The sequence below is a fragment of the Achromobacter ruhlandii genome, from assembly GCF_002082135.1.
Classification (GTDB): Bacteria; Pseudomonadota; Gammaproteobacteria; order Burkholderiales; family Burkholderiaceae_B; genus Achromobacter; species Achromobacter ruhlandii.
Genome location: NZ_CP017433.1, coordinates 2,086,087 through 2,141,675, shown reverse-complemented (window position 1 = coordinate 2,141,675; position 55,589 = coordinate 2,086,087). Strand labels below are relative to the sequence as shown.

Annotated in this window: 58 protein-coding genes (1 of these 58 running past the window's edge); 31 read left to right on the top strand and 27 right to left on the bottom strand. The window is 68.7% G+C overall.

Going from position 1 to position 55,589, the window contains the following annotated elements:
- The 4 genes from AruCF_RS09745 to AruCF_RS09730 all read left to right on the top strand — a co-directional run.
- Positions 1-299 carry the final stretch of a TetR/AcrR family transcriptional regulator gene (locus tag AruCF_RS09745; RefSeq protein WP_254431203.1) on the top strand. Its footprint begins 367 nt before the window's first position, so only the last 299 of its 666 coding nucleotides appear in the window; its start codon lies off the left edge, out of view; it ends in the stop codon at positions 297-299.
- A 125-nt stretch (positions 300-424) separates the two neighbouring features.
- Positions 425-2,074 carry a CehA/McbA family metallohydrolase domain-containing protein gene (locus AruCF_RS09740; RefSeq protein WP_049073058.1) on the top strand — a complete coding sequence of 550 codons (1,650 nt, stop codon included), beginning with the start codon at positions 425-427 and terminating at the stop codon, positions 2,072-2,074.
- Between the two features lie 172 nt (positions 2,075-2,246).
- The gene (locus tag AruCF_RS09735; protein ID WP_049073057.1) at positions 2,247-3,437 is read left to right on the top strand and encodes an NAD(P)/FAD-dependent oxidoreductase; all 1,191 of its coding nucleotides are present in this window, start codon (positions 2,247-2,249) and stop codon (positions 3,435-3,437) included.
- Positions 3,434-3,874: a helical membrane plugin domain-containing protein gene (locus tag AruCF_RS09730; protein WP_063570328.1), complete on the top strand. Its 441-nt coding sequence runs from the start codon at positions 3,434-3,436 to the stop codon at positions 3,872-3,874. The genes AruCF_RS09735 and AruCF_RS09730 overlap by 4 nt, the downstream gene beginning before the upstream one ends.
- Positions 3,875-3,985: 111 nt before the next feature.
- Here the strand turns inward: AruCF_RS09730 and clpB are convergent, their stop codons facing one another.
- Positions 3,986-6,592: an ATP-dependent chaperone ClpB gene (gene clpB / locus AruCF_RS09725; protein ID WP_049073056.1), complete on the bottom strand. Its 2,607-nt coding sequence runs from the start codon at positions 6,590-6,592 to the stop codon at positions 3,986-3,988.
- A gap of 153 nt (positions 6,593-6,745) precedes the next feature.
- Here clpB and AruCF_RS09720 point away from each other — a divergent pair, with 153 nt between their 5' ends.
- The 4 genes from AruCF_RS09720 (at position 6,746) to AruCF_RS09705 (ending at position 10,804) form a co-directional block, all read left to right on the top strand.
- A complete protein-coding gene (locus tag AruCF_RS09720) occupies positions 6,746-7,177 on the top strand; it encodes a gamma-glutamylcyclotransferase family protein (RefSeq protein ID WP_049073055.1) in 432 nt (143 codons plus the stop codon).
- A gap of 124 nt (positions 7,178-7,301) precedes the next feature.
- Positions 7,302-8,030 (top strand): helix-turn-helix domain-containing protein, encoded by a 729-nt coding sequence (locus AruCF_RS09715; RefSeq protein WP_049073054.1) that lies wholly within the window; start codon positions 7,302-7,304, stop codon positions 8,028-8,030.
- Positions 8,031-8,044: 14 nt separating this feature from the next.
- Positions 8,045-9,247 (top strand): hypothetical protein, encoded by a 1,203-nt coding sequence (locus tag AruCF_RS09710; protein ID WP_372363282.1) that lies wholly within the window; start codon positions 8,045-8,047, stop codon positions 9,245-9,247.
- A 255-nt stretch (positions 9,248-9,502) separates the two neighbouring features.
- Positions 9,503-10,804, top strand: a complete 1,302-nt coding sequence (locus AruCF_RS09705; protein ID WP_049073052.1) for an MFS transporter — start codon at positions 9,503-9,505, stop codon at positions 10,802-10,804.
- A gap of 100 nt (positions 10,805-10,904) precedes the next feature.
- On the opposite strand, the gene AruCF_RS09700 is transcribed toward AruCF_RS09705, so the two are convergent.
- From AruCF_RS09700 to AruCF_RS09650, 10 genes are all read right to left on the bottom strand, one after another.
- Positions 10,905-11,246 carry a carboxymuconolactone decarboxylase family protein gene (locus AruCF_RS09700; RefSeq protein WP_049073051.1) on the bottom strand — a complete coding sequence of 114 codons (342 nt, stop codon included), beginning with the start codon at positions 11,244-11,246 and terminating at the stop codon, positions 10,905-10,907.
- A 350-nt stretch (positions 11,247-11,596) separates the two neighbouring features.
- Positions 11,597-11,932, bottom strand: coding sequence for a 2Fe-2S iron-sulfur cluster-binding protein (locus tag AruCF_RS09690; RefSeq protein WP_049073050.1), 336 nt, complete (start codon positions 11,930-11,932; stop codon positions 11,597-11,599).
- 79 nt (positions 11,933-12,011) lie between these two features.
- On the bottom strand, positions 12,012-12,599 hold the full coding sequence (locus tag AruCF_RS09685) for an NUDIX domain-containing protein (protein ID WP_049077675.1): 588 nt from the start codon (positions 12,597-12,599) through the stop codon (positions 12,012-12,014).
- Between the two features lie 330 nt (positions 12,600-12,929).
- Complete coding sequence (locus AruCF_RS09680; RefSeq protein WP_049073049.1) at positions 12,930-14,183, bottom strand: Hsp70 family protein; 1,254 nt, start codon at positions 14,181-14,183, stop codon at positions 12,930-12,932.
- Positions 14,184-14,248: 65 nt separating this feature from the next.
- A complete protein-coding gene (locus tag AruCF_RS09675) occupies positions 14,249-15,262 on the bottom strand; it encodes an MFS transporter (RefSeq protein WP_083037063.1) in 1,014 nt (337 codons plus the stop codon).
- 44 nt (positions 15,263-15,306) lie between these two features.
- On the bottom strand, positions 15,307-15,714 hold the full coding sequence (locus tag AruCF_RS09670; protein ID WP_063570325.1) for a cupin domain-containing protein: 408 nt from the start codon (positions 15,712-15,714) through the stop codon (positions 15,307-15,309).
- A 60-nt stretch (positions 15,715-15,774) separates the two neighbouring features.
- Positions 15,775-17,907, bottom strand: coding sequence for a TonB-dependent siderophore receptor (locus AruCF_RS09665; RefSeq protein ID WP_144419114.1), 2,133 nt, complete (start codon positions 17,905-17,907; stop codon positions 15,775-15,777).
- A 179-nt stretch (positions 17,908-18,086) separates the two neighbouring features.
- Positions 18,087-20,231 carry a TonB-dependent siderophore receptor gene (locus AruCF_RS09660; protein WP_080977383.1) on the bottom strand — a complete coding sequence of 715 codons (2,145 nt, stop codon included), beginning with the start codon at positions 20,229-20,231 and terminating at the stop codon, positions 18,087-18,089.
- 93 nt (positions 20,232-20,324) lie between these two features.
- On the bottom strand, positions 20,325-21,203 hold the full coding sequence (locus tag AruCF_RS09655; RefSeq protein WP_235432762.1) for a helix-turn-helix transcriptional regulator: 879 nt from the start codon (positions 21,201-21,203) through the stop codon (positions 20,325-20,327).
- A gap of 65 nt (positions 21,204-21,268) precedes the next feature.
- Positions 21,269-22,234, bottom strand: a complete 966-nt coding sequence (locus AruCF_RS09650) for a GlxA family transcriptional regulator (protein ID WP_024069572.1) — start codon at positions 22,232-22,234, stop codon at positions 21,269-21,271.
- 101 nt (positions 22,235-22,335) lie between these two features.
- On the opposite strand from AruCF_RS09650, the gene AruCF_RS09645 reads away from it, so the two are divergent.
- Positions 22,336-23,562, top strand: coding sequence for an MFS transporter (locus AruCF_RS09645; RefSeq protein WP_049073047.1), 1,227 nt, complete (start codon positions 22,336-22,338; stop codon positions 23,560-23,562).
- 82 nt (positions 23,563-23,644) lie between these two features.
- Here AruCF_RS09645 and AruCF_RS09640 read toward each other — a convergent pair whose 3' ends face one another.
- The 8 genes from AruCF_RS09640 to AruCF_RS09605 all read right to left on the bottom strand — a co-directional run bounded on the left by AruCF_RS09640 (position 23,645) and on the right by AruCF_RS09605 (position 28,149).
- The gene (locus tag AruCF_RS09640; protein ID WP_049073046.1) at positions 23,645-23,980 is read right to left on the bottom strand and encodes a hypothetical protein; all 336 of its coding nucleotides are present in this window, start codon (positions 23,978-23,980) and stop codon (positions 23,645-23,647) included.
- Positions 23,981-24,125: 145 nt separating this feature from the next.
- Positions 24,126-24,350: a DUF3820 family protein gene (locus AruCF_RS09635; protein ID WP_049073045.1), complete on the bottom strand. Its 225-nt coding sequence runs from the start codon at positions 24,348-24,350 to the stop codon at positions 24,126-24,128.
- Between the two features lie 6 nt (positions 24,351-24,356).
- Positions 24,357-24,902, bottom strand: coding sequence for a cysteine hydrolase family protein (locus AruCF_RS09630; protein WP_049073044.1), 546 nt, complete (start codon positions 24,900-24,902; stop codon positions 24,357-24,359).
- Positions 24,903-24,963: 61 nt separating this feature from the next.
- A complete protein-coding gene (locus tag AruCF_RS09625) occupies positions 24,964-25,539 on the bottom strand; it encodes a GNAT family N-acetyltransferase (RefSeq protein ID WP_049073043.1) in 576 nt (191 codons plus the stop codon).
- A gap of 74 nt (positions 25,540-25,613) precedes the next feature.
- Positions 25,614-26,261, bottom strand: coding sequence for a glutathione S-transferase family protein (locus AruCF_RS09620; RefSeq protein ID WP_080977561.1), 648 nt, complete (start codon positions 26,259-26,261; stop codon positions 25,614-25,616).
- A gap of 22 nt (positions 26,262-26,283) precedes the next feature.
- Positions 26,284-26,757 (bottom strand): OsmC family protein, encoded by a 474-nt coding sequence (locus tag AruCF_RS09615; RefSeq protein WP_020928506.1) that lies wholly within the window; start codon positions 26,755-26,757, stop codon positions 26,284-26,286.
- Positions 26,758-26,847: 90 nt separating this feature from the next.
- The gene (locus tag AruCF_RS09610; RefSeq protein ID WP_049073041.1) at positions 26,848-27,243 is read right to left on the bottom strand and encodes a GFA family protein; all 396 of its coding nucleotides are present in this window, start codon (positions 27,241-27,243) and stop codon (positions 26,848-26,850) included.
- A gap of 156 nt (positions 27,244-27,399) precedes the next feature.
- Positions 27,400-28,149, bottom strand: a complete 750-nt coding sequence (locus AruCF_RS09605) for an IclR family transcriptional regulator (protein WP_006385034.1) — start codon at positions 28,147-28,149, stop codon at positions 27,400-27,402.
- Positions 28,150-28,233: 84 nt separating this feature from the next.
- On the opposite strand from AruCF_RS09605, the gene AruCF_RS09600 reads away from it, so the two are divergent.
- The 11 genes from AruCF_RS09600 (at position 28,234) to AruCF_RS09550 (ending at position 38,300) form a co-directional block, all read left to right on the top strand.
- Positions 28,234-29,202: a Bug family tripartite tricarboxylate transporter substrate binding protein gene (locus AruCF_RS09600; RefSeq protein WP_020928509.1), complete on the top strand. Its 969-nt coding sequence runs from the start codon at positions 28,234-28,236 to the stop codon at positions 29,200-29,202.
- Positions 29,203-29,209: 7 nt separating this feature from the next.
- The gene (locus AruCF_RS09595) at positions 29,210-30,076 is read left to right on the top strand and encodes an amidohydrolase family protein (protein WP_049073040.1); all 867 of its coding nucleotides are present in this window, start codon (positions 29,210-29,212) and stop codon (positions 30,074-30,076) included.
- A gap of 26 nt (positions 30,077-30,102) precedes the next feature.
- Positions 30,103-31,098 carry a Bug family tripartite tricarboxylate transporter substrate binding protein gene (locus AruCF_RS09590; RefSeq protein ID WP_049073039.1) on the top strand — a complete coding sequence of 332 codons (996 nt, stop codon included), beginning with the start codon at positions 30,103-30,105 and terminating at the stop codon, positions 31,096-31,098.
- 39 nt (positions 31,099-31,137) lie between these two features.
- Positions 31,138-31,821 carry an RraA family protein gene (locus AruCF_RS09585; protein WP_049073038.1) on the top strand — a complete coding sequence of 228 codons (684 nt, stop codon included), beginning with the start codon at positions 31,138-31,140 and terminating at the stop codon, positions 31,819-31,821.
- Positions 31,818-32,765, top strand: coding sequence for an NAD(P)-dependent oxidoreductase (locus AruCF_RS09580; protein WP_063570322.1), 948 nt, complete (start codon positions 31,818-31,820; stop codon positions 32,763-32,765). Before AruCF_RS09585 ends, AruCF_RS09580 begins: the two co-directional genes overlap by 4 nt.
- Positions 32,766-32,776: 11 nt before the next feature.
- On the top strand, positions 32,777-33,847 hold the full coding sequence (locus AruCF_RS09575; protein WP_083036686.1) for a cyclase family protein: 1,071 nt from the start codon (positions 32,777-32,779) through the stop codon (positions 33,845-33,847).
- 69 nt (positions 33,848-33,916) lie between these two features.
- Entirely contained in the window at positions 33,917-34,867 is a 951-nt protein-coding gene (locus AruCF_RS09570) for a Bug family tripartite tricarboxylate transporter substrate binding protein (protein ID WP_063570320.1), read from the top strand.
- A gap of 59 nt (positions 34,868-34,926) precedes the next feature.
- Positions 34,927-35,925, top strand: coding sequence for a Bug family tripartite tricarboxylate transporter substrate binding protein (locus AruCF_RS09565; RefSeq protein WP_083036684.1), 999 nt, complete (start codon positions 34,927-34,929; stop codon positions 35,923-35,925).
- 16 nt (positions 35,926-35,941) lie between these two features.
- Complete coding sequence (locus tag AruCF_RS09560) at positions 35,942-36,859, top strand: SMP-30/gluconolactonase/LRE family protein (protein ID WP_063570318.1); 918 nt, start codon at positions 35,942-35,944, stop codon at positions 36,857-36,859.
- 133 nt (positions 36,860-36,992) lie between these two features.
- Positions 36,993-37,412 carry a copper resistance protein NlpE gene (locus AruCF_RS09555; RefSeq protein ID WP_054415938.1) on the top strand — a complete coding sequence of 140 codons (420 nt, stop codon included), beginning with the start codon at positions 36,993-36,995 and terminating at the stop codon, positions 37,410-37,412.
- Between the two features lie 144 nt (positions 37,413-37,556).
- Positions 37,557-38,300, top strand: a complete 744-nt coding sequence (locus tag AruCF_RS09550; protein ID WP_063570317.1) for an ABC transporter substrate-binding protein — start codon at positions 37,557-37,559, stop codon at positions 38,298-38,300.
- A gap of 142 nt (positions 38,301-38,442) precedes the next feature.
- On the opposite strand, the gene AruCF_RS09545 is transcribed toward AruCF_RS09550, so the two are convergent.
- The 3 genes from AruCF_RS09545 to AruCF_RS09535 all read right to left on the bottom strand — a co-directional run bounded on the left by AruCF_RS09545 (position 38,443) and on the right by AruCF_RS09535 (position 40,836).
- Positions 38,443-38,775 carry a zinc ribbon domain-containing protein gene (locus AruCF_RS09545; RefSeq protein ID WP_063570316.1) on the bottom strand — a complete coding sequence of 111 codons (333 nt, stop codon included), beginning with the start codon at positions 38,773-38,775 and terminating at the stop codon, positions 38,443-38,445.
- 24 nt (positions 38,776-38,799) lie between these two features.
- The gene (gene fmdA / locus AruCF_RS09540; RefSeq protein ID WP_059271574.1) at positions 38,800-40,029 is read right to left on the bottom strand and encodes a formamidase; all 1,230 of its coding nucleotides are present in this window, start codon (positions 40,027-40,029) and stop codon (positions 38,800-38,802) included.
- A gap of 201 nt (positions 40,030-40,230) precedes the next feature.
- Positions 40,231-40,836 (bottom strand): class I SAM-dependent methyltransferase, encoded by a 606-nt coding sequence (locus tag AruCF_RS09535; protein WP_063570315.1) that lies wholly within the window; start codon positions 40,834-40,836, stop codon positions 40,231-40,233.
- A 178-nt stretch (positions 40,837-41,014) separates the two neighbouring features.
- Between AruCF_RS09535 and AruCF_RS09530 the strand changes: the two genes are divergently transcribed.
- Positions 41,015-41,380 (top strand): hypothetical protein, encoded by a 366-nt coding sequence (locus AruCF_RS09530; RefSeq protein WP_059271579.1) that lies wholly within the window; start codon positions 41,015-41,017, stop codon positions 41,378-41,380.
- Between the two features lie 54 nt (positions 41,381-41,434).
- On the opposite strand, the gene AruCF_RS09525 is transcribed toward AruCF_RS09530, so the two are convergent.
- Positions 41,435-42,910: an aminotransferase class V-fold PLP-dependent enzyme gene (locus tag AruCF_RS09525; protein WP_063570314.1), complete on the bottom strand. Its 1,476-nt coding sequence runs from the start codon at positions 42,908-42,910 to the stop codon at positions 41,435-41,437.
- A gap of 122 nt (positions 42,911-43,032) precedes the next feature.
- On the opposite strand from AruCF_RS09525, the gene AruCF_RS09520 reads away from it, so the two are divergent.
- The 10 genes from AruCF_RS09520 to AruCF_RS09475 all read left to right on the top strand — a co-directional run bounded on the left by AruCF_RS09520 (position 43,033) and on the right by AruCF_RS09475 (position 52,830).
- Positions 43,033-43,521 (top strand): Lrp/AsnC family transcriptional regulator, encoded by a 489-nt coding sequence (locus tag AruCF_RS09520; protein ID WP_104011041.1) that lies wholly within the window; start codon positions 43,033-43,035, stop codon positions 43,519-43,521.
- A gap of 274 nt (positions 43,522-43,795) precedes the next feature.
- Positions 43,796-44,308, top strand: coding sequence for a winged helix DNA-binding protein (locus AruCF_RS09515; RefSeq protein WP_054415947.1), 513 nt, complete (start codon positions 43,796-43,798; stop codon positions 44,306-44,308).
- Between the two features lie 9 nt (positions 44,309-44,317).
- Positions 44,318-46,171, top strand: coding sequence for an ABC transporter ATP-binding protein (locus tag AruCF_RS09510; protein ID WP_063570313.1), 1,854 nt, complete (start codon positions 44,318-44,320; stop codon positions 46,169-46,171).
- Positions 46,172-46,225: 54 nt separating this feature from the next.
- On the top strand, positions 46,226-47,758 hold the full coding sequence (locus AruCF_RS09505) for an ABC transporter substrate-binding protein (protein WP_059271585.1): 1,533 nt from the start codon (positions 46,226-46,228) through the stop codon (positions 47,756-47,758).
- Positions 47,759-47,936: 178 nt separating this feature from the next.
- Positions 47,937-48,860, top strand: coding sequence for an ABC transporter permease (locus tag AruCF_RS09500; RefSeq protein WP_006385014.1), 924 nt, complete (start codon positions 47,937-47,939; stop codon positions 48,858-48,860).
- A 5-nt stretch (positions 48,861-48,865) separates the two neighbouring features.
- Positions 48,866-49,732 (top strand): ABC transporter permease, encoded by an 867-nt coding sequence (locus tag AruCF_RS09495; protein WP_063580078.1) that lies wholly within the window; start codon positions 48,866-48,868, stop codon positions 49,730-49,732.
- Between the two features lie 57 nt (positions 49,733-49,789).
- Positions 49,790-51,529: a M14 family metallopeptidase gene (locus AruCF_RS09490; RefSeq protein ID WP_083036683.1), complete on the top strand. Its 1,740-nt coding sequence runs from the start codon at positions 49,790-49,792 to the stop codon at positions 51,527-51,529.
- A 12-nt stretch (positions 51,530-51,541) separates the two neighbouring features.
- A complete protein-coding gene (locus AruCF_RS09485; protein WP_054415951.1) occupies positions 51,542-51,979 on the top strand; it encodes an acetyltransferase in 438 nt (145 codons plus the stop codon).
- A 264-nt stretch (positions 51,980-52,243) separates the two neighbouring features.
- Entirely contained in the window at positions 52,244-52,531 is a 288-nt protein-coding gene (locus AruCF_RS09480; RefSeq protein WP_063570311.1) for a CopG family ribbon-helix-helix protein, read from the top strand.
- On the top strand, positions 52,528-52,830 hold the full coding sequence (locus tag AruCF_RS09475) for a type II toxin-antitoxin system RelE/ParE family toxin (RefSeq protein WP_063570310.1): 303 nt from the start codon (positions 52,528-52,530) through the stop codon (positions 52,828-52,830). The genes AruCF_RS09480 and AruCF_RS09475 overlap by 4 nt, the downstream gene beginning before the upstream one ends.
- Before the next feature lie 47 nt (positions 52,831-52,877).
- Here the strand turns inward: AruCF_RS09475 and AruCF_RS09470 are convergent, their stop codons facing one another.
- From AruCF_RS09470 to AruCF_RS09455, 4 genes are all read right to left on the bottom strand, one after another.
- Positions 52,878-53,084, bottom strand: a complete 207-nt coding sequence (locus AruCF_RS09470; RefSeq protein ID WP_053514712.1) for an oxidoreductase-like domain-containing protein — start codon at positions 53,082-53,084, stop codon at positions 52,878-52,880.
- Positions 53,081-53,656 (bottom strand): GNAT family N-acetyltransferase, encoded by a 576-nt coding sequence (locus AruCF_RS09465; protein ID WP_063570309.1) that lies wholly within the window; start codon positions 53,654-53,656, stop codon positions 53,081-53,083. The genes AruCF_RS09470 and AruCF_RS09465 overlap by 4 nt, the downstream gene beginning before the upstream one ends.
- 175 nt (positions 53,657-53,831) lie before the next feature.
- Entirely contained in the window at positions 53,832-54,467 is a 636-nt protein-coding gene (locus AruCF_RS09460; protein WP_083036681.1) for a class I SAM-dependent methyltransferase, read from the bottom strand.
- Positions 54,464-55,589, bottom strand: a 1,126-nt coding sequence (locus tag AruCF_RS09455) for a lytic murein transglycosylase (RefSeq protein ID WP_083036680.1), incomplete at its 5' end; no start/stop codon positions are given. The genes AruCF_RS09460 and AruCF_RS09455, both read right to left, overlap by 4 nt.

Below are 55,589 nucleotides of genomic sequence, written 5' to 3'. Positions count from 1 at the left end.
CCGAAGCCAGCGCCGGCCGCGCCGGCAACCAGCCGCGGCTGGTGCGCGGCCACCGCATCGACATCCTCAAGCGCGCCATCGCGCCGCTGGCCGGCACGCTCACGCCGGCGCAGCAGGATCGCGTGGCGCAGGCGCTGTCGCTGGTCTATGGCACCGAAGTGTTCCTGGTGCTCAAGGACATCTGGGGCCTGGACCAGACAGAGGTCACCGAGGTCGCGCGGTGGACCGCCACCGCCATCATCCGGCAGGCGCTGGCCGACGCGGCCGCCACGCCGGCGGCAGATCCGCGCAAGCGCTGACCGCCGCCGCGCCGTCGGGGCGCATCCGCCCCGCCTCTCTGTCATTCCCACGTCACCCGCGCGCTTCATAGTGCGGGCCTTCGCGGCGCCGCCTCCTTGCGGCCCGCATGACGCTGGAGCATTGAATGCAGTTCGAAGTAACCCGCCTGCGGCGGGCCCTGATGCCGTTGTCGCTGGCTTGCGTAACCCTGCTGAGCGCCTGCGGCGGCAGCGACGATGACGAAGACACGCCCGCCGTCACGCCACCGCCTCCGGTCGTGACCGACCCCACGCCGCCGGCACGCACGGGGGCCTGGAGCGCCGGCGACCTGCATGTGCACACGATCCAGTCCGACGACGCCCAGACCACGCTGGAAAGCGTGCTGGACCAGGCCTTCGACCGCTACCAGCTGGACTGGGCCGCGCTTTCGAACCACCTGCGCATGTCCGCGCGCGACAACACCGGCGCCAACATTCCCGGCGGCTCGATCCCTTTCTCGGCGGGCATGGCGCGCTATGAAGTGCCGTTCATCAAGCAGGCGCAGGCGGCGGGCCGCTACGCCGGCAAGATCATCTTCTCGTCGTTCGAATGGGACATGCCCACGCACGACCACGTCAACATCGGCATCGGCACCCACGACCCGCTATCCGACAGGTCGCTGCGCGCCGTGGCCGAATTCGAATACCTGTACACCAACAAGGCCGCCAACCTGTTCGACGCGCAACTGGTCGCCGACCTGGCCGGCCAGACGCGCGCGTACACCACGCACGCCGACTCGCTGACGGCCCTGAAGTGGCTGCGCGACAAGCACCCCGACAGCTACATGCTGTTGAACCACCCGTCGCGCTACGCCGGCAAGTACACCATCGGCCAGTTGCGCGAGATGCACGATCTGGCGCCGTCGATCTTCTTCGCCATCGAAGGCATGGTCGGCAACCAGATGGAGCCGGACCGCGGCGGCTATGCCGAGGCCTACACGGCCGACAAGTTGCCCAACCGCACCTACGGCGGCGTCGACTACCTGGTGGCCAAGCTGGGCGGCACCTGGGACGCGCTGCTGGGCGAAGGCCGCCACATCTGGACCGTGGCCGATTCGGACTTCCATTTCCGCGTCAACGCCACCGGCCAGTACAGCAGCGGCTACGCGCCGGGCGAATACGCCAAGACCTACGTCTGGAAGGATGGCAAGGACATGGCGGCGGTGGTCGCGGGCCTGAAGAGCGGCCGCATGTTCGGCGTCTTCGGCGACCTGATCGACGCGCTCGAATTCCAGGCGCAGGGCGCCTCGGGCACGGCCCAGATGGGCGGCGAACTGACGGCGGCCAAGGGCGAGCAGGTGGAGGTCACCATCCGCTTTCGCAGCCCCGCCAGCAACCACTACGAGTATCCGATCGAAAGCGGCAACCCCACCTACGTCAAGCCGACCGTGCACCATGTCGACCTGATCGTGGGCGATGTCGGCGCCCGCGCCGCCGCCGGCACGCCGGCATACGACAACGCCACTAATCCGAGCACCCGCGTGCTGGGCCGCTACACCAGCAAGGACTGGACCGTGGACAAGGACGGCTACAACGTCATCAAGGTCAAGCTGACCGCCGACAAGAGCCAGTATCTGCGCCTGCGCGGCACCAACCTGGCGCCGGACGTGGCGGGCGAGACCGCCAACGGCGAACCGTTGCCGGACGCCAAGGTCGATCTGGCCGACAACGCGGCCCGCTTCAACGCCATCAACGCGCGCAATTACAACGACCTGTGGTTCTATTCGAACCCGGTGTTCGTCACCGTCAAACAGTAAGACGGCCTGCGCCGGCGCGGCATTTCGAGCCGCGCCGGCCCGATCCGAGACGCGACCGGCAAGGATGCTCTTTTATAAGTCACAGTTATTTTATTGACCGACCACCCCTCAATTGCTACATATGAGGACGCAACTGCACTTGGTTCCTGATTATTCTCATCGGAGGATTTTTATGAGCAAGCGAATTGTTGTCGTTGGGGGCGGGGTCGGCGGCACCATGCTGGCCAATCAACTGGTCCACAAGCTGTACCCCGAAGTGTCGGCAGGCAAGGTCAGCATCATGTTGCTGTCCGATTCGCCGGATCATTACTACAAGCCGGCCTTCATGTATGTGGCGTTCAACCTGTTTTTCCAGGAAGAACTCAAGCGTCCCGAACGGTCCCTGCTGCGGCCCGAGATCGATTTCCGCGTCGACAAGGTGACGCGCTTCGATTTCGATGCCCAGCAACTGCACACCCGCGGCGGCAAGCGCCACGGCTACGACTATCTCGTGATCGCGACCGGCTGCGTGCCCGCGCCGGAGCGCATCGAAGGGCTGCGGGAAGCGGGCGACCATTTCTACCAGTACGAGCCGGCGCGGCAGCTCGCCAGCCGCCTGTCCACCATCGAACGCGGCCGCGTGTTCGTCAGCGTCACCTTTCCCAAAACGCCGAATGTGCCGCACCAGTGCGGCATCGCGCCGATCGAGACCACGCTGATGCTGGACGACTATCTGCGCCGACGCGGCGTGCGCGACCGGGTGGAGATCGTCTACACCTACCCCACCACCTCGCAACTACTGCGCAACTGCCTGTTCCTGCAAAAGCCCACCTGCGAGGTGCTGCCGGCCATCTTCGAGCAACGCGGCATCCGGTTCCAGCGCGGTTTCACGCTGGCGAAGGTGGACCCCGATCGCCGCATTGCCTACTCGGAGGAAGGCGTCGAGCAGCCGTTCGACATCCTCATGGCCACGCCGCCGATACGCGCGGTCGACGCGGTGCTGGAATCGGGCGCTTCGCAGGCGCCCGACAACGAGGGCTGGCTGCCCACCGATCACGAAACCATGCAGGTGTACGGCCTGCGCAATGTGTACGTGATCGGCGACACCGTGGACCTGCCGGTGAGCAAGGCCGGCGGCTCGTGCCACAACCAGGCGCCCGTCATCGCCAACAACATCGCCGGCGAGATCCGGCTGGGCCATCCCTGCAGCGCCTATGACGGCCGCGTCCAGGCCGTGGCGCAGATGGGCCTGAACGCGGGCATGCCGCTCTGGTATGACTACACCCACGACGTGCGGCCGACGCCGCCGACCAAGCTGGGCGGACTGCTGCGGCAGGGGTTCAACCGGGGCCTGTACTGGTCCGTCGCCAGGGGAATGCTATGAACGCGCCGCACGACAACAGCCTGTCCAACGCCGGCCAATGCGACGCCCTGCTCGATGCGCCACCCACGGCGGCTGGCAACGATGCGCTGGCGCAGCTCGCCGGCAAGCTGCAACCGCTGGCCGACAGCGGCCGGCTGGACAATCTGGTCGACCTGCTGGCGCTGGCGTCCGACCTGGTCGACCTGCTCGATGCCCCCATGGTGGAAAAGCTCGGCACGCTGTCGGAGCAGGCCACGGGCGCGGCCTGGACCCTGTCCAACGCCTGGCGCGCGGCCCAGGCGCAAGGGTTGCAAGAGGCGCGCCCCCCGGGCCTGGGCGGACTGTTCCAGCTCTCGCGCGACGAGGACACGCGGCGCGGGCTGGCGCTGGTGCTGCGGACGCTGCAAGGCCTGGGCCGTCAGGTGGGTGATCAACGGCGGGACTACGCCCCTTCCTGATGCCGTTGGCGGGGCCGCCCGCGCGGCCCCCGCTGTCCAAAACAAAGCCCCGCAAGCGCTTGCCTGCGGGGCTTTTGGGGTGCGCGCCCGGGATGGACGACGCGACCGGGTTTACTGCAACGTGCGCGTGAACACGAACTTGCCGTCGCGCCAATCCACCGGCACCACGTCGCGCGGACCGAACTGGCCTTCCAGGATCAGCCGGGCGACCGGGTTCTCGATCTGCTGCTGGATGGTGCGCTTGAGCGGACGCGCCCCGAACACCGGATCGAAACCGTCGCGGGCCAGTTCGGCCAGCGCGGGCTCGGTCACTTCCAGCCGCATCTCCTGCTTTTCCAGGCGCTCGGCCAGGCGGCGCAGCTGGATGCGGGCGATGGACTCGATGTGCTGCGCTTCCAGTGCGTGGAACACCACCACTTCGTCGATGCGGTTCAGGAACTCGGGCCGCAGCGTCTGCTTGAGCTCGCCCCAGACCACTTCCTTGACCACGTCGTACGGCTGGCCGGCCAGCGTCTGGATGTGCTGCGAACCCAGGTTCGACGTCATCACGATGACGGTGTTGCGGAAGTCCACCGTGCGGCCCTGGCCGTCGGTCAGGCGACCGTCGTCCAGCACCTGCAGCAGCACGTTGAAGACGTCCGGGTGCGCCTTTTCGACTTCATCGAGCAGCACCACGCTGTACGGCTTGCGGCGCACGGCCTCGGTCAGGTAGCCGCCCTCTTCGTAGCCCACGTATCCGGGCGGCGCGCCGATCAGCCGCGCCACCGAGTGCTTCTCCATGAATTCGCTCATGTCGATGCGGATCATGTGCTCTTCGGAGTCGAACAGGAACTCGGCGAGCGCGCGCGTCAGCTCGGTCTTGCCCACGCCGGTGGGGCCCAGGAACAGGAACGAACCGTACGGGCGCGAGGGATCCGCCAGGCCCGCGCGCGAACGGCGGATGGCATCGGACACCAGGCGCACGGCCTCGTCCTGCCCAACCACGCGCTTGTGCAGGTATTCCTCCATGTGCAGCAGCTTTTCGCGTTCGCCCTGCATCATCTTGGACACCGGGATGCCGGTGGCGCGCGACACGACCTCGGCGATTTCCTCGGCGCCGACACGCGTGCGCAAGAGGCGCGGACGGCCTTCGCCGCCTTCGGCCTCCTCGGCCGCCTCGGCGGCGCCCACCTCGGCGGCCTTCAGGCGCGCTTCCAGGTCCGGCAGCTTGCCGTACTGCAGCTCGGCCAGCTTGTCGAACTGGCCCTTGCGTTGCAGCTCCGCCATTTCGGCGCGCACGCTGTCGATCTCTTCCTTGATGGCCTGGGTGCCCTGCACCGCGGCCTTCTCGGCCTTCCAGATTTCCTCGAAGTCGTTGTATTCGCGTTGCAGTTTCTCGAGCTCGTCCTCGATCACGCCCAGGCGGCGCTTGGAGGCGTCGTCGGTTTCCTTCTTGACGGCCTCGCGCTCGATCTTGAGCTGGATGATGCGGCGGTCGAGCTTGTCCATCACTTCCGGCTTGGAATCGATTTCCATGCGGATGCGGGCGCCGGCCTCGTCGATCAGGTCGATCGCCTTGTCGGGCAGGAAGCGGTCGGTGATATAGCGGTGCGAGAGCTCGGCCGCGGCCACGATGGCCGGGTCGGTGATCTCGACGCCGTGGTGGATCTCATAGCGCTCCTGCAACCCGCGCAGGATGGCGATGGTGGACTCGACATCGGGTTCGTCGACCAGCACCTTCTGGAAGCGGCGTTCGAGCGCGGCGTCCTTTTCGATGTACTTGCGGTATTCGTCCAGCGTGGTGGCGCCGATGCAGTGCAGCTCGCCGCGCGCCAGCGCCGGCTTGAGCATGTTGCCGGCGTCCATCGCGCCCTCGGCCTTGCCGGCGCCGACCATGGTGTGCAGCTCGTCGATGAAGACGATGTTGCTGCCGTCGTCCTGCGACAGTTCCTTGAGCACGGCCTTCAGGCGCTCTTCGAATTCGCCGCGGAACTTGGCGCCGGCCAGCAGCGCGGCCAGGTCGAGCGACAGCACGCGCTTGCCGCGCAGGGTCTCGGGCACTTCGTCGTTGACGATGCGCTGCGCCAGGCCTTCGACGATGGCGGTCTTGCCCACGCCGGGCTCGCCGATCAGGACCGGGTTGTTCTTGGTGCGGCGCTGCAGAATCTGGATGGTGCGGCGGATTTCGTCGTCGCGGCCGATGACCGGGTCGAGCTTGCCCTGGCGGGCGCGCTCGGTCAGGTCGAGGGTGTACTTGGACAGCGCCTCGCGGTTGGATTCGCCTTCGGCGCCGGAGACGTTCTCGCCGCCGCGCACGGCGTCGATGGCGGCCTCCAGGGCCTTTTTCTGCAGGCCCGCGTCGCGCAGGATGCGGCCGGCCTCGCCCTTGTCGTCGGCCAGGGCCAGCAGGAACAGTTCGCTGGCGATGTAGGTGTCGCCGCGGCGCGCGGCTTCCTTGTCGGTGCGGGTCAGCACGCCCTGCAGGTCGCGGCCGACCTGGACGTTGTCATCGCCCTGCACCTGGGGCAGCGCCTTGAGCGCGGCGTCCAGGGCCGGCTGCAGCCGGTTGACGGCCACGCCGGCGCGCGCCAGCAGGCTGCCGGCGCCGCTGTCCGGGTCGGACAGCAGCGCCGCCAGCACGTGGACGGGCTCGATGTAGGGATGATCGTTGCGGGCGGCCAGACTCTGAGCGTCGGCCAGGGCTTGCTGGAACTTGGTGGTCAGTTTGTCGAATCGCATAATGGTCGTTGGTGGCTTGTTGGTGAGCCTGACCGATACGCGCCGGCGGGCTCGATGACCTGAATATGCGGCCGGATGCGAGAATTTCAATACCTCGTCGGCCGCAGGGATTTGGGTCGGTTAACGCATCCGCGTACAGCAACAATCTGTCCCATGAGCATATACGTTTTTGTCTACGGCACGCTACGCGCGGGCGAAATCAATGACCTGGCGCAAGCCGCCGCGCGCCGCGGCCTGCCGCCGGCGCGCCACGTCGGCCCGGCCACGGTGCCCGGCATGCTGGTGGATTTCGGCGACTGGCCCGGATTGCTCCCGGTGACCGATGGCCGGCGGGTGCTGGGCGATATCTACGAGGTCGACCCGGCCCTGGTCGCCCTGATGGATGAGATCGAGGAATACGTCCCCGGCCGCCCCGGCTGCTTCGTGCGCCGGCCGGTGCTGGCCCGGCCGCTGGCGCCTGGCGCCGCCCCGGTGGCCTGCGACTACTACCCCATCGACCCGGCCTGGCGCGGGGCGGCGGCGGACATCGACGGGGACGACTGGATCGCCTATCGGCGGGGCCGCCCGGCCCGATCGCAACCGTAGGAATGCGCTACAAAATGCCGCGTAAGACACCCGTAGTAACAACGGACTACAATGGGTACCTGTCTTCACGCTTTTAAGCCCGTCCAGGCTACCCGCCAGGTCTAGGCACTATAAAGGTCATCGTATGCAAAAACGGGTTCCCGTTGCCCCTGATGCCGCCCACTGTTCCACGTGTATGCTGGGCCACGTGTGTGTCCCGGTCGGGATGGCAGCCGCCGAAGTGGAAAAGCTGGACGAACTGGTGAAAGAACGCGTGCGCCTCGAAAAGGGCAAGACGCTGTATTCGCTGGATCATCCCCTGGACGCCGTCTACGGCGTGCGCTTCGGCAGCCTGAAAACGCAGCTCGAAGACGCCACCGGCCAGATCCAGATCACCGGTTTCCACCTGCCCGGCGAGATCGTCGGCATGGACGGCATGCTCGATGGCAAGCACGTCTCGGCCGCCGTGGCCCTGGAAGACTCCGAAGTCTGCGTGATCCGCCTGAACGAAGTCGACCGCGTGGCCACCCACCTGCCCTCGCTGCAGCAGCAGTTCCGCCGCCTGATGAGCCGCGAAATCACGCGCTCGCACCAGATGCTGGCGTCGCTGGGCTCGATGCGTTCCGAACAGCGCCTGGCCGCGTTCCTGCTGAACCTGTCGCAGCGTTATGCGTCGCTGGGCTACTCCTCGACCGAGTTCGTGCTGCGCATGAGCCGCGAGGAAATCGGCAACTTCCTGGGCCTGACCCTGGAGACGGTCAGCCGGCTGTTCTCTCGCTTCGCGCGCGACGGCCTGATCCGCATCAACCAGCGCGAAGTCCGCATCCTGGACCAGCCCGCGCTCAAGCAACTGCTGGGCCACGAGGGCTGCTGACGCCCGCCCGCGCCATGCGCCGCACAGCCGCACCCGGCGCCGCGCAGCCCCATCCGGCTACGCGCGTGCCGCGCTCGCGCCGAGCGTGGGGCGTGGCGGCGCTGACCCTGGCGGCCCTGCTGCCCCTGGCGGCGCGCGCGCAGACGCCGCTGCCCGACCCCTACGATTACGACGAACCCGCGCCCGCCCCCAAGCGGGTGGTGGTGCCGCGCTGGCAGACGCTGGAACTGGGCAAGCCCGGCCATCGCTACAAGGTGCCGGTCTATGCTAACCGGAACCTGGCGCGCGGCGACCTGCGCGATATCAAGCAGATCGTGATCGTGTTCCATGGGGTCAAGCGCAATGCCGACGCCTATTACGAAACCGTTGCCACGCTGCTGGCGACCAACCCCGCCCGCGCCAACGACACACTGATCCTGGCGCCGCGCTTTGTCGGTTCGATCGACTCGGGCTTCGCCGGCATGGCCGCGTGGCGCAAGGCCAGCTGGGAAGACGGCGAGGACAGCGTGCAGGCCAGCGGCCGGCCCGCGCCGGTCAGCTCGTTCCAGGTGATTGACGACCTGCTGCGCAGCCTGGACGACCGCAAGCGCCTGCCAATCCTGGCCGGCATCGTGCTGGCCGGGCATTCCGGCGGCGGCCAGCTGGTGCAGCGCTACGCCGTGCTGAACCAGATCGACGGCCCGTTGCGCCGCGACGGCATCGCGGTGCGCTACGTGATCGCCAACCCCTCGTCATACCTGTATCTGACCCGCGAACGCCCGCGCCCCGACGGCAAGGGCTACGCGCCCTACGAGCGCGGCATCTGCCCGACCTACAACCAGTACAAGTACGGCACCGACAAGCTGCCCGCGTACGCGCAGGAAACCGATGACACCCGCCTGTTCATCCGCTACGCGGCGCGCGACGTGACCTACCTGCTGGGCGGCGCCGACAACAACCCCGAGCACCGCCTGCTGGACAAGACCTGCGGCGCCGAGGCCCAGGGGGCGACGCGGCTGGCGCGCGGCACCGCCTACCTGCAGTACGAGCGCATCGTCGCCGCGCGCGGCAGCCGGCCGGTGACCCTGCATCGCGCCGGCTTCGAAGTGACGGGCATCGGCCACGACAACAAAGGCATGTTCCAATCGGTCTGCGGCGCGCGCGCCTTGTTTGGCGACGATGCCCAGGCGCCCGCCGGCGCGGCGGCCTGCACGGTGATCGAACCCCCGCGCAAGTAAGCGGCGAGCCCGCCGGCAGCGCGGCCGCCGACCCAGCCACGGCACCCGCGCGGCATTGCGCGGACAGTCCGCAGGCAAGGCGCCGCGGGCAATACGCACGGCGAGCCGAACGCAGGCACGGGACCGCAAGCCGCGTGCCTGCCGCCACGGCAATTCTTGACATCAAGCTGAACAAACATCCCGGACAAATGCAGGGGTGCATTTTTGTGCCGGCAGGCGCAAGATAGGCGGGTACCGTCTCCGTGGAAGACAGATATGAGCCAAGCGTATCTCGACATGCCCGACGCCAAACGCCGCATCAAGGCGATCTTCGTCGGCTCCATGGGCAACCTGGTCGAATGGTATGACTTCTACGCCTATACCGCCTTCGCCCTGTACTTCGCCCCCGCCTTCTTCCCCTCGCACGATCCCGTCGTGCAGCAGCTGAACGCCGCCACGCTGTTCGCCGCCGGCTTCATCGTGCGGCCGCTGGGGGGCTGGCTGTTCGGCCACCTGGCCGACCGGCACGGACGCCGATTGTCGCTGATGGTCTCGGTGGGCATGATGTGCGTGGGGTCGCTGATCATCGCGGTCACGCCCACCTATGCCTCCATCGGCCTGGCGGCGCCGGCGCTGCTGGCGCTGGCGCGGGTCATCGAGGGCCTGAGCCTGGGCGGCGAATACGGCGCCAGTGCCACCTACCTCACCGAGATCGCCGATCCCGATCATCGCGGCTTCTATTCCAGCTTCCAGTACGTCACGCTGATCGGCGGCCAGCTCTGCGCGATCCTGGTGCTGCTGTTGCTGCAGAACGTATTCCTGACGCATGAGCAGCTGGTGGAATGGGGCTGGCGCATTCCCTTCGTGATCGGCGCCATGCTGGCCATCATCACCGCCGTCATGCGGCGCGACATGCCGGAAACCGACTCCTACCGGCAGGCCAGCCAGACCAAGCCCAAGACCAGTTCCCTGCGCGGCCTGCTGCGCTATCCGCGCGAGGTCGCCATCGTGGTGGGCCTGACGGCCGGCGGCACGGCGGCGTTCTACACCTTCACCACCTACATGCAGACCTTCGTGCGGCAGACCGCCGGGTTCTCCGACATCGTCACCACCTACGTGATCGCCGCGTCGCTGATCTTCGCACTGATCCTGCAGCCGCTGTATGGCGCGCTGTCCGACAGGATCGGGCGCAAGCCGCTGCTGGTGTTCTTCGGCATCGCCGGCGCGCTGCTTACCGTGCCGCTGCTGATGACGCTGTCGCAGACCCGCTCGCCGTTCATCGCCTTCCTGCTGATCTGCGCGGCCTGGATCTTCACGGCCGGCTACACCTCGATCAACGCCGTGGTGAAGGCCGAGCTGTTCCCCACCAATATCCGCGCCACCGGCGTGGCGGTGCCCTACGCCATCACCGTGTCGATCTTCGGCGGCACGGCGCCCGCCATCGCGCTCTGGTTCAAGCAGCAGGGCCACGAGCAATGGTTCTACTACTACCTGGCGGGCGTGATCTTCATCTCGCTGCTGGTCTACGCGACCATGCGCGACACCAAGCATCAGTCGGCCATGCACCGGCACGACTGACGCCGCACGCGGGGAACGGCCCGCGTGCCCGGCCGCCAGCCCAAAGACGGGCCTCCGGCGCGCGCCGGCGGTGTGCGACCGGGCGATGCTGCGCGGGCCGTCAGCCCGGCCGGTGCGCGCTGACGGCGTCCAGCACGCGGGCCGAATACACCATCGCGGCGCCGGCGTTCAAGGCCACCGCCACGCCCAGCGCCTCGCCGATTTCCTCGCGGGTAGCGCCGTGCTTGAGCGCCTGCGCCGAATGCACCGTGATGCAGCCGTCGCAGCGGGTCGTGACCGCCACCGCCAGCGCGATCAATTCGCGCGTCTTGGCATCCAGGTGCGCGGTCTTGGCGCCGGCGGCCGACAGCGCCTGGTAGCCCTTGAGCGTGTCGGGCGTCAGCGCGCCCAGTTCACCGATGCGGCCCATCAGTTCCTTTTGGTAATTCACCCAATCCAGCATGTCCTGCTCCTTGAAAAAAGCGGCGTGGCTGAATGCCTGACGCCATGGAGGCAGTATGCGCGGCCGGGCAGCGATGATTTAGCCGGAAAATCGCACTTATATGCTTATTCGTATCAACCGCGACTCTGACGGTTGCCGTGCTGTGCCGGGCGGCCGGCGGCTGGCGGCGGGCGGCGGGCGGCGGGCGACGGGAAGCGGAAAACGGGAAGCGGAAAGCGGAAAGCGGGAAGCGGGGAGCGGGAAGCGGGAAGCGGGAAGCGGGAAGCGGGAAGCGGGCAGCGGGAAGCGGGAAGCGGGCAGCGGGAAGCGGGAAGCGGGCAGCGGGCAGCGAGCGGAGGACGGACCGCGGCCTAGCGCCGCGCGCCCGTCAGCGGCCGCGGTGGCGCCGGCGGCGCCGGTTCTAGAGGCGCGGCTTGCAACGACTGGATTTCCAGCGGTGAGCGGGCCTGGGCCACGCAGGGCAGAATCCAGCCTTCTTCCTTCTCGTCGCGCGACAGGCCCGGCCATTCGATGCGGTAGGCGATCTCGCCTTCCAGCATCAGGCACATGCAGGCGCGGCAGGTTCCGTTGCGGCAGGAACTGGGCAGCTTGATGCCGGCGGCCTGCGCGGCCGCCAGCAGGGTCGAATCGGCGTCGGCCTCGAACTGCATTCCGGACGGTTGCACCAGGACGGGAAAGACGGGCATGGTCGGCGGGATCGTTCGTCTAGTGAGGGCGGCGGCGCGGGCCGGCCTTCAGGGCGGGCCCGGGAAGACCGCTGTCCGCTCAGGCGGGCTGGTCCTGCCAGTCCAGCTGCCAGGCGCCGGACAGCACGTTCTGCAGCCACAGCGTGCAGGTCAGGGTCTTGGCGTCGGTGACTTCGCCCTTGGCGCAGGCCGCGTACAGGTCTTCGGGCCGGGCGCTGAAGACGTCGAGGAATTCGTCCTGGTCCAGCTGCCGGGGGCCGGCGCGCAGGCCGCGCGCGAAGTAGATGTGGATGATCTCGGTGGAATAGGCGATGGCCAGGTGCAGCGCGCCGGCGCGGGCCCACTGGGTGGCGGTGTAGCCGGTTTCTTCGAGCAGTTCGCGCTTGCCGCAGGCCAGCGGGTCTTCACCCGGATCGAGCTTGCCGGCGGGGAATTCGGTCATGACGCGGCCGATCGGATAGCGGAACTGGCGCTCGAGCAGCACGCGGCCGTCGTCGAGCAACGGGATCACCACCACCGCGCCCGGGTGCACGACGTACTCGCGCGTGGAGGTGTTGCCGTTGGGCAGCCGCACGGTGTCGTTGCGGATCTTGAGGAAGCGGCCATCGTAGGCGGCCTCGGTGGAGACGCGTTCTTCGAACAGATGGGAATCGGACTTGTCGGTCATGGCGCGGCGTGGGAAGGTGCGAGCGCCGCCACGCAAGGCGGCCGGCGCGAAGAGCTTGCAGCTTACCACCGCGCCCGTCATGGCCGCGTCATGGACCTGATGGGCGTGATGGTAATGACGGGCATCATGCCCCCTCCCCCGCGCCTGCGCATCGACGACCTGCGGACCATCGCCGATGCGGCCACCGCGGGCGCGCGACCTGCCTTCGAAGACGCGCACCGCGATCGACGCGCTGGCCGAGGGGGCCGGCGATGCCGGCAATATGACAGGGCGCGGCGCGCAGGCCCAAGCGCCGAGGACCTCGGGGCGGCAGGCTCGCCGCCCCGTGTATCAATCGAACTTGCGGCGGGCGTCCAGCGCCAGGCCGGCGCCGATGCTGCCGAACAGGTCGCCTTCGACGCTGCGCGCCTGCGGCACCAGCGCCGAGACGCAATCGCGCAGGCGCGGCACGCGGCTGGAACCGCCGGTGAAGAACACCGTGTCCACGTCGGCGGGGGCGACGCCCGCGTCGCGCAGCAGGACGCCGACGGTCTGCTCGATCTTCTCGATCAGCCGCGCCACGCTAACGTCGAACGACGGCCGCGTCACGTCCACGCCCAGCTCGGGCGCGATGCGCGACAGGTCGATGCGCGCGGCCGGGCCTTCCGACAGCGCGATCTTGGCTTCTTCCACCTGCACCGCCACCCAGTGGCCGGCGCGCTGCTTGACCAGGTTCAGCAACAGGTCGATCTTGTCGCGGTCGCCGGCTTCGGCGCGGATGTAGGCGAAGTGTTCGGCCGCCTTGCGGGTGTAGGCCTGGTTGATGGTGTGCCAGCAGGCCAGGTTGCCGTATTGCGTGGACGGCACGTCCTTGCCGCTGCGCAACTGGCTGCCCAGCCCCAGCAGCGGCATGACGTGCGCCAGGCTGAGCTGCTTGTCGAAGTCCACCCCGCCGATGTGCACGCCGCCGTAGGCCAGGATGTCGTCGCGGCGATCCGGCTTGGCGGCGCGGCCCGGCCCCAGGCGGATCAGCGAGAAGTCGGAGGTGCCGCCGCCGATGTCGATGACCAGCACCAGTTCCTCGCGGTCGATCTGCGACTCGTAGTCGAAGGCCGCCGCCAGCGGCTCGAACTGGAATTCGATGTCGGTGAAGCCGACGCTGCGCGCGATCTCGCCCAGCGTGTCCTGGGCGGTCTGGTCGGCGGCGGGGTTGTCGTCGACGAAGAACACCGGCCGGCCCAGCACGGCGCGGGTGAAGTCGCGGCCGGCGGCGGTCTCGGCGCGGCGCTTGAGTTCGGCGATGAAGCGCGTCAGCAGCACGCGGAACGGGATCGAGCGGCCCTGCACCTCGGTGGAGCCGTCGATCAGCGAGCTGCCCAGCAGGCTTTTCATCGAGCGCATCAGGCGCCCGTCGTAGCCCGCCAGGTAGTCGGAGATGGCCGCGCGACCGTAACTGACCTCGGCGTCTTCATCGTGGAAGAAGATGGCCGAGGGCAAGGTGGTCTTGCCGTCTTCGAGGACCAGGAGCGCGCGCTGGTCGGGGCGGCTCCAGCCGACGGTGGAGTTGGAGGTGCCGAAGTCGACGCCGCATGCGGTGGAAATCATGGAAATTCGGGGGCTTGAAAGCAAAACGGCGCACAAGTGTAGCCGCAACCGCCCGAAACGCCATGTCACCCGGGGCGGCGCAGCGCCAACGCCACGAATGCCAGGGTGGCAACGGCCGCCAGCAGCCCGCCGCCGAAACCGGCGGCATAGCCCAACCGCGCCGCCAGCGCCGTGATCAGCGACGAGGTCAGGATCTCGCCCAGGTCGCGCGCGCTCTGCACCGCCGTCATGTCGGTGCCGGCCTGCGTGCCGCGGGCGGCAAAGCGCATCGCCAGCGTCATCAGCGCCACCGAGGCGGCGCCGGCGCCGAACGAACCCAGCAGCACCGTCACCGCGCCGCCGGCCATGCCGAGCTGCCCCACCGCGTCCACCGGCCAGCCCGCATCGACCAGGAACAATTTGGACAATCCATAGCCCGCCACCGCCGTCATCGCCGACAGGAACGCCGCCAGTACCAGCGCCCAGGCGCCGGGCCGGCGCGCGAAACCGGCCAGCGAGGCGCGCCGCGGCGCGGCCGCGGGTTCGGGCAGCGCGGTTTCCCGCCACCCCAGCGCCATCAGCAAGCTGAACGCCACCACCGCGGCCAGCAGCGCCAGCGCGCCGCCCTGCCCCAGCCGGCCGGCCAGCACCAGGCAACCGGGCCCGCCGGCGAAGAAGCCGACCATGGTGCCGCCCACCTGCACGGCGTTGGCGCGCGCCAGGGCCTGGCCCTGGAAGCGCTCGGCGGTCAGGCCATCGGTGGCGATGTCCTGCGTTGCGCTGGCCAGCGAGGCCAATGCCATCAGGCCCACCACCCAGGGCGCGCTGGCTGCGGCGATGCCGGTCATGGCCACCGCCGCCAGGCAGGCCAGCACCACGGCCTGCATCGGCAGGATCCAGCTGCGGCGCCGGCCGAGCGTGGCGCGCCAGCGGTTGTCGACCAGCGGCGCCCAAAGGAACTTCAGCACCCAGGGCAGCCCCACCAGCGGCAGCCAGGCCAGCGCATGCAGGGGCGCGCCATCGCGCCGCAGCAGCGTGGGCAGCGCCTCCATGGCCACGCCCAGCGGAATGCCCTGGGAAAAATACAGCGCGCCGATCATGACGAACAGGCGCGCATTGGCGATAGGCTTCACGTCGATTTCCTTCAAGCTTGCGAGGCCGCGCCGGCGCGGCGGTGTTCACTGCCATGCCCGGGCGTGACGAACAGGATGCGGGCCGGACAGGCCACGTGCAGCCGGTGCCACACGCCGCGCGGCACCACCACGCTGCGCCGCGCGTCCAGCAGCACGTCGGTCTCGGCGCCGGTCGCGTCCATCAGCGTCAGCACCACGCGGCCCTCCAGCACGCAGAGCATTTCCTCGCCCGCGGGATGGCGTTCCCAGACGTCGCCATGCACGTCGGCGTCGCAGGCCGCGGCCTTGACGCCGACCAGCCAGCCCTCGTGCGGCGCCAGGCAACGCAGCTTGCCGATATCGCGCATGGCGCCGTCGGCGCCGAGCGCCATGAAATGATCGAGCCAGTCGAACACTGGCGGGGGGATGAGCGTGGCCAATCCGTTTACTCCTTCGAATGATGGCCGGGCGGCGCGCGCCGCCCGTGTGGGGCGCGCCGTTCAATACTCGGCGCGCAGGGTCAGCATGACGTTGCGCGGCTCGCCGTAGCGGTTGTTCCAGGCCGTGCCCGACAGGCTCTGGTAGTAGCCGCGGTCGAACACGTTATTGACGTTCAGCGCCGCGGTCAGGTGCTTATCGACGCGATAGGCCAGACGCAGGTCGACCAGCGCATAGCCGCCCTGGCGCAGCGTGACCGGGCCCGACACGGTCGAGTAGCCGGACTGCACCTGCAGGCCGCCGCCCACGCTCAGGCGCCGCTGCATCGTCGGCAGCGCATAGTTCGTCCACAGACGGAAGATGTGCTTGGGCGTAAAGCTGGCGAAGGGCTGGCCCCCGGCCTGCGTGTCGGTCAGGTACTTGCTGGTGTTGAAGGTGTAGCCGGCCGCCACCGTCCAGTTCGGCGTGATGCTGCCGCTGGCCTCGGCCTCGAAGCCGCGGCTGCGCACCTCGCCGCCCGCCACGTAGTAGCAGTTCTGGCCGACGCAGGGCCAGGCCGGATCCTGCTGCGCGCGGTTCTTCTGGCGGATCTGGAACGCAGCCAGCGATACATTCAGCGCGCCGTCCATCAGTTCGCCCTTGATGCCGGCCTCGTAGTTGGCGCCGGTGACCGGGTCCAGCCCCTGGCCGTCGCGCGTCAGCTGGGTCTGCGGCTGGAACACCTCGGCATAGCTGCCGTACAGCGACCACTGGCGGTCCAGATCGACGATCAGCCCGCCGTAGGGCGTGAATTCGGGGTCGATGCGCTGTCGCGAACCGGGCGCGTCCTGGTTCCACCAGCTCATGCGGCCGCCCAGCACCAGCGTCAGTGGATCGGCCAGGGAGAAGCGGCCCATGCCGTAGACGCCCTGCTGGCGCGCGCGCGTCTCGCCCGGCGAGGTATAGGGGCCGACGCCCGGCTCCGGCACGCTGCGCGGATCCCAGTCGAACACGTTCACCGGCACGCGCAGCGCCGGCGTCAACTGGCCGGTGTACTGCTCGGTCGTGGTGCGCTGCGCATTACCGCCGACCAGCAGCTCGTGGCGCCGGCCGAACAGCTCCACGGGGCCGCTGACGTAGGCATCGACGCTGGCCTGGGTGTTGTCGAATTTGTAGGCGCCGCCCATCAGCGCCGAGCCCAGGCCAGTCTGGCGGTCGATCGCGCCATAGGCGCCGGCGTACTTCAGGTTGCTGTCGGCGGTGAGGTAGTTGGCGCTGAGCTTGGCGCTCCAGCCCTGGCCGAAGCGGTGTTCCAGGTCGGCGAACACGCGCGTCGTGTTCCAGTTGAAGCGGTCCCAGGCCGCGTCCAGGTAGGTCGAGCGCTTCAGGCCGATGTCGCCGCCATCCTTGTAGCGTGGCACGCCCGCCATGTTGGTGGTGGAGCGGATGCGCTGGTATTGCAGCCCGGCCGACAGCACCGTGTCCGGGCCCAGGTCGACCTCGCCGATGCCGTAGAACAGCGCCGACTTCTGGTCCGCCACGTCGTAGAAATAGCCGCGGTCTTCAAAGGCCGTGACGAGACGGCCGCGCACGCTGCCGCTGGCGTTGAGCGGGCCGCCCAGGTCGGCGTCGGCGCGGTAGCGGTCCCAGTTGCCAGCGCTGACCGCGCCGCTGAAGGCGAACTCGCGCTGCGGACGCTTGCGCACCAGGTTGACGGTGGCGGCGGGATTGCCGGCGCCATGCAGCAGGCCGTTGGCGCCGCGCAGGATCTCGACGCGCTCGTACACCGCCATGTCCTGCGGCGACGCGGCCATGTTGCCCATCAGCACCGGCACCCCATCCTGCTCGTACGAATCGACCTTGAAGCCGCGGGAATAGTAGGCCGTGGTCAGCAACTGGTACGGCTGCACCGTGATGCCGGTGGCGTGCAGCATGACGTCATCCAGGCTCTGCAGGTTCTGCTGCCGCATCTGTTCCTGGCCGATCACGGTGATCGACTGCGGCGTCTCGCGCACCGTCAAGGGCAGCTTGCCCATCGTGGGCGCCGGCGCGGTCGCGTCGCGTTCGCCGCTGACGGTGACCGCCGGCAAGGTCGCGGCATCGTCGGACGCTTGCGCCGCCACCGGCCCCGCCGCCGTCAATGCCAGCCACACCGGCCAATGGCGCGCCGCGCCCTTGCGCGGCCGTGCCGCCCTATTCCTGAACCTTGATCGCACCGCCGTTCCTCTTTCCTGGTTACTGAGAATTATTCTCAAACCATTCTAGAGAGCGACGTGGCGCGCCACTGGCGATTGCGGAAGTCTCGCTGGCGATTGCGGAAGTTTTTTACCGGGCGGGCCGAGGCGGCCGGGACGCGCCATGCGACGCGCGCGGCCGCCTCAGCCGATGACGACGGTCAATACTCGGCGCGCACCGTCAGCATGAAGTTGCGCGGCTCGCCGTAGTAGTTGGTCCAGTTGGCGTCGTTCAGGCGCTGGTAGTAGACGCGGTCGAACAGGTTGTTGGCGTTGAGCGCCACCGTCACGTGCTTGTCGACGCGGTAGGCCACGCGCATATCGGCCAGCGCGTAGCCGCCCTGGCGCAGCGTGATCGGTCCGGCCACGTTGTAGAAGCCCGATTGCACCTGCATGCCCCCGCCCACGCTCAGGCGCCGCGCCAGTCCCGGCAAGGCGTACTCGGTCCACAGACGGAAGATGTGCCTGGGCGTGAAGCTGGCGAGGGCCAGGCCCGCCGAGCGGGTGTCGGTCAGGTAGCGGGTGGTATTGAAGGTATAGCCGGCCGCCAGGTTCCAATAGGGCGTGATGTTGCCCGCGGCCTCGATTTCGAATCCCCGGCTGCGCACTTTGCCGCCCGGGATCGAAGGGCAATTCCTGCCCCGGCAAGGCACCGGCGAAGGCGCGACCTGGGCCCGATCCTTCTGGTCGATCTGGAACAACGCGAGCGACACGTTCAACGCCTCCGCCAGTTCGCCCTTGACGCCAACCTCGTAGTTGGTGCCCGTCATCGGGTCGAGCATCTTGCCATCGCGGTCCTTGTCGCTCTGCGGCTTGAACACTTGCGCATAGCTGCCATAAAGCGACCATTGGCGATTCAGGTCGACGATCAGCCCGCCGTAGGGCGTGAATTTCGCATTGACGCGCTTTTCGGCAGTCGGCGACGCCAGATGGCTCCAGTCGAAGCGACCACCCAGCACCAGGGTCACGGGATCGGCGAGCGAGAAACGGCCCATGCCGTAGATGCCCTGCTCGCGCTCGGGATTCCTGCCATCGGACTTGTAGGGGCCGACGTCATAGCTCGGCACGTCATGGGGGTTCCAGTTGAACACATCGATGGGCGTGCCATGGACGGTCCCGAGCGCGACCGCGTTGGAGTTCTCCCAGGTGGTGCGCAGTGAATTGGCCCCGACCAGCAGTTCGTGGCGCCGGCCGAACAATTCGATCGGCCCGCTGACATAGGCGTCGAAACTGGTCTGGCTGTTGTCGTAGCGGATGCCCTGGCCGTACAGCGTCGTACCGGTGCCCGTCTTCGGGTCGACGCCGCCCATGCCGGTGAGGTACTTCATTTCGGAATCGGACTTCAGATGATTGAAGCTGAGCTTCGCGGTCCAGCCCGGGCCGAAGCGGTGTTCCAGGTCGGCAAACAAGCGCGTGGTGTTCCAATTGGAATGGCTGTCGATGGATTCCAGGTTGGTCGAGCGCTTCAGACCGAGCGGACTGCCGTCCTTGTAGCGCGGCACGCCGCCCATACTGGGCGGCGGATTGGAACGCACCCGCTGATATTGCAGTCCGGCCGACAGGACGGTGCCCGGACCCAGGTCGACCTCGCCGACGCCGTAGAAAAGACCGGTCTTCTGGTTTGCCGCCTGATAGAAGAAACCACGATCCTCCAGGACGCCGACGACACGACCACGCACGCTGCCGCTGTCGTTGAGCGGACCGCCGAGGTCCGCCATGGCGCGATAGCGATCCCAGCTGCCGGCGCTGAGTTCGCCACCGAAAGTGGTCTCGCGTTGCGGGCGCTTGCGCACCAGGTTGATGGTGGCCGCCGGATTACCCGCGCCGTGCAGCAGGCCATTGGCGCCGCGCAGAATTTCGACGCGCTCGAACACCGCCACGTCTTCGGGCGTAGCGGCGACATTGCCCATCATGGTCGGCACGCCGTCCTGCTCGAAAGAGTCGATCTTGAAACCGCGGGAGTAGTACGCCGTGGTCAGGCGACTGTGCGGCTGCACCGTGATGCCCGTGGCGTGCCGCATGACGTCGTCCAGGGTTTGCAGGTTCTGCTGGCGCATCTGCTCCGGCCCGATCACGGAGATCGATTGTGGCGTCTCGCGCACGCTCAAGGGCAGCTTGCCCAATGTCGGCTGTTGCGCACTGGCGGCCTCGCGTTCGCCGCTGACGGTGACTGCCGGCAGCGTGGCCGCGTCCTTGGCATCCCTGGCGTCGCCGGCCAGCGCCGGCCCCGCCGCCACCGCCAGCCAGAGCGGCCAATGGCGCGCCGCCCGCGCGCGCCGCGCCTTGTTCCTGGACATTGAACGCATGGGTACTTCTCCTTCTTTGATACTGAGAATTATTCTCATACAATTTGAAGGAGAATCCGCAGCGCGCAGGCGTTTGTAAGACTCTTGCTATGTTCAGCGACCAGGAACCAGCGCGCTGGGCAGCACCCCGTAGCGCCGCTGGAAGGCCTTGGTGAAATGCGAATCGGTATAGCCGCAGGCATAGGCGGCCTGCGACACGCTCATCTCGCCGGCGGCGAGCAGCGCGTGCGCCTGGGCCATGCGCTGCTCGCGCACGAAGGCGTAGACACTGCATCCGAACACGCGGCGAAAGCCCGTGGTGAGCTTGTTGACGTTGACGCCGGCGCGGCGCGCCAGCTCGGGCAAGGCGGGGGGATGCTGAAGATCGGCCAGCAGCAGGTCGCGCGCGTGGTGCAGGCGTTCGGTATCGGCGCGCGACAGGCCGGGCGGCGGCGGCGCGGCCTGTGCCGGCTGCAGGGCGCCCAGCGCCAGCGCGGTCAGTTCGAGGGCCTTGGCGGACAGGTACATGCGCTTGAGCGCGCCCTGCATGGGACAGGCCAGCATCTGCCGGCCCAGGGCCTGCAGCGGCGGCGCCAGCCGCAGGTTGGCCTCGGCGTAGGAATCATCGTGGCACGGCGCGCGCAGCAGGCGGACGATGTCGGCGGGTTCCAGCGACAGGGAGTCGCGCAGGTGGTCCAGCGAGGTGCGCAGCGAGACAAAGCGCAGCGACCGGCGCGCGCCGAACTCGTGCTCCATGCGCAGCGGGTCGCGGCACAGGCTCAGGTGCAGCAGCGGTCCGCTGACTTGCGCGGCCGGCGCGCCCGGCACGCGGTAGCGCAGTTCCCCTTCCAGCACCAGCACCAGCTTCAGGCCGGGTGTCAGGTCTTCGAGCACCCGCTCGCCGCGCTCGAAGCGCAACGTGCCGCCGGCCAGGGACATGGCTGGCGTGGCGGCCGGAACGGCCCAGTCGAGTTCAGGATGCGAAGCGGTCACGGTGGCGGGCCCAGGCGGGATCCGACGCTTTATTGAGAGTGACTATTATTACCGTTTCACCCGTTTCATGCCAACGCGGCATTGCGCGCCGCGCGCCGCAGCGCCTGTGGCGGCTGGCCGTAGACCCGCAGAAAGGCGCGGCGCATGCGTTCGCTGTCGGTGAAGCCGACCCGCCGGGCGACGCTGTCGATACTGCCATCGCCCTGTTCGATCTGCGCGCGCGCGGTCTCGGCTCGGATGCGCTCGACCGCCTTGGCGGGCGTTTCGCCGGTCTCGGCCTTGAAGCTGCGCAGGAACTGGCGCGGGCTGACGCAGGCGACCCCAGCCAGTTGTTCCACCGTCAGCGCCGTGCCCAGGTTGCCGCGGATATGCTCCAGCACGGCGCGCATGCGTTCGCTGTCGGGCGCCAGGTCCTGCAGGGCCGAGAACTGCGACTGGCCGCCCGAACGCCGGTGGTAGACCACCATTTCGCGCGCGGTCTCGGCCGCCACGTCCACCCCCAGGTCGGCCTCGACCATGGCCAGCGCCAAGTCGATGCCGGCGGTGATGCCGGCCGACGTCCAGGTGTCGCCGTCGCGCACATGGATGCGGTCGGGCTCGACCCGGACCGTGGGATGGTTGCGCGCCAGCGCCGCGGCATGGCGCCAATGGGTGGTGGCGCGCAGCCCATCGAGCAGGCCGGCGGCGGCCAGCACCAGCGCGCCGGTGCACACGCTGGCCAGCCGCCGGCCCTGTTGGCGCTGGGCCAGCAGGCGGGCGCGCAAGGCGGCGGTGACGGCGGTTTCGCGCGCGCCCTCGCCGCCCGGCACCACCAGGGTATCGGCCGGCGTGCCGCGCCACGGTCGCGTCTGCACGCCAATGCCGCAGGAACTGCGCACTTCGCCGCCATGCTCGGACACGACGTGGACCCGGTATGCCGGGCCAGCCGCCGTCCGCGCGAAACGGCCTGCGGTCTGGAACACGGCCGCGGGGCCGGACATGTCCAGCAGCTGGAAATCGGGCACCAGCAGGAAGGCGACGTGGTGGGTCATGACGGATTGGCGTTTTTTGAGGGAATTATGTCATTCACGCCAAAGTGTGCGTCGATACAGTGGGGCCTGTCAAACCCGACCTTTCCGCCCCTTCCTTTCCCATGCCCTCCTTGCCCTCGCCCGCCACGGGCCGCCGCAACGCCCGCATCCTGGCCGTGTGCCAGGGCCTGTTCATCGCGGCCATCTCCATCGACCTGACCCTGACCGCGCTGACCGGCCACATGCTGGCGCCGGACAAGGCGCTGTCCACGCTGCCGTTCGCGCTGATCACCGTCGCCGGCGCCGTGGTCACCTGGTTCGCTTCGCTGCTGATGCAGCGCATCGGCCGCCGCAACGGTTTCGCGCTGGGCGCCCTGGCGGGCGCGGCGGGCGGCGGCATCTCGGTGTGGGCGGTGTTCCATGCCGATTTCTGGGCGTTCTGCGCGGGCACCGCGTTGGTCGGCGTGTTCCAGGCGTTCGCGCAGTACTACCGGCTGGCGGCGGCGGACGCGGTGGAGCCGGCCGCCAAGAGCCGCGCGATCTCGGTGGTGATGACCGGCGGCGTCATCGCCGCGATCGCCGGACCGGCGCTGGCGGCCTGGAGCCGCGACCTGTTCGCGCCGGTGACGTTTGCCGGCGCCTACCTGATGGTGGCGCTGCTGGCGCTGTTGTCCGCCGCCCTGTTGTTCGGCTTCTACCGCGATGCCGAGGCGCCCGTGGCCGCGGGCGAAGTCCAGGGCGGACTGCCGGCGCGCCCGCTGCGCGCGGTGGCGCGCCAGCCTGTGTTCATCGCCGCCCTGGCCAACAACGTGGTGGGATCGGTGTCGATGATGTTCATCATGACGGCCGCGCCGCTGGCGGCGGTGGCGTGCAGCCACAGCATCGGCGACGGCGCCAACATCATGCAGTGGCATCTGGTCGGCATGTATGCGCCCGCCTTTTTCGCCGGCGCGCTGATCCAGCGCTTCGGCCTGCCCAGGGTGCTGGGCGCGGGCATGCTGCTGAACGTGGCCTGCGCGCTGATCGCGATGGCTTCGCCATCGCTGCCGGCGTTCTACGCGGCGCTGTTCTGTCTGGGCGTGGGATGGAATTTCATGTTCGTCGGCGGCACCACGCTGCTGGCGCAGTCGTACCGTCCTTCCGAGCGGGCCCGCGCCCAGGGCGCGGCCGAAATGCTGCGCTACGCGGCCACCGCGGTGGCGACGCTGGCGGCCGGTCCGGCGCTGGACGCGTTTGGCTGGGAGGCGCTGAATGCCGCCATGCTGCCGGTGGTGCTGGCCGCCGGCCTGATGACCTGGCACTGGGCGCGCGGATCGGCCAGGGCCGCCACGGCAGCCGGCCCGGCCTGACCAGGCCCTGCCTGCAGCGGGTTGGCCTGACCGAGCCCGGCCTGACGCTGCCCTGCCGGGTCAAGCCCGGCGGGCGCGACGCCTACTGCTGCTGCTGGCGACGCTGCTCCAGTTCACGCAGGCACTGGGCGACGCCGGCCTGCATCTGGGCGTTGGAGACGGCGGCGCGGTCCGAGACCTCGCGGCAGCGCACGTATTGCGCCTGGCTCTCGGGCGTGTCCCGGATCACGACCGGCGCCGAATTCGGGTCGGGCGTGACGGTCATGCGCAAGGTGGACGGCGGCGACAGGCTGCCGTCCTTGGAGCGCTGGCTGGGATATTGGTATTCCTGCGTGACCGGCGCCGCGTTCTGCGCCTGGGCCGCGCCGCCCAGGCAGGCCAGGGCCAGCAGGACGGCGGTGAACGGGAGTTTCTTCATGACGACCTCTCTTTGTTGAACGCGCCCGGGCCAGGTGCTCCGCCCGGTAACGCGCCGGTCTATCGTAGCCCCGCGCACGGCCGCGGGGCGTGCCAAGACGCTACGCCGCCGGCAAGATTTGTTTCTTGCGGTTTCCCCGCGCGGCTCAACGCGCCGCCGACCGCTGGCGCAAGGGCGCCAGCAGGGACGACAGGCCGTTGTGGTCGAGTTCGTGCATCAGCGCCAGCAGGCGCCCCAGTTCGCCCGGCGGAAAGCCCTTGCGCGCGAACCAGGCCAGGTATGGGCCAGGCAGGTCGGCGATCAAGCGCCCCTGGTACTTGCCGAAAGGCATGGTGCGCGTCACCAGCAACTGCAGCAGTTCCGGATCCATCGGCCGCTACCTCGCTTCGCCAAAGCCAATGTCGGCCGCCGCCACGGCGGCGATCTTCACGCCGAAGCTGGAGATCGACGACAGCGTGGCGTTGTGGTGCGCGCGGATCCGCTCGCCCGCCGCGTGCGGCTTGTCGTGGGTGGTGTGGGCGTCGGCCGCCAGCGTCACCGGATAGCCCAGCGCCGCGGCGCGGCGCACGGTGGTATCGACGCAGAACTCGCTGGCATAGCCGCACACCACCAGGTGCGTGGCGCCCGCCCGCGACAAGGCATCGTCCAGGCCGGTGCGCAGGAAGGAATCGGGCGTGGTCTTGCGCACCCGCACATCGCCATCGGCGGGACGCAGGCGCGTGTCGAGCTGCCAGCCGGGCTCGCCATGCGCCAGCTTGCCGCCGGGCGCTTCATGCTGCACGTAGATCACCGGCGCGCCGGCGGCGCGGGCGCGCCCGGCCAGGTCATTGATGCGCGCCAGCACGGCGCCGGCATCGGCCGGCTCGGGCGCGGTTTCGAACAGCGCGCGTTGCACATCGATCACAATCAAAGCGGAAGTCATGGTTCTCGCGAAAGGAAATGGCGGCCCGGCCACAGCGGGCGCGCGGCGTGGGAAAGCAAGCCTAGCCGCATTCGGCGCCTACCAGCGGGGGCGGCCAGATGCGCGCGTACATCCAGAAATGGCGCGGCTCGCCGCGCACCTGCCGGTAATGATGCAGCAGCCCTTCGCGGTGAAAGCGGCAGCGCTCCAGCACGCCGGCCGACGCCGTATTGGTATCCAGCACGGTGGCCTGCACCCGCGCCAGGCCCAGCGTCTGCAAGGCCCACGTGGACACGACTTCGCAGGCCTGCGTGGCGATGCCGCGGCGCCAGTGCGAAGGCGCCAGGTCATAGGCAATTTCGGCGCGGCGCGCGCCCGGCGCGATCTCGTTCAAACCGATGGTGCCGATCAGGCGGTCGTCGGCCTCGACGATGGCCAGGCGCAGGCAATGGCTGGCGGCGGGGTCGGCATAGCCCTGGATCAGCGCCGCCAGCGCGTCCGGGCCGTCCAGTTGCCAACTGGTGTGGCGGGTTACGTTGTCGTCGCGCAGGTAGGCATGCCAATCGGCCGCGTCGGTGTCGCGCAGCGGGCGCAGACGCAGACCGGCGATACCCAGTTCGGGCGCGCGCCGCGGCCAGTCGGAAAGAGGCAGGAACATGAAGAGGGCTACGTGGCAAAGGATGGGCCGGTGCGCTCGCGCCGGCCAGGAACAGCTTAACAGGCCCGCGCCCGTCAGAAATCCAGCCGCCCCTTCAATTCGCTGAAAGGCACCATGATGTGCTCGCGGTAGGCGGGACGCTCGCGCAGGCGGTCGTACCAGGCCCGCACGTGCGCCAGGGGCTCGTGGGCGATGTCCAGTTCGTAGTAGCGGTAGAGCGCGGTGGCGGCGGGGATGTCGGCCAGCGTCAGGGCCTGCCCGCCCAGATAGGGTTGCGTGGCCAGCACCGCGTCGAGCTGGCGCAGGCAGGCATGGGTGGCGGCCAGGCTGCGCGCGATGGCGGGCAGGTCGCGCTGCGCCTCGGGGGTGCGGTAGTAGCCCCAGAACACACCCGACAGGAAGGCGGGCTGCAACGCCGTCTGGGCCCAGTCCATCCAGCCGTCGGCGCGCGCGCGGCGCGCCGGATCGGCCGGCCAGAAGGCCTCGGCGCCATGGCGCGCGGCCAGGTAACGCAGGATCGCGTGCGACTCCCACACCACCGTGTCGCCATCGCGCAGCAGCGGCACCCGGCCATGCGGGTTCATGCGCAGGAATTCCGGCGTATCGAGCAGGCCGAATTGTCCGCCGGCGGGAATGTGCTCGTAGGCCAGGCCCAGTTCGCCTGCCAGCCAAAGCACTTTCTGCACGTTGAACGAACTGCGCCGGCCCCAGATCGTCGGCAGGGTCATGGCCTGTCCTCCCGTGTCAGCCGGCCACGACGATGCGCGGCTCGCACAGCACCGGGAAGTTCACCGAATTGGCGATGTAGCAGAAATGGTGGGCGCGGGCGTGCAGCGCTTCGGCCAGTCCGGCATCGCCGCCCGCGGCGATGGTGACCTCGGGCCGCAGCGTGACCGAGGCGAAGGCGCCGCCGCGCTCGGGGTCTTCGCGCATGACGCCGTGGGCGTCGTCGCGGTAGGCTGTGACGATGATGTTCTCGACCGCGCACAGATGCAGATACCAGAGCTTGTGGCAGGCCGACAGCGAGGCCACCAACAGGTCCTCGGGATTCCAGCGCGCCGGGTCGCCGCGGAACGCGGGATCGGCCGAACCGGCGATATCGGGCTTGCCCGGCGACTGGATCACGTGGTCGCGGGCATATGCGGTGTAACTGGCGGTGCCCTTGCCGGTATTGCCGGTCCAGGTCACGCCGACGTCGTAATGGTGTTCGCCTTTCATTGCGGCTTCCTTGCGGCGCGCCACGCCGGCGCGCAAAGATCGCTAGCGTAGCGCATGCGCCACGCGCCGGAAACGGGACGGCGGCGCGCGCTATCCCGGCATGGTGTCCGGATACGCTGGAACGCCCGGCCCATGATCGAGCCACGGCACGTCGTGCGCGGTGTGGATGTGCGCGAGCGGCCGCGCGCCGGGATCCTCATCCAGCGTCGCCACGCGCAGGATGACCTGCGGTTGCGCCACCCAGTGCGCCATCAGGTGCGCGCCGCAGCGGGTGCAGAAGTGGCGGATCTTGCCGGGCGACGATTCATAGGCGCCCAGCGCGTCCACGCCACGGGTCCAGCGGAAATCCGCGCGCGCCACCCGGGCGGTCGAGGCGAACGCGGCCGCGTGCGCCTTGCGGCAGGTGGCGCAATGGCAATGGACGATGGGCCCGGCCAGGCGCTCCGCCTGATAGGCCACGGCGCCGCACAGGCAGCTTCCTTGCATGATGAGGCTCCTTCGCGCCCGCGGCACGATGCCGCGGGCCTGGCCGATGAGCGTAGCGCGGGCCTGATTGGCGCGCCGCGCCGATACGGCCAGGATGGCGGGCGGCGGCGGACATGCGGGCCACGGCGCAAGGCCTGGCCGGTCGCCGCAGCGGCGTCAGGCCCCCTGCCCTTGCCGCGCCCCCATCAGCGAGCGCGACAGGCGGCTGGCCGCGGCGAGGATCGGCTCCTTCAATTCATGCAGCACGCTTTCGCCCAGGCGCGAAATCGGCCCCGAAATACAGACAGCTCCTTGCAGCGTCCAGTTGATGCCATAGACCGGCGCGGAGATGCTGGAGACCTCGGGATCGCGCTCCCCCAGCGACACCATGTAGCCGGCGCGGCGCACCGATTCATACGGTTCGCCCGGTTCGCCGGAAAAGGCGAGCAGCACGCGGCCCGGGCTGCCCAGTTCCAGCGGCAGGGCCGCGCCGACGCGCACGTGGTGCCGGATCGACTTGGGGCCCTCGACCCGCGCCATGCAGATGCGCTGCTTGCCTTCGCGCACGTAGAACGTCGCGCTTTCGCCGGTCGCCGCCGACAACTCGCGCAGGATCGGCTGGACCACCTCGACGATGTTGAAGGTGGCCTGGTAACACGCGCCCAGCCAGCCGGCGGCGCGCGCCAGGCGCCAGGTGCCGTCGGGCCGCTGCGCCAGGTAGTCGTCCATGGCCAGGGTGCGCGCCAGCCGCAGCACGGTGGAGCGATGGCAGCCGGTGCGCCGGCTCAATTCCGCCAGCGACAGATGCGGATCCTCCACGCCAAAGGCTTCGAGGATGCGCATCGCGCGGCGCACGGCCACCACGCCCTCTTCGCCCGGCGCGTCGGGGGATTCCGGGGTCAGGTCATCGTTCGTCATATGAAACATGTTCCGCTGTATGAACTCGTATTGTATTAGGTGGAACATCCCCCGACAATTCCTCCCATCAAAAACAAACATCGGAGACAAAACATGAAGCCGTTCGCACGCTTGCTGTCGGGCCTGGCCCTGATGTGCATGACCAGCCTGGGCGCCGCCCAGGGCTACCCCGACAAACCCATCCGGCTGATCGTGCCGTTCCCGCCCGGGGGCGGCACCGACGTGCTGGCCCGCGAAGCGGCGATCAAGGTGGCCGGCAACACCGGCTGGAACATCGTCACCGAAAACCGCCCCGGCTCGGGCGGCAACATCGGCGTGGACGCCGTCGCCAAGTCGGCGCCGGACGGGTATTCCCTGGTGCTGGGCCAGACCAGCAACCTGGCGATCAACCCGACGCTGTACGCCAAGCTGCCCTACGACCCCGAGAAGGACCTCACCGCCATCGGCCTGGTGGCCGACGCGCCGCTGGTGATCGTGGTGCCGGCCAACTCGCCGCTCAAGACCTTCGAGGACATGATCGCGGCGGCCAAGGCCAAGCCGGGGGCCTTGAACTTCGCCAGTTCCGGCAACGGCACGGTGGCCCACCTGGCGGCGGTGCAGTTGCAGAACGCGGCGGGCATCCAGCTCACGCACATCCCCTACAAGGGCGCGGCGCAGGCGTCCAACGACCTGATCGGCGGACAGATCGACATGTATCTGTCCTCCGTGCCGACGCTCATCGGCCACGTGCGCAACGGCAAGATGCGCGCGCTGGCGGTGACCTCGGCGCAGCGCGTGCCCGACATGCCCGACGTGCCCACCATCGCCGAGCGCGGTTTCCCCGGCTTCGAGGCCGTGACCTGGTTTGGCCTGGCCGCGCCGGCCGGCACGCCCAAGGACATCGTGCAGCGCCTGAATGCCGAGTTCAACAAGGCGCTCCAGACGCCGGAGCTGCGCGTCAAGTACCAGGAACAGGGCGCGCGCGTGCTTACCGACACCCCGGAAGCGTTCGCCAAGCTGATCCACGACGACCGCATCCGCTGGGGCAAGATCGTCAAGGACTCGGGCGCGAAGGTGGAGTGATCCGGCCGTGGCTGCCCTCTACGCCTACTCCAGCGGCGACGCCAGGCCGGCCACCGCCGCCCCGCCCGGGACGTGCGACTGCCACATCCACGCGTATGACGCCCGCTACCCGGCGGTGAAGGGCGCAAGGCTGCTGCCGCCGGACGCGTCCATGGCGCAGTACCGCGCGATCCAGGCCCGCCTTGGCACCCAGCGCGCGGTGCTGGTCACGCCATCGACCTATGGCGCCGACAACCGCGCCATGCTCGATGCGTTGGCCCAACTGGGCGGGCAGGCGCGCGGCGTGGCCGTGATCGACGGCAGCGAAAGCGATGCGCAACTGCAAGCCTTGCACGACGCCGGCGTGCGCGGCATCCGGCTCAATCTCTCGCTGGGGGTGACGAGCCGTGCCGACCAGATCCTGCCGCTGGCGGCGCGGGTCGCCCCGCTCGGGTGGCATGTGCAGTTGCTGATGCCGCCCGAGCGGCTGGCGCAACTGGATGGCCTGCTGTCGGCCCTGCCGGCGCCGATCGTGTTCGATCACATGGCCCGCATCAGCCCGGCGCAGGCCGGCGCGCATCCGGCCCATGCCCTGGTGCTGCGCCTGCTCGGCCAGGGCCGCGCCTGGCTCAAGCTGTCGGGCGGCTACCTCGTCAGCCCGCGCCACAGCGTCGAGGATCCCGCGCTGGACGCGCTGGCCCGCGGCTATCTCGACGCCAATCCCGAACGCATCGTCTGGGGCAGCGATTGGCCCCACGCCTCGGCGTCGGCCGGCATGCAGCCCATGCCCGACGACGCGCGCCAGCTCGACCGGCTGGCCGACTGGGCCGGCAGCGCCCGGCTGCGCCAGGTACTGGTGCACAACCCGGCGGCCCTGTACGGCTTTGCGGCATGAATACCAGAACAACACGGAGACAACCCATGCAGACCTCTTATTCGCTCTCGCGCCGGCGCTTCCTCGCCCTTGGCGCGGCCGTGGCGGCGGGCGCGGCCTTCAGCGCGCGGGCCGCGCAGGATTGGCCCGCCGGCAAGACCATCACCTGGGTGGTGCCCTATCCGGCCGGCGGCAGCACCGACGTGCTGGGCCGCGCCATCGCGCAGCAACTGGATGCGCTGCTGGCCGCGCACGTGATCGTCGACAACCGTCCCGGCGCCACCGGCACCATTGGCGCGGCCCGCGTGGCCCGCGCCGAGCCCGACGGCCTGACATTGCTGGGCACCTCGATCGGGCCCCAGGCGATCGCGCCGCACGTCCTCGGCAAGCTGACCTATGACCCGGTGGAGGACTTCGCCCCCGTCATCATGATCGGCACCATTCCCCATCTCCTGGTGGTGGGCAAGGACCAGCCCTTCCACACGGTCGCCGACCTGATCACGGCCGCGAAAAAGGCGCCGCAAAGCCTGGCGTATGCCTCGGGCGGCACGGGCACGATCCTGCACATGCAGGGCGAACTGCTGCAGCAAAAGAGCGGCGCGCGGTTCCTGCATGTGCCCTACAAGGGCGACACGCCCGCGCTGCAGGACACGCTGGCCGGGCAAGTGCAATTCGCCTTCATTCCCGCCGCCGCCGCGCTGCCGCATGTGCGGACGGGCGCGCTGCGCGCGCTCGCCGCCACGTCGGCGCAGCGCCTGCCGGCCTTGCCGCAGGTGCCAACCATGGCCGAGGCCGGCTTCAGCGATTTCGTGGTGGAGCAATGGCAGGCCGTGTTCGCCCCCGCCGCCACGCCCGCGCCCCTCATCGCCCGGCTCAATGCCGGCATCGGACGCGCATTGCAGAGCCCGGCGCTCACGGCGCTGGCCGAGCAGCTCGGCATCACGCTGGCCGGCGGCACGCCGCAGGCCCTGGACACCACCCGCAGGGCGGACTTCGACAAATGGGGCAAGGTCATCCGCGATGCCGGCATCAAGCCGGCCTGACCCCCCCTCCCGACTTTCTCTTTCTTCACAGGAACACTCATGGCAAACCAGGACATCATCAAGGACTTCCCGCGCGTCGGCGCCGACATCGTGAGCCGCGCGGCGGCACTGCAACCGGCCATCCTGGCCGACGTGGCCGGCCGCCGCGGCGCGCTCAGCGGCCGCATCCGCCCGCTGCACCCCGGCATGAAGCTGGCCGGCACGGCGCTGACGGTGGAAGTGCGCCCCGGTGACAACCTCATGATCCATGCCGCGATTTCGCTGGCCAAGCCGGGCGACGTGCTGGTGATCGATGGCAAGGGCGACCTCAGCTCGGCGCTGATGGGCACCATCATGATGCACGCCTGCCGCAAGCTGGGCATCGCCGGCGTGGTGATGGATGGCGCGGCGCGCGACAGCGTCGAGATCATCGAAATGGACTATCCGGTGTTCGCCGCCGGCACCAACCCGAACGGCCCCACCAAAAACGTGCCCGGCCGCATCGGCCATCCCGTGTCGGTCGGCGGCGTGACCGTGCATCCCGGCGACTTCGTCATCGGCGACGCCGACGGCGTGGTGGTGGTCGAACGCGAGAAAATCGAAGGCCTGCTGCCGGCCGCCGAAAAGAAGGTGCGCGACGAGGCCGCGCGCATCGCCGCGATCCAGGCCGGGGACACCGAGGCCAAGTGGCTGTCGGCCGCGCTGCGCGCCGCCGGCGTGCTCAAGGAAGGGGAATCGCTGTGAACAAGACCGCCACAGGCAAGGCCGCCATCGTCGTGACCGCGGGCGACCTGGCCCCGGAAGCCATCGCGCTGCTGCAGGATTTCAATCTGGTGTTTGCCGGCAAGACGCCCGCCGAAGAGGAAATCGTGGCCTTGTGCCGCGAGCACAACCCGGTCGCCATCATCGTGCGCTACAGCAAGGTGGGCGCCGCCGCCATGGACGCCGCGCCCGCGTTGCGCGTGATTTCCAAGCACGGCAGCGGCACCGACACCATCGACAAGGCCGCCGCCGCCCAGCGCGGCATCCAGGTCGTGGCCGCCGTGGGCGTGAACGCCGCCGCCGTGGCCGAACATGCCCTGGCGCTGCTGCTGGCCTGCGCCAAATCGGTCGTGGGCCTGGATGCGCGCATGCGCGCCGGACACTGGGACAAGTCGACGCACAAGAGCCTGGAGCTGGACGGCAAGACCATCGGCCTGGTGGGCCTGGGCGCCATCGGCCGGCGCATGGCCGCCATGGCGCACGGCATGAACATGCGCGTGATCGGCTTCGATCCCTACGCGCGCGATCTGCCCGAATACATCGCCAGCGTGCCGCTGGACGCGATCTGGCGCGAGGCCGACGTGGTGTCGCTGCATTGCCCCCTGACCGACGAGAACCGCGGCATGGTCAACGCGGCGACGCTGGCGCAGTGCAAGCCCGGCGTGGTCCTGGTCAACACCGCGCGCGGCGGCCTGGTCGACGAAGACGCGTTGCTGCAGGCGGTGCGCTCGGGCCAGGTGCGCGCCGCCGGTCTGGACAGTTTCGCCGTCGAGCCCATGACGGCCGGCCACCCCTTCCAGCAGGAGCCGCGCATTCTCCTCAGCCCGCACGTCGGCGGGGTGACCAGCGCCGCCTACGTCAACATGGGCGTGGCCGCCGCGCGCAATGCCCTGGACGTGCTGGCCCGCGCGGCCGCCCCCGCCTGAGGAGCCGCGCCATGCCGCAACGATGGAAGCACGCGCCGCCGGACAGCAACTGGGGCGAATTCGGCCCCGACGACCAGCGCGGCCGCATGAACCTGGTAGACCGCGCCAAGGTGCTGCAGGGCATCGCGGAAGTCCGCGAGGGCCTGACGTTCTGCCTGTCGCTGCCGCTGGACGTGCCGGGCGGCATGGCGCTGAACCCGCGGCGCCTGCCGCCGCAACGCTACGCCACGCTGCGCGATGGCAAGAGCGCGGGCACCCAGGGCTTTTGCTGGTCCTATGCGTCGGAGGATCCGCTGCTCACCGATGTGGTGTGCGACGACGTGCTGCTGATGAATACGCAGTATTCCACGCAGTGGGACAGCCTGGCGCACATGGGCAGCCGGTTCGATGCCGATGGCGACGGGCAGGCCGAGGCGGTGTTCTACAACGGCTTTCGGGCCGGCGCCGAAATCGTGGCGGCCGCGGAGGATCCGCAAGCCGTGGCCGACTGGGCCCGCTTTCCCGGCCCCCGCGCCGGGGCGCTCGGCATCGAGCAACTGGCCGAACATGGCGTGCAGGGCCGCGCCGTGCTGATCGACCTGGAGGCCCATGTCGGCCGCACGCGCACCGCCGTGGGCTACGACGCGCTGATGCGCATCCTGGAGGCCGACGGCGTGGCCATCGAGCCGGGCGACATGGTGTGCCTGCACACCGGCTTCGGCGACACGCTGATGTCGATGAACCGCCAGCCCGATGTCGCGCACCTGCACGCCACCGGCAGCGGCCTGGACGGCGACGATGCGCGCCTGCTGCGCTGGATCGTCGACGCGCGCCTGGCCTGCCTGATCGCCGACAACCCCGCCGTCGAGCTGGTGCGGCCGGTGGCCCTGGGGGGCGCGGCCACGCCGCTGCGCCGCCCGCGCCTGCCGCTGCATGAGCACTGCCTGTTCAAAAACGGCATCCACCTGGGTGAACTGTGGTGGCTGACGCCGCTGGCGCGCTGGCTGCGCGCCAACGGACGCCACCGCTTCCTGCTGACCGCGCCCCCGCTGCGCTTGCCGGGCGCGGCCGGCTCACCGGCCACCCCCATCGCCACGGTCTGAAACGCTGAAAAAACCAACCAGGCGCAGCCGCCGGCACAGGCGGCGCGCTTTCCACAAGGAGACGATCTCGTGAAACTGTTCCGCCTTTTGCCCCTGGCGCTTGCGTTCTGCGCCAGCGTGGCCGCCGCCGACTACCCCGACCGCGCGCTCAAGCTGGTGGTGCCCTATTCCGCCGGCGGCGCCGCCGATGCCCAGGCCCGCCTGGTGGCCCAGAAGCTGGGCGCGCGCCTGGGCCAGACCGTGGTGGTCGAGAACAAGCCCGGCGCCAGCGGCACCATCGGCGCGGCCAGCGTGGCGCACGCCGCCGCCGACGGCTACACGCTGCTCTACGACGCCACGGCGTTCGCCATCAATCCCTCGCTCTACAAGAAACTCAGCTACGACAGCCGGCGGGATTTCCTGCCGATCTCGCTGATCAGCCTGACGCCCAACCTCCTGGTGGTGCCGGCGCAGTCGCCCTACCAGCGCATCGAGGACCTCACGGCCGCCGCGCGCAAGGGCCACCTGACGTTCGGCACGCCCGGCCAGGGCACCGCGCAACACATCGCCGCCGCCTGGTACGCGCAGGGCAACAAGCTGGAACTCACCCACGTCCCCTACAAGGGCGGCGCGCCGGCGCTGACCGACCTGATGGGCGGCCAGATCGATATGATGTTCAGCAACATGGCGGCGTCCTACCCGCTGGTCAAGAGCGGCAAGCTGCGCGCGCTGGCGGTCACATCGCCCGAGCGCATCGCGGCGCTGCCCGACCTGCCCACCGTCGCGGAGAGCGGCGTGCCGCAGTATTCGGTGTACGAGTGGAATGGCGTGCTGGCGCCGGCCGGCGTGCCGCCCGAGGTGGCCACGCGCATCGAGCAGGCGCTGCGCGCCACGCTGCAGGACCCGGCGCTGCGCCACAGCCTGCAGGAACTCGGCGCGCAGCCGGTGGGCTCGACCGCCGCCGAATTCCGCGCCTTCATCGACGACCAGATGGAACGTTCGGCCCGCATCCTGGCCGAGGCCGGCATCCACAAGGAGTGACGCGGCCCGCGAGGACTCAAGGCCGAATGACATTCCCGCATAAAAACAGAGGACGACAAATGAATCACCGTAATCGAACCCGCCCCTTCCTGCGCCGCGCCGCGCGGCTCGTCGTGGCCGCCGTGCCGCTGTTGGCGGGCGCCGCCGCTCACGCCGCCGACGCCTGGCCCAGCCGCCCCGTGCGGATCGTGGTGCCTTACGTCCCGGGCGGCGCGGTCGACGTGGCCACGCGCAAGGTCGCGCAGATGCTGTCGACGCAGACCGGCCAGAGTTTCGTGGTGGAGAACAAGCCCGGCGCGACCGGCACCATCGGCGTCAACCAGGTGGCCCGCGCGCCGGCCGATGGCTACACGCTGGTGGCCAACGACACCACCTATTCGCTGCTGCCGCACATCTTCAAGCAACTGCCCTTCGATCCGGCGGCGGACCTGCAGCCGGTCACGGCCTTCATCTTCGCGCCCATGGCGCTGGCGGTGGTGGCCGACAGCCCGTATCGCACGCTCGACGACCTGCTGGCGCGGGCGCGCGCCAAGCCCGACTCGGTGACGTACGGCTCGGGCGGCGCCGGCACCACGCCGCACTTTGCCGCCGAAGGGCTGGCGCGGGCGACGGGCGTGAAATTCATGCACGTGCCGTTCAAGGGCGCCGCCGAAGCCACGCAGGCGGTGCTGGGCAAGGTGATCGACTTCCAGTTCGCCTCGACCACCGGCCTGATGGGGCCGGCGCAGGGCGGACAGTTGCGACTGCTGGCCGTGAGCGGCGCCAAGCGCCTGGCGGTGCTTCCCGACGTGCCGACATTCGCGCAGGCTGGCGTGAAGGATTTCGGCGTGGTCAACTGGACCGGCCTGTGGGCGCCCAAGGGCACGCCGCCGGAAGTCACCGAACGCCTGCAACGCGAGGTCGCCAAGGCCATGGCGTCGGAGGAAATGCAGACCTTCGCCACCAAGATGGGCGCCGAGCCGCGCGCCGCCGACGCGGCGGAATTCGGCCGGATCCTGGCCGACAGCAACGTGATGTGGGGCAACGTGGCCCGCAGCATCGGCTACGACGCCAAATAGACACCGAGGAGACGCCATGTTTTTCCTGCAACCGCCCGAGGTGGCGCCCTTCGAAGCATGGAGCGCCATGCCCGACGCTTTCCGCCGCCTCCAGCGCAGCGACTGGGCCGACGCCAACCGCGCCGGGGCGCCGGTCGATTCGTTCCTGGAAGGCCCGGTGTTCGACCGCCACGGCAATCTGTACGTCACCGACATCCCCTGGGGCCGGGTATTCCGCATCGGGCCCGACCGTCAGTGGACCCTGGTGACCGAATACGACGGCGAACCGAACGGCATGAAGTTCCTGGACGACGACCGACTGCTGATCACGGACTACAAGAATGGCCTGATGGTCCTGGACGTGGCCAGCGGCCAGGTCACGCCCTACCTGGCCCGGCGCAACAGCGAGCGCTTCAAGGGCGTGAACGACCTGACCTTCGATGCGCAGGGCAATATCTATTTCACCGACCAGGGCCAGAGCGGCCTGCACGATCCCAGCGGCCGACTGTACCGCTTGCGTCCCGGCGGCCAGCTGGACTGCCTGCTCGACAACATCCCCAGCCCCAATGGCGTGGCGCTGTCGCCGGATGGCAAGGTGCTGTACCTGGCGGTAACGCGCGGCAACTGCGTCTGGCGCGTGCCGCTGATGGCGGACGGCAGCGTCAGCAAGGTGAGCCAGTTCTTCACCTCGTACGGCCCCAGCGGCCCGGACGGTCTGGCGGTGGATCGCGAAGGCAACCTGCTGGTCTGCAATCCGGGGCTGGGCTACGTGTGGCTGCTCAACCCTCGCGCCGAACCGCTGATCGTCTGGCGCAGCCCCAAGGGCATGTCGACCACCAACCTGGCCTTTGGCGGCGAGGATGGCCGCACGCTGTTCTGCACCGAGTCGGTGACGGGCACCATCCTGACCGCGCGCGCGCCCCATCCGGGCCTGCTGGCCGTGGCCCCGCGCTGACGCGCTCCGGGTGCCGGGCCCGGCGGGATTGCGCGCCTGCGCGGCGGGCCCGCCGCGCTTGCCTTTACATCCCGTTTCAGCAAGGATGGGCGTGCGTCCGTATCGTGGGCGCACCGCAACACAGGAGCTCGCCATGATGAAAACCACCTTGACCTGCACCCTGACAGTCGCCCTGCTTGCCGGCTGCGCCCCTTCCCGACACACGGCCGCCGTGCCCGTGGACAACCACACGGCGCGCGACTCGCTGGACTGGCCCGGCAGCTACGAGGGCACGCTGCCCTGCGCCGACTGCCCCGGCATCCGCACCCGGCTGACGCTGATGAAGGACGGCCGCTACGAGCGCACCACGCAATACCTGGATCGCCAGCCGCAGCCTGAAGCGGTGGCCGGCACCTTCAGTTGGGAATCCGACGGCAGCACCATCCGGCTGGACGCCTCCGGCGACAGCCAGCGCTACTTCGTCGCCGAGAACCAGGTGATCATGCTGTACCGCGACGGCACCCGCCCCACCGGTCCGCTGGCGCCGCACTACGTGCTGCGCCGCGCGCAATAGCGCGGCGTCATCGGCCCCGCGCCGGCGGCGGGCCCCGCGCCCTGCCGTCGGCGCCGCCAGCGGCACGCAAGCGCCTCGCTTGCGGCTATTCTCTGGGCTGCACATGCCGCGACACCGGCGGCGTCCCTCGAGGAAGGAAGATCCATGAAGACCGATCACGAACTGCTCGACGCGTTTGCCCCGACGGGCACGCTGCGCGCCTCCATCAACCTGGGCAACCCGATCCTGGCCAACAGCCATCCCGACACCGGCGCGCCCGGCGGCGTGTCGGTCGACCTGGCCACTGAGCTGGCGCGCCGGCTGGATGTGAAGCTGGAACTGGTGGTGTTCAAATCCGCCGGCGAATCGGTCAACGCGGTCGCCGCCGAGCAGGCCGACGTGGGCTTTTTCGCGATCGATCCGCTGCGCGGCGAGCAGATCGCCTTCACCGCGCCCTATGTGGTGATCGAGGGCGCTTACCTGGTGCGCGACGATTCGCCCATCACCCGTATGGAAGAGGTGGACCGCGCCGGCCAGCGCGTGGTGGTCGGCAAGGGCAGCGCCTATGACCTGTACCTGACGCGCGAGATCAAGCACGCCGAACTGTTCCGCGCGCCCACCTCGCCGGCGGTGGTCGATACCTTCGTGAAGGAAAACATGGAAGTGGCCGCCGGCGTCAAACAGCAGTTGCAGGCCGACGCCCAGCGCCTGGGCGGCCTGCGCCTGCTGGACGGCCACTTCATGCTGATCCGCCAGGCCATGGGCGTGCCCAAGCGCCGTGGCGCCAAGGCCAGCGCCTACCTGGCCGCCTTTGTCGAAGCCATGAAGAAAAGCGGTTTCGTCGCCGAGGCGCTGGCGCGCCACAAGATCCAGGGCGCCGCCGTGGCGCCGCTGGAAGCCGCGCGGTAAGAAAAAGCGAGGCGGCAGCCTCGCTTGATTGCGCGCCGCGCGCACCTTGCACGCGGCGGGATCACGCGCCACGCCACCGCTTGGCGAGCCGTCGATGACGCCCCGACATGCGGGCCGTCATCGACGGGAATCGCCACCGGCGTCAGTGGCTGATCATCCAGGGCCGCGAACCGGCGAAGGACTTGGCGCCATCGGCCGTGGCGCGGGTCCTGCCGGACTTGCGTCCGCCCGCGCAACAACCGCAATTCATGCCGTGTCCCGAACGCGAGCTGCGCGGCTCGTTGGCGCTGCGCTCGTTGGCGGCATGGGCACGGTTGACGGCCGACGACAGCGCCGAGATCGCGGGCGCGCCGCCAACGATGCGGTTCGACGCCGCGCCGCAGCGTGGACAGTCGGCTGGATCGCGCCATTGCGCCAGCGGCCGCAGCGCCGCGAACTCGCCGCAGTCGGCACAAGCGTAGTCATACATGGGCATGTCGGTCTCCTTGGCGCGGGCGCCTCAGCGGTCGCGCGACAAGGGCATGTCGACGCCGCCCTTGATGTGCTTGACCGGCCCCGATGCCGAGGGCTGGATGTCGAAATCGAAGATCTCGGTCGGCAGCCACAGCGTGGCACAGGAGTTGGGAATGTCCACCACTCCGCTGATGTGCCCCTGCACCGGCGCCGTGCCCAGGATCGAGTACGCCTGCGCGCCCGAATAGCCGAACTTCTTCAGGTATTCGATGGCGTTCAGGCAGGCCTGGCGGTAGGCCACGTTCACGTCCAGGTAGTGCTGCTTGCCGCCCTCGTCCACCGAGATGCCCTCGAAGATCAGGAAGTCCTTGTAGGCCGGCGTGATCGGGCTGGGCTTGAAGATCGGGTTGCGGATGGCGTACTTATCCATGCCGCCCTTGATCAACGTGACGCGCATGTGCACCCAGCCGGCCATCTCGATGGCGCCGCAGAAGGTGATCTCGCCGTCGCCCTGCGAGAAATGCAGGTCGCCCACCGACAGGCCGCCGCCCTTGACGTAGACCGGGAAGAACACCCGCGCCCCGCGCGACAGGTCCTTGATGTCGCAGTTGCCGCCATGCTCGCGCGGCGGCACGGTGCGCGCGCCCTCGGCCGCCGCGCGCTCGCGCTCGGCCCCTTGCAGCGCGCCCATGTGCGCCGTCTTGGGCGCGGGCGGATTGGCCAGCGGCGGCACGCGGTTCGGGTTGGTGTCGATCAGCGCCTGCTCGCGCTGGTTCCAGGTGTCTAGCAGCTTCTTGTCGGGCAGGCAGCCGATCAGGCCGGGATGGATCAGGCCGGCGAAGCTGACGCCCGGTATGTGCCGCGACGAGGTGAACATGCCGTGGAAATCCCAGATGGATTTCTGCGCATGGGGGAAATGGTCGGTGAGAAAACCGCCGCCGTTGTTCTTGCTGAAAAAGCCATTGAAGCCCCACAGGCTATCGGGCTTGGCGCCGATGTCCAGCAGGTCCACCACCAGCAGGTCCCCGGGCTCGGCGCCTTCGACGCCGACGGGGCCGGACAGGAAGTGCACGGTGGACAGGTCAACGTCGCGCACGTCGTCGGCGCTGTCGTCGTTCTTGATGGCGCCGCCGGTCCAGTCGTAGGTTTCCAGGATGAAATCATCGCCGGGCTTGACCCAGACGGCCATCGGGATATCCGGATGCCAGCGGTTGTGGATCTGCTTGTTCTCGTACGGGGACTGGGTCAGGTCGACCTGGATGAGGGTATCGGTCATTCTCTTTCATCTCCAACGCAACGTGTTGATAAAACAGAACTTGCCATCAATGGCCGGCCAGGATGCCTGGCGCCTTGAACGGCGCGGCCAGCGACTGATTCGTCATGCACGGTAGGCCAGTTTCAGGCAACGGTAAACTGGGTTTTTTCACAGTGACGCCATGACGGCCCCAGCCCGCTCGACGCCATGCATGGTGGCTGATCAACGCTTGCGGCAAAAGCAGTAGACGTGGCGGAAGGGGTCCGCCACCATGTGGCGGGAAGCGATTACCCCGTCGATGTCGGGCACGAACTCCTCGAATCCCGGGCCCACTTCGACCGGAAAAGGCGTGCGCTCGGGCAGGTCGTTGTAGCCAAGCACCAGCATGCCGCCGGGCTTGAGCACGGCGTGGCATTGCGCCAGCAGTCGGCGCAGGCCGGACTCGCCGTCGATGCCAAAGCCGAGCAGGCCGTTGGCGATCACCACGTCGAAGACATCGGGGCCGTAATGCGCCGCCATCGCGAGCGCGTCGCCGGTCCAATGCTTCCCCGGGCGTCCGTAGACCGCGTTGCGCGGGGCTATGTCGAGCGAATGGAAGTTGGCGCGCAGCAACCGCGGATAGTGCCAGTTATGCTTGTCCACGCCCAGGAACAGCAACGATTGCGGCGCGCGCCGGCCGGCGGCGAGCCGGTTCAGGTAGTCGAACACGCGCTGTTCAAGAAAGGCCCGGCTGGGCGTGTCCAGCCTGAAGTCGACACCGCAGCGTTCGGCCAGCACGGGCGACAGCCGGAACAATGCCCGCTTGCTCATGTACTTCAATTTGCGCATGGGTTTCCCTTTTGTCTTGCGGGAAAGCAATATGCGGTGCGCAGGCGCGCTTGGCTATTGGATCGGTCTTATATGGCTCGATACCGACGGAAGGCGTCGCTATGCGGCATCGGCAACGCCGGCAGTTATGATGCGCCATTGCATTTCGCGGCCACGCCGCGCCGGAAAACCGTTGCCCATGTTCCTGCCCCGCCCCCTGTCCGCCCTGCTCCTGCTTGCCTGTGCCCTGCCGCTGGGCGCCGCCCACGCGGCCAAGGAATGCGTGGCGCGGTTCGACGCCAGCGCCGCCCGCTACCAGGAGGCGGTGAAGGTGCAGAAGGGACGCGAGACCGCCAACTGGCAGGAGCTGAACGCGCCGCTGTGCCAGGGTCGGCTGGACCTGCTGGACATGGAGTTCGAGCTGGTCGATGACTACGAGCAATGCGTGCGCGACGGCGGGGAATTTCCCGAGAAGACCGTGCGCGCGATGAAGGACCGGCCCGACAACCTGGCCGCGCTCAAGACCGCCTGGATCAATACCTGCGGCCCCTACATGAAGGAATGAAGGGACGGCTGCGCAGCGGGGCCAGGCCCCCGCGATGCGCGGCCGCCGACCGCGTCAGGCCACCGCCGAGGCGGGCCGCGGGAAGAAGATGGCCCGCGCGGGGTCGAAGTCGTAGCGGTCTTCGAACTCGGTCGCATCGGCGGCCAATGCCCGCACCGAATCGAGGATGAAGTCGGCCTTGGCTTCGGACAGCAGCACGCTGAAATTCAGGCGGACAAAACCCGGCTTTTCGATTTCGCGGCCATCGAGGATGGCCTGGCGCATGCGCGCCGATTCGGCCTCGTCGATCTCCAGCAGGTTGTGCACGTACGGGCCGGCGCAGGCGCAGCCGCCGCGGGCCTGGATGCCGAAGCGATCGCTCAGCATGCGCGTGACCAGTTGCTGGTGCACGTAGCCGCCCTGGCCGTCGCGCACGCGGAAGGAGAAGATCGGCAGACGCGGGGCGGTCAACGAGCCCAGCAGTTCCAGGCGGGGATCGCCCTGCCAGCGGGCCAGCGCGCGCCGCACGAAGGCGGCGTTGCGCCGCGCCATCAGGTCGTTGCCCAGCGCTTCCTTGACCAGCAGCACCAGCGCGGCGCGGATGTCGCCGACCACATTGGGGGTGCCCGCCTCTTCGCGCGCTTCCAGGCTGGCGCTGTAGTCGTGGTGGCTGGGCGAGACGAACTTGACGGTGCCCCCGCCCGGGAAGGTGGGCGTGGTCGGCACGACCGCGTCGCGGCGCACGATCAGGATGCCGGACGCGCCGGGCCCGCCGATGAACTTGTGCGGCGAGAACACGATGGCGTCGATCGGCGCATCGGCCGCGGGCGTCATGCGGATGTCCAGGTACGGCGCGCCGCCGGCGTAGTCCCAGATCATCCGGGCGCCGGCGCGCTTCACGCGGCGGGTGATGGCCTCGACGTCGGCGACGATGCCGGTGACGTTGGAGGCGGCCGACAGCGCGCAGATGACCAGCGTGCCGTCCGGCGCCCGCAGCGCGGCGTCGAGTTCGCCCAGGTCCGGGCCGCCCTGCGGGCTTTCCGCCAGCACGACGATGTCGGCGCCGCATTCGCGCCACGGCAGGATGTTGGAATGATGCTCGTAGGGGCCGATGACGACCCGTACCTTGCGCCCCGCCGCCAGGGCGGCCGGCACGCCCAACAGATGCACCAGGCGGTTGATGCCCAGGGTGGCGCCCGAGCCGGAGAAGATCACGGCGTGCTCGTCGTCCGCGCCGCAGCAGCGGCCGACCACGGCGCGCGCCTCGCGCCGCAGGCGCGTGATGAAGCCGCCGCAGAAGGAGGCCTCGGTATGCGAGTTGGCGTAGTACGGCAGCACGTGTTCCAGGACGAAGCGCTCGACCTGCATGAGCGCGCGGCCCGAGGCGACGTAGTCGGCGTAGACCAGCGGCTTGAGGCCAAAGGGGCCTTCGATGACGGCGTCCTTGCCGATCAGGCCGTCGGCCAGGCTGGCGATGATGTCGGGGGATTGCAGGGATTGCTGGAACTGGCGCAACGGCCCTGTGGCGGCCGGGGTCGCTTGGGTAGACATGGTGCGGATTCGATGAAACGGCTGGCAAGAGAATTATCGGAATATCATACGATGGAAGGAATTTTGAAACCTCACCTAAATTTTCCTTAAAATCACTGAAAACAGATCATTTGATCGAATTCATGGAAAAAATTGACAAGTTTGATCTGAATATAATTTCCTGCCTGCAACGCGAGGGCTCGCTGTCGCAGCGCGAGCTGGCCGACCGGGTCGGCCTGTCGCAGAACGCCTGCTGGCGCCGACTGCAGCGGCTGAACGCCTGCGGCATCATCCGCGGCACCCGCGCCGAGGTGAACCTGGCCGAACTCGGGCTGGACCTGACGGTGTTCGTCATGATCCGCACCAGCCATCACGCCAAGGAATGGGCCGACGGCTTTCGCAAGCATGTGGAACGCCTGCCCGAAGTGACCGGTTTCTACCGCATCGGCGGCGACTGGGACTACCTGATCCAGGTGGTCTGCCGCGGCATCGCCGGGTACGACCGCTTCTACCAAAAGCTCATCACCGACTTCGAACTGTCCACCGTGACGGGTTTTTTCAGCATGGAAGCCATCATCGAGAACCGCCCGCCCGACCTGGGGCTGTTGCAGGAATCGACGGGCGCGGCATAGCGAGGGTCCGCGCGCCATCGCGCGGCGGCGCGCATCCGCTCGCGCTGGGCAACCCGCACGGCGCGTGACGCGGCATGGCGCGCGAGGGGGAAGCCGGATTGCACGGCGGCCTCGGCGGCCCGACGATCCCGGCGCGACGCCGCCGCGGGAATAACTTGCGGTCATGAACCCCGGGGGCGACTTATATCCACGGGTTATCCCGGATGCCTGCATATCCACAAATCGTCAATAATTCGCCAACGTTTTATTGTCGATCCGTCCCCATCTGCCTCCCATGCCTGTTTCCGTCCGGGACGCCATTGTTTCCTCCTCCCATCTCGCCTCGTCCGCCCCGGAGCTGTCCGAGGTGGAGTTCGGCCTGATCATCGCCTCGCACGCCTTCAATCGCTGGATGGTCCGCTGCATGGCCTGTGCCGGGCTGCCCGAGCTGACCTCGCTGGACATCCTGGTGCTGAACCACGTGTTCCATCGCGGCCGCGGCAAGAAACTGGCGGACATCTGCTTCACGCTCAATGTCGAAGACACCCACCTGGTGAACTATTCGCTCAAGAAGCTGGAGCGGCTGGGCGTGGTGCAAAGCGCCAAGACCGGCAAGGAAGTGATCTACACCACCACCGATGCCGGCGCCGCCGCGATCCAGCGCTACGCCGAAGTGCGCGAGCAATGCCTGGTGAAACCCTTCATCGACTCCCCCGCCGCGGACGATGCCAGCCACCAGCTGGCCAATACCCTGCGCGCCCTGTCGGGCCTGTACGACCAGGCCGCCCGCGCCGCCACCTCGCTGTGAGAATCCACGTTGTCTAGCCTTCCCGCCTCCTCCGCCCAGCCGCTGCTCTCCGTGCGCGGCGTCTCGGTGGACTTCAATACCGAAACCGGCGTGTTCCGCGCCGTCGAGAACCTGGACTTCGACGTGCGGCCGGGCAAGACGCTGGCCATCGTCGGCGAGTCCGGCTCGGGCAAGTCGGTGACGTCCATGGCCATCATGCGCCTGACGGACTACAACAACGGCCGCATCGCCACCGGCCAGATCCTGTTCCGCGACAGCGACGACCGCGAGGTCGACCTGACCGCCGCGTCCGACGAACAGATGCGCGCGATCCGCGGCAACGACATCGCCATGATCTTCCAGGAGCCGATGACCTCGCTGAACCCGGTGTTCACCATCGGCGACCAGATCATCGAGGCCATCATGCTGCACCAGCAGTTGTCGCGCTCGGCCGCCCGCAAGGCGGCGCGCGCGCTGCTGGAGAAGGTGCGCCTGCCGGACGCCGAACAACTGCTGGACCGCTACCCGCACCAGTTGTCGGGCGGCATGCGCCAGCGCGTGATGATCGCGATGGCGCTGTCGTGCCAGCCGCGCCTGCTGATCGCCGACGAACCGACCACCGCGCTGGACGTGACCATCCAGGCGCAGATCCTGAACACCATCCGCGAACTGCAGCGCGACCTGGGCACCGCCGTAATCTTCATCACCCACGACATGGGCGTGGTGGCCGAGATGGCCGATGACGTGGTGGTGATGCTGCGTGGCAGGAAGGTCGAGCAGGGCCCGGTGGAAGAGATCTTCCGCGCGCCCAGGCATCCCTATACCCGCGCCCTGCTGGCCGCCGTGCCGCGCCTGGGCAGCCTGACCGGCCGCGACCTGCCGCTGCGCACGCCGCAGACGGTGCTGGAAGGCGACACGCTGCGCGAAGTCGGCGAGACCCGCGAGCAGGACACGGCGCGCTACGACGAGCCGGTGCTGCGCGTCGAGAAGCTGACCACGCGCTTTGACGTCGGCCACAACCTGTTCGGCCGCGTCACCCACCGCGTGCACGCGGTCGAGGAAGTGAGCTTCGACGTCTACCCCGGCGAAACCCTGGCGCTGGTGGGCGAATCGGGCAGCGGCAAATCGACCATCGGCAAGACCCTGCAGCAGCTGGTGGCGCCGACCTCGGGCGCGGTGCGCTACAACGGCCAGGACATCTTCTCGATGGACGCCGCCGGCCGCCAGCGCCTGCGCCAGGAAATCCAATACATCTTCCAGGATCCGTATGCCTCGCTGGACCCGCGCAAGACCGTGGCCTTCAGCATCGCCGAGCCGATCCGCACCCACCGGCTGCTGACCGACGAGGCCGCCATCGCGCGCCGCGTCGGCGAGCTGCTGGAACAGGTGGGCCTGAAACCCGAGCACGCGCGCCGCTATCCGCACGAGTTCTCGGGCGGCCAGCGCCAGCGCGTCTGCATCGCGCGCGCCCTGGCCAGCAACCCCAAGCTGATCATCGCCGACGAATCGGTGTCGGCGCTGGACGTGTCGATCCAGGCGCAGATCCTGAACCTGCTGATGGATCTGCAGAAAGACCGCGGCCTGTCGTACCTGTTCATCACCCACGACATGGCGGTGGTGGAGAAGGTCAGCCACCGCGTGGCGGTGCTGTACCTGGGCCAGATCGTCGAGCTGGGCACGCGCCGCCAGATCTTCGAATCGCCGCAGCACGCCTACACCCGCAAGCTGCTGGCCGCCGTGCCGGTGGCCGAGCCCGGCCGCCACATCGACACCTCGCTGATCGAGGGCGAGATCCCCAGCCCGGTGCGGCGCGTGGGCGACGAGCCGGCGATCGTTCCCCTGGTTGAATTCGCGCCCGGCCACCGCGTGGCCCGCGCCGCCTGAACCTTCCGTTTTCTACACGTCGGCCCGGCCGATTTCCCGTCCCTGGAGTTGAACATGCTCTCCCTACGCAAAACCTTCACCGCCACCGCCCTGGCCCTGGCGCTGGGCGGCGCGCTGCCCGCGGTCCTGTCGACCGCGCACGCGGCCGGCACGCTCAACGTCGCCATCAACCAGGATCCGGGCAGCTGGGATCCGATCGACACCTTCGTGACGTTCTGGGGTTCGGTCGGCAGCAACCTGTACGACGGCCTGACCATGCGCGGCGCCGACCTGAAGCTGCAACCCGGCCTGGCCACCAAGTGGGAATACCTGGACGACAACAAGCGCCTGCGCTTCACGCTGCGCCAGGGCGTCAAGTTCCACAACGGCGAGCCGTTCAACGCCGAGGCGGTCAAGTTCACGTTCGAGCGCCTGCTGGGCGCGGAAGGCGCCAAGGGCCCGCAGAAGTCGAACTACGACTCGATCGGCGAGGTCAAGGTGGTGGACGAGTACACCGTCGACTTCATCCTCAAGCAGCCCGATCCCGTGCTGCTGACCAAGCTGGCCGGCTACGGCGCCATGATCGTGCCGCCCAAGTACATCCAGGAGAAGGGCGAGGAGAACTTCAACACCCACCCGGTCGGCACCGGCCCGTTCAAGTTCGAGAGCTACCAGCCCAAGGTCAACGTGACCCTGGCGCGCAATGACGACTACTGGGGCGGCAAGCCCAAGCTGGACAAGGTGGTGTACCGCTTCATCAGCGAGCCCGGCACCCAGGTCGCCGAACTGCAGGCCGGGCGCGTGGACATCGCCACGCTGATCCCGCTGGGCCTGATCGAGACGGTCAAGAAGTCCGGCAACGCCGACGTCATCTCGACCGGCGGCCCGGTCGCCTTCGCGCTGCGCTACAACACCAAGAACGGCATCACCCAGAACCGCGACGTGCGCCGCGCGCTGATCATGGCGGTGGACCGCGACACCATCGTCAAGCAGTTGTTGCTGGGCCAGGCCAAGACCATCGCCAGCTTCCAGGGTCCGCAGTCGTTCGGCTACAACCCCGAGCAAAAGCCCCTGCCCTTCAACCCCGCCGAAGCCAAGAAGCTGCTGGCCGGCGCCGGCATCAAGCCGGGCGCGACGGTGCAGATCGACGTGCGCGGCAGCGATTCGAACTTCCGCGAAGTGGCCCAGGCGGTGTCGGGCTATCTGCAGGCGGTCGGCGTGCGCGCCACCATCAAGCCGTATGAGACCGGCGTGCTGCTCAACGACATCATCCCCGGCGGCAAGACCGGCGAGATGTGGCAGAACCAGTGGGGCGGCTGGACCTACGACTACGACAACACGGCCTACCTGATGTACCACTCGGGCCAGAAGTGGAATCCGTACGACAACGATCCCAAGCTGAACGCCATGCTGGAAGCGCAGCGCACCGTCTATGACGTGAAGAAGCGCGAAGCCATGCTGCAGGAGATCGCCGGCTACGTGGCCGACCAGGCGCTGGAACTGCCGCTGTACAGCCTGAACACCATCGTCGGCGTGAACAAGCGCGTGAAGAACCTGGAAGTGCCGGGCGACATCCGCTTCCGGTTCGTCGATACGACCGTCGAATAGAGCCCACCCCCGAAGCGCTGCGCGCTTCCCCCTCGAGGGGGCATGCCAGGGGACCGGCAAAGCCGGATCCGCGGCATCCCGCCAGGGGGGCGATGCCTGATTGGGCGTCGCGATGTCTGTGAAGCATTGACGCATTAACCCTACTGATTCGCCGGGGCGAAAGCCCTGGCGGAGCCTCATGACCGGATTTCTGATTAAACGCGTGTTGCAGGCGGTCTTCGTGATCGTGGCCGTGACGCTGCTCGTCTCCTACGCCGTGCGCCTGACCGGCGACCCCGCGCTGATGCTCAGCCAGGGCTCGGGCAGCGTCACCGAGCAGGACCTGGCCAACATCCGCCAGGCGCTGGGCCTGAACCGGCCGTTCCACGAGCAATACCTGAGCTACATGCAGGGACTGCTGCACGGCGACTTCGGCCGCAGCTTCATGGGCGGCACCTCGGTCGCCAAGCTGATCGGCGACGCGTTGCCGGCCACGCTGATGCTGGCGTTCACCTCGCTGATCGCCTCGATCCTGATTTCGCTGCCGCTGGGCATCCAGGCCGCCATCAAGCGCGGCAAGCCCACCGACCAGGCGATCCGCATTCTGTCGCTGGTGGGGCTGTCATTCCCCAACTTCTGGCTGGCGCTGATGCTGGTGCTGCTGCTGTCGATCACCTTCCCGCTGCTGCCGCCGTCGGGCTGGAGCGGTCCGGCCAGCCTGGTGCTGCCGTCGCTGACCATGGCCATCATCCTGTCCGCCACCAACATCCGCCTGGTGCGCACCACCATGCTGGAGACGCTGTCGGCCCAGTACATCATGGTGGCGCGCAGCAAGGGCCTGAAGGAGCGCATCGTGCTGTACAAGCACGCGCTGCGCAATTGCGCCATTCCCCTCATCACCTACCTGGGCCTGCAGTTCGGCGGCCTGATCGGCGGCATCGTCGTCATCGAGATGGTGTTCAACTGGCCCGGCCTGGGCACGCTGGCGTTCGACGCCATCTCCGGCCGCGACTATCCGGTGCTGCAAGGCACGGTCACCGTGCTGGCCGCCGTCATCGTCCTGGTCAACCTGATCGTCGACATCGCCTACGGCATCGTCGATCCCCGTATCCGCACGCGGTGAGCCCCATGCAGACCACTACTTCCCCCGCCGCTCCCAAGGCCGTCAAGCCGCGCAGCCGCTACCGCTCGCTGGAATTCGTGCTGGGCGCCGCGCTGACCGGCGTCATGATCGTCCTGGTGCTGGCCTCGGGCTGGCTGTTTCCCGATGGCGGCGAGTCCATGGACCTGACCGCCCGCCTGATGGCGCCCTTCACCAGCGCGGCCCACCTGTTCGGCACCGACCCGCTGGGCCGCGACGTGCTGGCGCGCGTCATCGTCGGCGGCAAGATCTCGCTGCTGGTGGGCTTCGCGTCGGTGCTGGGCGGCGCCCTGCTCGGCATCATCATGGGCCTGATCGCCGGCTACTACCGCGGCTTCTGGGACATGATCGTGATGCGCTTCGCCGACGTGCAGCTGGCGCTGCCGTTCATCCTGGTGGCCATCACCTTCATCGCCATCCTCGGCGGCGGCCTGTTCAACGTGATCTTCTTCATGATCATCTCGCAGTGGGTGCAGTACGCGCGCCTGGTGCGGGCCCAGGTGCTGGCGCTGCGCGAACGCGAGTTCGTGCTGGCGGCGCGCGCCTTCGGCGTGCGCGACCTGGCCATGATCCGCCATCACATCGTGCCCAACCTGCTGGGCCCGCTGGTGATCCTGATGACGCTGAACGTCGCCAACAACATCCTGCTGGAAAGCAGCCTGACCTTCCTGGGCCTGGGCGTGGATCCCATGATCCCGAGCTGGGGCGGTATGCTGGCCGATGGCCGCACCTACATGCAGACGGCGTGGTGGGTGAGCGTGTTCCCCGGCCTGGCGATCATGCTGACCGTGCTGGGCCTGAACCTGCTGGGCGACTGGCTGCGCGATCGCCTGGACCCCACCGGCAAGGTGTAAATGTGTGCCCCCGCCCTGGGGCGGCCTGCTCCGGCAGGCACTTGAGGACTACTGACGATGGCATTGCTGGAAAAGACATTCGACCGCACGCTGGACGCCTGGATCCATGCCTACAAGGCCCCGGCCTGGCGTGGCGCGGCGGTGGAAGGCTGGCTGTTCGAAGGCGTCGACGCGCGCCGCGAGGCCGAGGCGCGGCTGGCGCAGGCCGGCGTGACGGCGCGCTTTCGCAGCGCCTACAAGCCGCTGCTGCACTACTTCCTGGAAGAAGTCGAACGCGACGGCCTGGTGGCGGTCGACCTGCGCTACCCGCGGCATGAGCACGCGCTGCCCAAGCGCTTCACGCTCGAAGCCTACCCGCTGGTGGCGCTGCTGCAAGGCGTGCGCGTGACGATGAAGCCCGGCGCGTCCGACCTGCACTACGACGTCACGCTCGTCTATGCCGACGGCCGACGCCGTGAAGATCGCGTGTTCGCGCCCAACCAGCTTGGCCAGGCGCAGGACGGCACGCCCGAACTGTCGCCCACCGGCTGGCTGCGCGTGCGCGACGCCGAGGGCGCCATCCAGACCGACGCGGCCCAGGCCACCGAGTACCAGCAGGCCTTTCGCAGCATTGTCGACACGGTGCGCAACCATCCCTGGGGCGCGCACGAACCGTACTTCGACCGGCTGGAGATCCGCGTCGACCTGCCCGGCATGGACTTCGCGCTGCCGGTCGACGAGGAAATCGTCAGCACCTTCGAAGCGCTGCACGAAGACCTGTACTTCACGCTGCTGGAACACTTCCAGCACCACTCCGGCCGCCCCTCCGGCGACCGCGGCCTGCAGCCCGGGCAGATCATTCCCGACATCCGCCGCCACGACGGCGCGGCGCGCGTGCTGGTGACGCTGGAACCCTTCGCGCCGCCGGCGCCGGTGGCGCCCGTGGCGCTGGACGCGCCGCTGGCCGAGCTGCGCCAGCCGCTGGCGGCCGGGCAGATCGCCGGCTGCATGGCCGCGCTCGGCGGCGACGCCTTCCAGGCCGTGTCGCGCCAGGGCCGCCCGGTGCTGGGCACCTATCTGCGCGGCCCCGGCCCGGCGGTCTTCATTTCGGGCGCGCAGCATGCCAACGAGACCTCCGGCGTGGTCGGCGCGCTGCGCGCGGCGCAGGCGCTGAAGGCGCGCGGCGACGCCCACTTCGCGCTGATCGCCGCCGAGAACCCGGACGGCTACGCGCTCTTTAACCGCCTGCGCGAACAGCATCCGCGCCACATGCTGCACGCCTCGCGCTACAGCGCGCTGGGCGACGACATCGCCTACCGCGAACACGCGCCGTTCTTCGAACGCGAGGGCCGCCACCAGGCGCACGCCATCAGCGGCGCGCAACTGCACATCAACCTGCACGGCTACCCCGCCCACGAGTGGACCCGTCCCCTGTCGGGCTACCTGCCGCGCAATTTCGAACTGTGGACCATCCCCAAGGGCTTCTTCCTGGTGCTGCGCCACCACCCCGGCTGGCGCGAACGCGCCCGCCGCCTGATCGAGGGCGTGACGGCGCGACTGGCCCGTAACGTGCCCGGCCTGGTCGAATTCAATGCGCGCCAGCTTGAACTATTCCACGCGCACGCGCTCGAAACCGGATTCGATGTGCTGAACGGCATCCCCGTGCAGGTCACGGAGACCGACCGGGAAGCGCTGCCGATGGCGCTGATCTCCGAGTTTCCGGATGAAACCGTGTACGGGGACCGCTTCGTTTTCGCGCATACTGTGCAAATGGAAACCGTCCTGGCGGCGACCGACATCCACCGCTCCGGACATTAGCAAGCGCCCGACATGAACATCCGAGAACGCAACCACGGCGACGACCTCGCCCTGGTGGACATCTGGCTCCGTTCGGTGCGCGCCACCCATACGTTCCTGTCCGAGAAGGAAATCCAGGCCATGTACCCGCAGGTGCTCAACACCTACCTGCCGTCGGTGCGCGTCTGGGTCTGCGAGGACGATGCCGGCGAGGTCGCCGGTTTCATGGGCCTGAACGGCAACAAGGTCGAGATGCTGTTCGTCGACGCCAACAAGCGCGGCAAGGGCGCCGGGCGACGCCTGCTGAATTTCGCGCTGTCGCTGCACGGCAGCCTGCGGGTCGACGTCAATGAACAGAATCCGCAGGCGCATGGGTTCTACAAGCACTATGGCTTTGAAGACGTGGGCCGTTCGGAAACCGACGCCGCGGGGCGGCCGCGGCCGATCATCCATATGAAGCTGGCGGGCTGAGGCGGACGTCAGGTCAACGCCCCCGGGTCGGCACCAGGAACGCCCTGCGCCGGCCCTGGGCCGCGACCATCCTTACCAGCCGGCGAGAGGACTCCGACGCGGGGAAGGCCGCACGGACACCGGTCCGATGAGCGTGCTGGATATATCACTCGACTGACGGCTTACCTGATTGCCTTTCCCGCTGGAGTGGAGAATGCTCTACACATGCGCCATGGGTGCGGTGTGCTACGCTGCACTTATCGTGTAACACATGAGAACCGCACCATGAGCGACGCTACCTTTACCTTTCGAGTGGATGAGGCCTTGAAAAACGAGTTCGCCATGGCCGCCAAGGCCCGAGACCGCACCGGCGCGCAGCTTCTGCGTGACTTCATGCGGGAGTACGTGCAGCAACAACAGGAAGCGGCCCAGCATGACGCCTGGTTCCGCCGCCAGGTGCAAGCGGGCCTGAATTCCGCCAACGCCGGCCGCCTGGCGCCGGCCGCCGAGGTCGAAACCAAATTCGCGGCCCGTCGCGCCGCGACCCGTCGCCGGCTTGAAACATCCAAGTGAGGGCATTGCGCTGGACGCCCGAAGCGATCCGGGACCGGGAGGCGATCTACGATTTCATCGAGGCCGATAACCCCGTTGCGGCGCTGATGCTTGATGAGCTGCTCGAACAGCAGGCGGGACGCCTGATCGATCATCCCGGCCTGGGTCGTCCGGGCCGTGTCGCTGGCACCCGGGAGCTGGTGGCGCACCCGAACTATCTATTGATCTACGACGTGAAGAACGATCTGGTGCGCATGCTGCGCGTGCTGCATGCGGCCCGGCAGTGGCCAACGCCGGATCCATCGCCGGGCAACCGTTGAATCCCGCGGTACGGCTAGGCCGGACCAACTGGCGGTTCCGCGCCCCCCTACCCCGCCTCGCCATGCCGCGCGCGCCACGCCTTGAGCGCGGCGCGGTATTCGTCCATGGCTTCGTTGTAGGTGTCGTAGACGCAAGGGATACAGCCGCTGTTGCAGCACTCCTCGGGCGCGGGGGCCTCGGGCGGCACGGGCGGCGGATCGTCGTCGGCGGGCGGAGTGGTGTTCGGGGTATCGGGGGTATTCGCGGGACTCATGACCGCATGTTAGCGCCGATCGGCGCCGCGTCGTCCGCCAGGGCCCGCCATTGCTGGCGCCGGATTTCGTAGCGCAGCTTGCGCGCCTCGCCTTCGCCGGTGGTCTCGATCCAGCGCATCCCGCATTTTTCCATCACGCGCAGCGACGCGGCGTTGGCCTGTATCGCCACGGCGCTCAGCGCGTCCACCGGCAGGCGTTCGAATCCCAGCGCCAACAAGGCGCGGGTGATTTCCGAGGCGTGGCCGCGGCCCCAACAGGTGGGCATGAACGCGTAGGCAATCTCGACCCGCTCGATCTTGCCCGACAGCGCCAGCTTGAGGCCGGCTCGGCCGGCCAGCGCGCCGCTGTCGCGCTCGCTCAGCACGTACATGCCGTAGCCATGTTCGGCCCAATGCAGCATGTTGTGCTCGACGTAGCGCCGGCTGGCCGTGGCGTCGCGGGTGCCGCCCATGGTTGCCATCAGGGCGGCGTCGGCGTGCATCGCGGTGATGAAGGGCAGATCGGTCGACGACATGCGCTCGGCGCGCAGGCGCCGGGTGACGAAGGATTCGGGTAGCAAAGCGGACGGCATGATCTCGAAGCATGGACACAAACGGTGCCTTGCATCATATCCATGCCCGCCCCCGCATGCCACCGCGCTTTCGCACCGTGGACACACCGCTGGCGTCGCGGTACGCGGCGCAAAGCGCGGCAATCGCGGCGGGTGCCGGTCGCGCCGGCGCGGCGGCCTGGGCAGGCCTTTCCCGCTAGCTGCGCCGCAGGCCCAGGAAGCTCCAGTGCACGTCGGCACGGTCCAGCATGTCTTCGCGCCTGACGAGGTGATGCGCCGACAGGCCATGCCCGGCCGCCAGCGCGATGGTGTCCTCGGCCGACACGTCGAACATGCGGCGGCCGGGCGGCACCGGGCCGTGGCGCAGCGACATCAGGATCTGGCCGCCGGGCGCCAGCAAGGCCGCCAGCGCCGCCATGCCGCGAGCGCGCTCGTCCGCGTCCAGGTGCATCCAGACGGCGGTCAGCATGATCACGTCGAACTCGCGCCCTTGCAGGCCTGCAAGTTCGGGCAAGGCGTCATCGACCCATTCCAGGTTGGGCTGCGCGTGGCGCCGCTGGCCCTCGCGCCGCAGCTCGGGCGTGGGTTCGGCCGCCACCACCTGGTGGCCCATGCGGGCCAGCGCGGCGGCGTCGCGGCCCGAACCGGCGCCGATGTCGGCGATGCGCGACGGCGTCGCCGGGATCAGGTGCGCCACGTCGCGATGCACATCCGCGAAAGCGATGCTCTCGTACTGCTCGGCCAGGGCCGCGGCATTTTCGCCGTAGCCCTGGGTGCCCGAGACCACGGCCCCGCTGCCGTCGACAGTTTGCGCGGAATCGGGGGCGCTCATTTGGCCTTGAGCGCGTCGTAGATGCGCTTGCCCACGCGGCCATCCTGCGGCAGGTTGCGCTTTTCCTGTTCGGCGCGCACCGCGTCGCGGGTCTTGGCGCCGGGAATGCCATCGGCGGTGCCGACGTCATAGCCGCGAGCGTTGAGCATCTCCTGCACTTCCTTGATCTGCGCGCGCGACAGGCCGGGGTCATCCGTCGGCCAGGCCGTGGCCAGCGCCGGGCCGCCCTGCAGGCGGTTCAGCAGCAACGCCACCGCCAGCCCGTAGCGGCGCGACTGGTTGTAGTGCAGGATCGCATCGAAATTGACGGTGGCCAGGAACACCGGGCCCTTGGCGCCGGTGGGCGCGAACAGGTAGGCCTGCTGGTCGTTGCCGCTGGCCAGCTTGAGCGCGGAGCCGTCGCCCTGCTTGAGGCCCGCCTCGGCCCACTGCGCGATGCTGCGGCGGTCCTGCGAACCGACGTATTCGGCGTCGGGCGCGGGCGGAATGGCGGCGGCCACGTCGGCCGGCACGCGCACCTCCACTACCGCCGGCAGGCCGTGGGTCCACTTGGCGCGGCGCTTGCGCAGGTGATTGGCGGTCGAGGCCAGGGCGTCGGGCAGCGAGTTGTACAGATCGATCTTGCCGTCGCCATCGCCGTCGGCCGCCAGTTCGTAGAACGAGGTGGGGATGAACTGCGTCATGCCGAAGGCGCCGCTCCAGGAGCCGACGAAGTTGTCGGCCGGCACCACGCCGTCGCGCAGCAGGCGCACGGAGGCGTAGGCGTTCTTTTCCCAGAGCGTCTTGTTCTCGGTGCAGGCGCGCGTCAGCCAGGCATTGAGCACGTCGGTCTTGCCGACCTGGCGGCCGTAGTTGGTCTCGATGCCGAAGATGGCGACCAGCGTGGCCGGGTCCACCTGGTACTGCTGGCTGATGTCGCCCAGCTGCTTGCCGTACTTGGCGAGCACCGCGCGGCCATCGGCCACGCGCTCGTCGTCAACCGTCTTGGCGATGTAGTCCCACCAGGTTTCGCGGCCCTCGGGCTGGCCTTGGGCGGACGCCACGGTGGTGGGCAGCAGCTTGGCCTTGGCGGTGTACTTGTCCCAGTCGGCCAGGGTCAGGCCGTTGGCGGTGGCGCCCTTG

Coding starts and splice junctions, on each gene's coding strand:
- AruCF_RS09625 (WP_049073043.1), bottom strand. CDS start 25,539: ATGTTCCTGCCTCTTTCCGACTGGCCGCGGCGCGCGCCCGAACTGGGT.
- AruCF_RS09575 (WP_083036686.1), top strand. CDS start 32,777: ATGCCGCAACGATGGAAGCACGCGCCGCCGGACAGCAACTGGGGCGAA.
- AruCF_RS09530 (WP_059271579.1), top strand. CDS start 41,015: ATGTTCCTGCCCCGCCCCCTGTCCGCCCTGCTCCTGCTTGCCTGTGCC.
- AruCF_RS09640 (WP_049073046.1), bottom strand. CDS start 23,980: ATGAAGAAACTCCCGTTCACCGCCGTCCTGCTGGCCCTGGCCTGCCTG.
- AruCF_RS09535 (WP_063570315.1), bottom strand. CDS start 40,836: ATGCGCAAATTGAAGTACATGAGCAAGCGGGCATTGTTCCGGCTGTCG.
- AruCF_RS09585 (WP_049073038.1), top strand. CDS start 31,138: ATGGCAAACCAGGACATCATCAAGGACTTCCCGCGCGTCGGCGCCGAC.
- AruCF_RS09645 (WP_049073047.1), top strand. CDS start 22,336: ATGCCCTCCTTGCCCTCGCCCGCCACGGGCCGCCGCAACGCCCGCATC.
- AruCF_RS09710 (WP_372363282.1), top strand. CDS start 8,045: ATGCGCCGCACAGCCGCACCCGGCGCCGCGCAGCCCCATCCGGCTACG.
- clpB (WP_049073056.1), bottom strand. CDS start 6,592: ATGCGATTCGACAAACTGACCACCAAGTTCCAGCAAGCCCTGGCCGAC.
- AruCF_RS09555 (WP_054415938.1), top strand. CDS start 36,993: ATGATGAAAACCACCTTGACCTGCACCCTGACAGTCGCCCTGCTTGCC.
- AruCF_RS09685 (WP_049077675.1), bottom strand. CDS start 12,599: ATGACCGACAAGTCCGATTCCCATCTGTTCGAAGAACGCGTCTCCACC.
- AruCF_RS09460 (WP_083036681.1), bottom strand. CDS start 54,467: ATGAGCGCCCCCGATTCCGCGCAAACTGTCGACGGCAGCGGGGCCGTG.
- AruCF_RS09705 (WP_049073052.1), top strand. CDS start 9,503: ATGAGCCAAGCGTATCTCGACATGCCCGACGCCAAACGCCGCATCAAG.
- AruCF_RS09600 (WP_020928509.1), top strand. CDS start 28,234: ATGAAGCCGTTCGCACGCTTGCTGTCGGGCCTGGCCCTGATGTGCATG.
- AruCF_RS09520 (WP_104011041.1), top strand. CDS start 43,033: ATGGAAAAAATTGACAAGTTTGATCTGAATATAATTTCCTGCCTGCAA.
- AruCF_RS09560 (WP_063570318.1), top strand. CDS start 35,942: ATGTTTTTCCTGCAACCGCCCGAGGTGGCGCCCTTCGAAGCATGGAGC.
- AruCF_RS09605 (WP_006385034.1), bottom strand. CDS start 28,149: ATGTTTCATATGACGAACGATGACCTGACCCCGGAATCCCCCGACGCG.
- AruCF_RS09490 (WP_083036683.1), top strand. CDS start 49,790: ATGGCATTGCTGGAAAAGACATTCGACCGCACGCTGGACGCCTGGATC.
- AruCF_RS09550 (WP_063570317.1), top strand. CDS start 37,557: ATGAAGACCGATCACGAACTGCTCGACGCGTTTGCCCCGACGGGCACG.
- AruCF_RS09495 (WP_063580078.1), top strand. CDS start 48,866: ATGCAGACCACTACTTCCCCCGCCGCTCCCAAGGCCGTCAAGCCGCGC.
- AruCF_RS09610 (WP_049073041.1), bottom strand. CDS start 27,243: ATGCAAGGAAGCTGCCTGTGCGGCGCCGTGGCCTATCAGGCGGAGCGC.
- AruCF_RS09720 (WP_049073055.1), top strand. CDS start 6,746: ATGAGCATATACGTTTTTGTCTACGGCACGCTACGCGCGGGCGAAATC.
- AruCF_RS09715 (WP_049073054.1), top strand. CDS start 7,302: ATGCAAAAACGGGTTCCCGTTGCCCCTGATGCCGCCCACTGTTCCACG.
- AruCF_RS09660 (WP_080977383.1), bottom strand. CDS start 20,231: ATGCGTTCAATGTCCAGGAACAAGGCGCGGCGCGCGCGGGCGGCGCGC.
- AruCF_RS09545 (WP_063570316.1), bottom strand. CDS start 38,775: ATGCCCATGTATGACTACGCTTGTGCCGACTGCGGCGAGTTCGCGGCG.
- AruCF_RS09680 (WP_049073049.1), bottom strand. CDS start 14,183: ATGATTTCCACCGCATGCGGCGTCGACTTCGGCACCTCCAACTCCACC.
- AruCF_RS09565 (WP_083036684.1), top strand. CDS start 34,927: ATGAATCACCGTAATCGAACCCGCCCCTTCCTGCGCCGCGCCGCGCGG.
- AruCF_RS09735 (WP_049073057.1), top strand. CDS start 2,247: ATGAGCAAGCGAATTGTTGTCGTTGGGGGCGGGGTCGGCGGCACCATG.
- AruCF_RS09485 (WP_054415951.1), top strand. CDS start 51,542: ATGAACATCCGAGAACGCAACCACGGCGACGACCTCGCCCTGGTGGAC.
- AruCF_RS09470 (WP_053514712.1), bottom strand. CDS start 53,084: ATGAGTCCCGCGAATACCCCCGATACCCCGAACACCACTCCGCCCGCC.
- fmdA (WP_059271574.1), bottom strand. CDS start 40,029: ATGACCGATACCCTCATCCAGGTCGACCTGACCCAGTCCCCGTACGAG.
- AruCF_RS09505 (WP_059271585.1), top strand. CDS start 46,226: ATGCTCTCCCTACGCAAAACCTTCACCGCCACCGCCCTGGCCCTGGCG.
- AruCF_RS09700 (WP_049073051.1), bottom strand. CDS start 11,246: ATGCTGGATTGGGTGAATTACCAAAAGGAACTGATGGGCCGCATCGGT.
- AruCF_RS09740 (WP_049073058.1), top strand. CDS start 425: ATGCAGTTCGAAGTAACCCGCCTGCGGCGGGCCCTGATGCCGTTGTCG.
- AruCF_RS09500 (WP_006385014.1), top strand. CDS start 47,937: ATGACCGGATTTCTGATTAAACGCGTGTTGCAGGCGGTCTTCGTGATC.
- AruCF_RS09690 (WP_049073050.1), bottom strand. CDS start 11,932: ATGCCCGTCTTTCCCGTCCTGGTGCAACCGTCCGGAATGCAGTTCGAG.
- AruCF_RS09590 (WP_049073039.1), top strand. CDS start 30,103: ATGCAGACCTCTTATTCGCTCTCGCGCCGGCGCTTCCTCGCCCTTGGC.
- AruCF_RS09635 (WP_049073045.1), bottom strand. CDS start 24,350: ATGGATCCGGAACTGCTGCAGTTGCTGGTGACGCGCACCATGCCTTTC.
- AruCF_RS09730 (WP_063570328.1), top strand. CDS start 3,434: ATGAACGCGCCGCACGACAACAGCCTGTCCAACGCCGGCCAATGCGAC.
- AruCF_RS09465 (WP_063570309.1), bottom strand. CDS start 53,656: ATGCCGTCCGCTTTGCTACCCGAATCCTTCGTCACCCGGCGCCTGCGC.
- AruCF_RS09615 (WP_020928506.1), bottom strand. CDS start 26,757: ATGAAAGGCGAACACCATTACGACGTCGGCGTGACCTGGACCGGCAAT.
- AruCF_RS09525 (WP_063570314.1), bottom strand. CDS start 42,910: ATGTCTACCCAAGCGACCCCGGCCGCCACAGGGCCGTTGCGCCAGTTC.
- AruCF_RS09630 (WP_049073044.1), bottom strand. CDS start 24,902: ATGACTTCCGCTTTGATTGTGATCGATGTGCAACGCGCGCTGTTCGAA.
- AruCF_RS09480 (WP_063570311.1), top strand. CDS start 52,244: ATGAGCGACGCTACCTTTACCTTTCGAGTGGATGAGGCCTTGAAAAAC.
- AruCF_RS09650 (WP_024069572.1), bottom strand. CDS start 22,234: ATGACCCACCACGTCGCCTTCCTGCTGGTGCCCGATTTCCAGCTGCTG.
- AruCF_RS09675 (WP_083037063.1), bottom strand. CDS start 15,262: ATGATCGGCGCGCTGTATTTTTCCCAGGGCATTCCGCTGGGCGTGGCC.
- AruCF_RS09515 (WP_054415947.1), top strand. CDS start 43,796: ATGCCTGTTTCCGTCCGGGACGCCATTGTTTCCTCCTCCCATCTCGCC.